The 55,351-nt window shown below is 67.2% G+C and carries 57 protein-coding genes, 2 tRNA genes and 1 pseudogene (1 of these 60 cut by a window edge); 24 read left to right on the top strand and 36 right to left on the bottom strand.

The window, feature by feature from the left end; all coding sequences use genetic code 11:
• Positions 1-328, top strand: partial view of an SDR family oxidoreductase gene (locus ACX9OW_RS02765; RefSeq protein WP_459061887.1) — the final stretch only. 398 nt of this gene lie to the left of the window's left edge; only the last 328 of its 726 coding nucleotides appear in the window; its start codon lies beyond the left edge, outside the window; its stop codon occupies positions 326-328.
• 112 nt (positions 329-440) lie between these two features.
• Here the strand turns inward: ACX9OW_RS02765 and ACX9OW_RS02760 are convergent, their stop codons facing one another.
• The 6 genes from ACX9OW_RS02760 to ACX9OW_RS02735 form a co-directional block, all read right to left on the bottom strand.
• The gene (locus tag ACX9OW_RS02760; RefSeq protein WP_053517326.1) at positions 441-1,136 is read right to left on the bottom strand and encodes an OmpA family protein; all 696 of its coding nucleotides are present in this window, start codon (positions 1,134-1,136) and stop codon (positions 441-443) included.
• Between the two features lie 141 nt (positions 1,137-1,277).
• The gene (locus ACX9OW_RS02755) at positions 1,278-2,693 is read right to left on the bottom strand and encodes a cryptochrome/photolyase family protein (protein ID WP_459061886.1); all 1,416 of its coding nucleotides are present in this window, start codon (positions 2,691-2,693) and stop codon (positions 1,278-1,280) included.
• Positions 2,694-2,778: 85 nt separating this feature from the next.
• A complete protein-coding gene (locus ACX9OW_RS02750) occupies positions 2,779-3,399 on the bottom strand; it encodes an inorganic diphosphatase (RefSeq protein WP_065174967.1) in 621 nt (206 codons plus the stop codon).
• Positions 3,400-3,409: 10 nt separating this feature from the next.
• Positions 3,410-4,774 carry a purple acid phosphatase family protein gene (locus ACX9OW_RS02745; protein WP_459061885.1) on the bottom strand — a complete coding sequence of 455 codons (1,365 nt, stop codon included), beginning with the start codon at positions 4,772-4,774 and terminating at the stop codon, positions 3,410-3,412.
• Positions 4,771-5,883, bottom strand: coding sequence for a phytase (locus ACX9OW_RS02740; protein ID WP_459061884.1), 1,113 nt, complete (start codon positions 5,881-5,883; stop codon positions 4,771-4,773). The genes ACX9OW_RS02745 and ACX9OW_RS02740 overlap by 4 nt, the downstream gene beginning before the upstream one ends.
• The gene (locus tag ACX9OW_RS02735) at positions 5,883-8,396 is read right to left on the bottom strand and encodes a TonB-dependent receptor (protein WP_459062458.1); all 2,514 of its coding nucleotides are present in this window, start codon (positions 8,394-8,396) and stop codon (positions 5,883-5,885) included. The genes ACX9OW_RS02740 and ACX9OW_RS02735 overlap by 1 nt, the downstream gene beginning before the upstream one ends.
• A 211-nt stretch (positions 8,397-8,607) precedes the next feature.
• Here ACX9OW_RS02735 and upp point away from each other — a divergent pair, with 211 nt between their 5' ends.
• Positions 8,608-9,240, top strand: a complete 633-nt coding sequence (gene upp, locus ACX9OW_RS02730; protein WP_053517320.1) for a uracil phosphoribosyltransferase — start codon at positions 8,608-8,610, stop codon at positions 9,238-9,240.
• 52 nt (positions 9,241-9,292) lie between these two features.
• Here the strand turns inward: upp and ACX9OW_RS02725 are convergent, their stop codons facing one another.
• The 6 genes from ACX9OW_RS02725 to rsmD all read right to left on the bottom strand — a co-directional run bounded on the left by ACX9OW_RS02725 (position 9,293) and on the right by rsmD (position 14,105).
• Positions 9,293-10,180 (bottom strand): MBL fold metallo-hydrolase, encoded by an 888-nt coding sequence (locus ACX9OW_RS02725; protein WP_459061883.1) that lies wholly within the window; start codon positions 10,178-10,180, stop codon positions 9,293-9,295.
• 119 nt (positions 10,181-10,299) lie between these two features.
• Positions 10,300-12,030, bottom strand: a complete 1,731-nt coding sequence (gene ggt, locus ACX9OW_RS02720) for a gamma-glutamyltransferase (protein ID WP_459061882.1) — start codon at positions 12,028-12,030, stop codon at positions 10,300-10,302.
• Positions 12,027-12,308, bottom strand: a complete 282-nt coding sequence (locus tag ACX9OW_RS02715) for a YfhL family 4Fe-4S dicluster ferredoxin (RefSeq protein WP_053517316.1) — start codon at positions 12,306-12,308, stop codon at positions 12,027-12,029. Before ACX9OW_RS02715 ends, ggt begins: the two co-directional genes overlap by 4 nt.
• A gap of 132 nt (positions 12,309-12,440) precedes the next feature.
• Positions 12,441-12,932: a hypothetical protein gene (locus tag ACX9OW_RS02710; protein WP_053517314.1), complete on the bottom strand. Its 492-nt coding sequence runs from the start codon at positions 12,930-12,932 to the stop codon at positions 12,441-12,443.
• A gap of 58 nt (positions 12,933-12,990) precedes the next feature.
• Positions 12,991-13,500 (bottom strand): pantetheine-phosphate adenylyltransferase, encoded by a 510-nt coding sequence (gene coaD, locus ACX9OW_RS02705; RefSeq protein ID WP_053517312.1) that lies wholly within the window; start codon positions 13,498-13,500, stop codon positions 12,991-12,993.
• A gap of 26 nt (positions 13,501-13,526) precedes the next feature.
• Positions 13,527-14,105, bottom strand: a complete 579-nt coding sequence (rsmD, locus tag ACX9OW_RS02700; protein WP_053517311.1) for a 16S rRNA (guanine(966)-N(2))-methyltransferase RsmD — start codon at positions 14,103-14,105, stop codon at positions 13,527-13,529.
• Positions 14,106-14,744: 639 nt separating this feature from the next.
• On the opposite strand from rsmD, the gene htpG reads away from it, so the two are divergent.
• Entirely contained in the window at positions 14,745-16,637 is a 1,893-nt protein-coding gene (htpG, locus tag ACX9OW_RS02695; RefSeq protein ID WP_053517309.1) for a molecular chaperone HtpG, read from the top strand.
• A 70-nt stretch (positions 16,638-16,707) separates the two neighbouring features.
• On the opposite strand, the gene ACX9OW_RS02690 is transcribed toward htpG, so the two are convergent.
• Entirely contained in the window at positions 16,708-17,007 is a 300-nt protein-coding gene (locus ACX9OW_RS02690) for a hypothetical protein (protein ID WP_128989068.1), read from the bottom strand.
• A gap of 129 nt (positions 17,008-17,136) precedes the next feature.
• On the opposite strand from ACX9OW_RS02690, the gene ftsY reads away from it, so the two are divergent.
• From ftsY to ACX9OW_RS02675, 3 genes are read left to right on the top strand one after another with little or no spacing between them, the layout of a single operon-like run.
• Positions 17,137-18,438: a signal recognition particle-docking protein FtsY gene (ftsY, locus tag ACX9OW_RS02685; RefSeq protein ID WP_459061881.1), complete on the top strand. Its 1,302-nt coding sequence runs from the start codon at positions 17,137-17,139 to the stop codon at positions 18,436-18,438.
• Positions 18,431-19,543: an A/G-specific adenine glycosylase gene (gene mutY / locus ACX9OW_RS02680; protein ID WP_368866062.1), complete on the top strand. Its 1,113-nt coding sequence runs from the start codon at positions 18,431-18,433 to the stop codon at positions 19,541-19,543. Before ftsY ends, mutY begins: the two co-directional genes overlap by 8 nt.
• A 5-nt stretch (positions 19,544-19,548) precedes the next feature.
• Entirely contained in the window at positions 19,549-19,818 is a 270-nt protein-coding gene (locus tag ACX9OW_RS02675) for an oxidative damage protection protein (RefSeq protein WP_053517303.1), read from the top strand.
• Positions 19,819-19,836: 18 nt separating this feature from the next.
• On the opposite strand, the gene ACX9OW_RS02670 is transcribed toward ACX9OW_RS02675, so the two are convergent.
• The 10 genes from ACX9OW_RS02670 to ACX9OW_RS02625 form a co-directional block, all read right to left on the bottom strand.
• Positions 19,837-20,286, bottom strand: coding sequence for a DUF6491 family protein (locus ACX9OW_RS02670; protein WP_053517332.1), 450 nt, complete (start codon positions 20,284-20,286; stop codon positions 19,837-19,839).
• A 106-nt stretch (positions 20,287-20,392) separates the two neighbouring features.
• Positions 20,393-21,211, bottom strand: coding sequence for an ATP-binding cassette domain-containing protein (locus tag ACX9OW_RS02665; protein ID WP_459061880.1), 819 nt, complete (start codon positions 21,209-21,211; stop codon positions 20,393-20,395).
• Positions 21,204-22,445, bottom strand: coding sequence for a lipoprotein-releasing ABC transporter permease subunit (locus ACX9OW_RS02660; protein WP_065174956.1), 1,242 nt, complete (start codon positions 22,443-22,445; stop codon positions 21,204-21,206). The genes ACX9OW_RS02665 and ACX9OW_RS02660 overlap by 8 nt, the downstream gene beginning before the upstream one ends.
• Before the next feature lie 23 nt (positions 22,446-22,468).
• Positions 22,469-22,918: a hypothetical protein gene (locus tag ACX9OW_RS02655; RefSeq protein WP_080375252.1), complete on the bottom strand. Its 450-nt coding sequence runs from the start codon at positions 22,916-22,918 to the stop codon at positions 22,469-22,471.
• Positions 22,869-23,117, bottom strand: a complete 249-nt coding sequence (locus ACX9OW_RS02650) for an FAD assembly factor SdhE (protein WP_312553291.1) — start codon at positions 23,115-23,117, stop codon at positions 22,869-22,871. Before ACX9OW_RS02650 ends, ACX9OW_RS02655 begins: the two co-directional genes overlap by 50 nt.
• A gap of 90 nt (positions 23,118-23,207) precedes the next feature.
• On the bottom strand, positions 23,208-23,993 hold the full coding sequence (locus ACX9OW_RS02645; protein ID WP_053517298.1) for a succinate dehydrogenase iron-sulfur subunit: 786 nt from the start codon (positions 23,991-23,993) through the stop codon (positions 23,208-23,210).
• A 67-nt stretch (positions 23,994-24,060) separates the two neighbouring features.
• Positions 24,061-25,851, bottom strand: a complete 1,791-nt coding sequence (gene sdhA, locus ACX9OW_RS02640; RefSeq protein ID WP_053517296.1) for a succinate dehydrogenase flavoprotein subunit — start codon at positions 25,849-25,851, stop codon at positions 24,061-24,063.
• Between the two features lie 31 nt (positions 25,852-25,882).
• On the bottom strand, positions 25,883-26,269 hold the full coding sequence (gene sdhD, locus ACX9OW_RS02635) for a succinate dehydrogenase, hydrophobic membrane anchor protein (protein ID WP_053517295.1): 387 nt from the start codon (positions 26,267-26,269) through the stop codon (positions 25,883-25,885).
• The gene (gene sdhC, locus ACX9OW_RS02630; RefSeq protein ID WP_004153151.1) at positions 26,266-26,658 is read right to left on the bottom strand and encodes a succinate dehydrogenase, cytochrome b556 subunit; all 393 of its coding nucleotides are present in this window, start codon (positions 26,656-26,658) and stop codon (positions 26,266-26,268) included. The genes sdhD and sdhC overlap by 4 nt, the downstream gene beginning before the upstream one ends.
• A 56-nt stretch (positions 26,659-26,714) precedes the next feature.
• Positions 26,715-26,885, bottom strand: a complete 171-nt coding sequence (locus ACX9OW_RS02625; RefSeq protein ID WP_074901279.1) for a DUF1674 domain-containing protein — start codon at positions 26,883-26,885, stop codon at positions 26,715-26,717.
• A 39-nt stretch (positions 26,886-26,924) separates the two neighbouring features.
• Here ACX9OW_RS02625 and ygfZ point away from each other — a divergent pair, with 39 nt between their 5' ends.
• On the top strand, positions 26,925-27,797 hold the full coding sequence (ygfZ, locus tag ACX9OW_RS02620) for a CAF17-like 4Fe-4S cluster assembly/insertion protein YgfZ (protein WP_128989064.1): 873 nt from the start codon (positions 26,925-26,927) through the stop codon (positions 27,795-27,797).
• A gap of 69 nt (positions 27,798-27,866) precedes the next feature.
• Here ygfZ and ACX9OW_RS02615 read toward each other — a convergent pair whose 3' ends face one another.
• On the bottom strand, positions 27,867-28,949 hold the full coding sequence (locus ACX9OW_RS02615; protein WP_065174953.1) for an ABC transporter ATP-binding protein: 1,083 nt from the start codon (positions 28,947-28,949) through the stop codon (positions 27,867-27,869).
• A gap of 354 nt (positions 28,950-29,303) precedes the next feature.
• On the opposite strand from ACX9OW_RS02615, the gene zwf reads away from it, so the two are divergent.
• From zwf to eda, 5 genes are all read left to right on the top strand, one after another.
• A complete protein-coding gene (gene zwf, locus ACX9OW_RS02610; RefSeq protein ID WP_065174952.1) occupies positions 29,304-30,740 on the top strand; it encodes a glucose-6-phosphate dehydrogenase in 1,437 nt (478 codons plus the stop codon).
• Positions 30,737-31,744, top strand: coding sequence for a glucokinase (glk, locus tag ACX9OW_RS02605; RefSeq protein ID WP_053517290.1), 1,008 nt, complete (start codon positions 30,737-30,739; stop codon positions 31,742-31,744). The genes zwf and glk overlap by 4 nt, the downstream gene beginning before the upstream one ends.
• Positions 31,741-32,463, top strand: a complete 723-nt coding sequence (pgl, locus tag ACX9OW_RS02600) for a 6-phosphogluconolactonase (protein WP_053517289.1) — start codon at positions 31,741-31,743, stop codon at positions 32,461-32,463. The genes glk and pgl overlap by 4 nt, the downstream gene beginning before the upstream one ends.
• A gap of 58 nt (positions 32,464-32,521) precedes the next feature.
• A complete protein-coding gene (gene edd, locus ACX9OW_RS02595; RefSeq protein ID WP_459061879.1) occupies positions 32,522-34,438 on the top strand; it encodes a phosphogluconate dehydratase in 1,917 nt (638 codons plus the stop codon).
• 129 nt (positions 34,439-34,567) lie between these two features.
• On the top strand, positions 34,568-35,227 hold the full coding sequence (gene eda, locus ACX9OW_RS02590) for a bifunctional 4-hydroxy-2-oxoglutarate aldolase/2-dehydro-3-deoxy-phosphogluconate aldolase (protein WP_065181278.1): 660 nt from the start codon (positions 34,568-34,570) through the stop codon (positions 35,225-35,227).
• Between the two features lie 107 nt (positions 35,228-35,334).
• Here the strand turns inward: eda and ACX9OW_RS02585 are convergent, their stop codons facing one another.
• From ACX9OW_RS02585 to ispG, 3 genes are all read right to left on the bottom strand, one after another.
• The gene (locus ACX9OW_RS02585; protein ID WP_459061878.1) at positions 35,335-35,982 is read right to left on the bottom strand and encodes a response regulator; all 648 of its coding nucleotides are present in this window, start codon (positions 35,980-35,982) and stop codon (positions 35,335-35,337) included.
• A gap of 201 nt (positions 35,983-36,183) precedes the next feature.
• Positions 36,184-36,933, bottom strand: a complete 750-nt coding sequence (locus ACX9OW_RS02580) for a phosphatase PAP2 family protein (protein WP_053517284.1) — start codon at positions 36,931-36,933, stop codon at positions 36,184-36,186.
• Positions 36,914-38,179: a flavodoxin-dependent (E)-4-hydroxy-3-methylbut-2-enyl-diphosphate synthase gene (gene ispG, locus ACX9OW_RS02575; RefSeq protein WP_053517283.1), complete on the bottom strand. Its 1,266-nt coding sequence runs from the start codon at positions 38,177-38,179 to the stop codon at positions 36,914-36,916. The genes ACX9OW_RS02580 and ispG overlap by 20 nt, the downstream gene beginning before the upstream one ends.
• A gap of 114 nt (positions 38,180-38,293) precedes the next feature.
• Here ispG and ACX9OW_RS02570 point away from each other — a divergent pair, with 114 nt between their 5' ends.
• Positions 38,294-39,520: an ATP-binding protein gene (locus tag ACX9OW_RS02570; RefSeq protein WP_065174948.1), complete on the top strand. Its 1,227-nt coding sequence runs from the start codon at positions 38,294-38,296 to the stop codon at positions 39,518-39,520.
• Positions 39,517-40,086, top strand: coding sequence for a response regulator transcription factor (locus ACX9OW_RS02565; protein ID WP_053517280.1), 570 nt, complete (start codon positions 39,517-39,519; stop codon positions 40,084-40,086). Before ACX9OW_RS02570 ends, ACX9OW_RS02565 begins: the two co-directional genes overlap by 4 nt.
• Before the next feature lie 46 nt (positions 40,087-40,132).
• On the opposite strand, the gene pgi is transcribed toward ACX9OW_RS02565, so the two are convergent.
• The 6 genes from pgi to pcnB all read right to left on the bottom strand — a co-directional run bounded on the left by pgi (position 40,133) and on the right by pcnB (position 45,698).
• Positions 40,133-41,647: a glucose-6-phosphate isomerase gene (gene pgi / locus ACX9OW_RS02560; protein ID WP_459061877.1), complete on the bottom strand. Its 1,515-nt coding sequence runs from the start codon at positions 41,645-41,647 to the stop codon at positions 40,133-40,135.
• The gene (gene panD / locus ACX9OW_RS02555) at positions 41,644-42,024 is read right to left on the bottom strand and encodes an aspartate 1-decarboxylase (RefSeq protein ID WP_053517331.1); all 381 of its coding nucleotides are present in this window, start codon (positions 42,022-42,024) and stop codon (positions 41,644-41,646) included. The genes pgi and panD overlap by 4 nt, the downstream gene beginning before the upstream one ends.
• 119 nt (positions 42,025-42,143) lie before the next feature.
• Entirely contained in the window at positions 42,144-42,983 is an 840-nt protein-coding gene (gene panC / locus ACX9OW_RS02550; protein ID WP_459061876.1) for a pantoate--beta-alanine ligase, read from the bottom strand.
• A complete protein-coding gene (gene panB / locus ACX9OW_RS02545) occupies positions 42,980-43,795 on the bottom strand; it encodes a 3-methyl-2-oxobutanoate hydroxymethyltransferase (protein WP_053517276.1) in 816 nt (271 codons plus the stop codon). The genes panC and panB overlap by 4 nt, the downstream gene beginning before the upstream one ends.
• A gap of 34 nt (positions 43,796-43,829) precedes the next feature.
• The gene (gene folK, locus ACX9OW_RS02540; RefSeq protein ID WP_053517275.1) at positions 43,830-44,315 is read right to left on the bottom strand and encodes a 2-amino-4-hydroxy-6-hydroxymethyldihydropteridine diphosphokinase; all 486 of its coding nucleotides are present in this window, start codon (positions 44,313-44,315) and stop codon (positions 43,830-43,832) included.
• A gap of 3 nt (positions 44,316-44,318) precedes the next feature.
• Positions 44,319-45,698: a polynucleotide adenylyltransferase PcnB gene (gene pcnB, locus ACX9OW_RS02535; protein WP_065181273.1), complete on the bottom strand. Its 1,380-nt coding sequence runs from the start codon at positions 45,696-45,698 to the stop codon at positions 44,319-44,321.
• Positions 45,699-45,750: 52 nt separating this feature from the next.
• On the opposite strand from pcnB, the gene ACX9OW_RS02530 reads away from it, so the two are divergent.
• A tRNA-Glu gene (locus tag ACX9OW_RS02530) sits at positions 45,751-45,825 on the top strand.
• 173 nt (positions 45,826-45,998) lie between these two features.
• Here the strand turns inward: ACX9OW_RS02530 and ACX9OW_RS02525 are convergent.
• The gene (locus ACX9OW_RS02525) at positions 45,999-47,420 is read right to left on the bottom strand and encodes a sugar porter family MFS transporter (RefSeq protein WP_053517272.1); all 1,422 of its coding nucleotides are present in this window, start codon (positions 47,418-47,420) and stop codon (positions 45,999-46,001) included.
• Between the two features lie 192 nt (positions 47,421-47,612).
• Here ACX9OW_RS02525 and fdxA point away from each other — a divergent pair, with 192 nt between their 5' ends.
• Positions 47,613-47,936 carry a ferredoxin FdxA gene (fdxA, locus tag ACX9OW_RS02520; RefSeq protein ID WP_049411316.1) on the top strand — a complete coding sequence of 108 codons (324 nt, stop codon included), beginning with the start codon at positions 47,613-47,615 and terminating at the stop codon, positions 47,934-47,936.
• Between the two features lie 122 nt (positions 47,937-48,058).
• Here fdxA and ACX9OW_RS02515 read toward each other — a convergent pair whose 3' ends face one another.
• Positions 48,059-48,577 (bottom strand): hypothetical protein, encoded by a 519-nt coding sequence (locus ACX9OW_RS02515; RefSeq protein WP_065174942.1) that lies wholly within the window; start codon positions 48,575-48,577, stop codon positions 48,059-48,061.
• Between the two features lie 32 nt (positions 48,578-48,609).
• On the bottom strand, positions 48,610-49,503 hold the full coding sequence (gene dapA, locus ACX9OW_RS02510) for a 4-hydroxy-tetrahydrodipicolinate synthase (protein WP_053517270.1): 894 nt from the start codon (positions 49,501-49,503) through the stop codon (positions 48,610-48,612).
• 164 nt (positions 49,504-49,667) lie between these two features.
• Between dapA and ACX9OW_RS02505 the strand changes: the two genes are divergently transcribed.
• The 8 genes and pseudogenes from ACX9OW_RS02505 (at position 49,668) to ACX9OW_RS02470 (ending at position 55,349) form a co-directional block, all read left to right on the top strand.
• Positions 49,668-50,228, top strand: a complete 561-nt coding sequence (locus ACX9OW_RS02505; protein WP_025879444.1) for a glycine cleavage system transcriptional repressor — start codon at positions 49,668-49,670, stop codon at positions 50,226-50,228.
• A gap of 81 nt (positions 50,229-50,309) precedes the next feature.
• Positions 50,310-50,789 (top strand): peroxiredoxin, encoded by a 480-nt coding sequence (locus tag ACX9OW_RS02500; protein WP_053517268.1) that lies wholly within the window; start codon positions 50,310-50,312, stop codon positions 50,787-50,789.
• A gap of 81 nt (positions 50,790-50,870) precedes the next feature.
• Complete coding sequence (locus ACX9OW_RS02495; protein ID WP_053517267.1) at positions 50,871-52,271, top strand: PhoH family protein; 1,401 nt, start codon at positions 50,871-50,873, stop codon at positions 52,269-52,271.
• Positions 52,268-52,774, top strand: a complete 507-nt coding sequence (locus ACX9OW_RS02490) for a hypothetical protein (RefSeq protein ID WP_053517266.1) — start codon at positions 52,268-52,270, stop codon at positions 52,772-52,774. The genes ACX9OW_RS02495 and ACX9OW_RS02490 overlap by 4 nt, the downstream gene beginning before the upstream one ends.
• 11 nt (positions 52,775-52,785) lie before the next feature.
• Positions 52,786-53,454, top strand: a complete 669-nt coding sequence (locus tag ACX9OW_RS02485) for a YoaK family protein (RefSeq protein ID WP_053517265.1) — start codon at positions 52,786-52,788, stop codon at positions 53,452-53,454.
• Positions 53,455-53,551: 97 nt separating this feature from the next.
• Entirely contained in the window at positions 53,552-54,361 is an 810-nt protein-coding gene (gene thiD / locus ACX9OW_RS02480) for a bifunctional hydroxymethylpyrimidine kinase/phosphomethylpyrimidine kinase (RefSeq protein ID WP_053517263.1), read from the top strand.
• Positions 54,358-55,285 (top strand): annotated as a pseudogene (locus ACX9OW_RS02475) (alpha/beta hydrolase family protein). The gene thiD and the pseudogene ACX9OW_RS02475 overlap by 4 nt, the downstream one beginning before the upstream one ends.
• Positions 55,276-55,349: transfer RNA gene (locus tag ACX9OW_RS02470), tRNA-Arg, on the top strand. The pseudogene ACX9OW_RS02475 and the gene ACX9OW_RS02470 overlap by 10 nt, the downstream one beginning before the upstream one ends.
• Positions 55,350-55,351: the final 2 nt, after the last annotated feature.

Raw genomic sequence — 55,351 nt, 5'->3', positions numbered from 1 at the left:
ACAGATCATCAACATCGCGTCCATCGGCGCGCTGTCGGTCGTACCGACCGCTGCGGTCTACTGCGCCACCAAGCACGCGGTACGCGCCATCTCGGAGGGCCTGCGCCAGGAACACCGCGAGCTGCGGGTCACCTGCATCCACCCCGGCGTGGTGGAAAGCGAGCTTGCGGACAGCATCACCGACCCGGTCGCCGCCGAAATGATGGTCGGCTATCGCGCCATCGCCCTGCAGCCGGATGCGATCGGGCGCGCGGTGCGGTTCGCCATCGAGCAGCCCGACGACGTGGACGTGAACGAGATCGTGGTGCGGCCGACGGCCGCAGCATGACCCGGCCGCCGTTCCTGCGCTAGGCGCCGCGCATCTCGCCCAACGAAAATGCCGCCTGCAAGGGCGGCATTCCCGTTCCGGCTGCGCCGGACCTGCACGCACGCGCCGCGCGTTACTGCTGCAACGGAATCACGCGGATTTCAACACGGCGGTTCTTGGCACGGCCGGCATCGGTGCTGTTGTCGGCAATCGGGTACGCCTTGCCGGCGCCCAGCGTTTCGATACGCACGCTCTGCACGCCCTGCCCGATCAGGTACTGGGCGACCGAATCGGCGCGCTCCTTGGACAGGCGGTTGTTGACCGCATCGCTGCCGATGCTGTCGGTATGGCCGACCACTTCGATCATGGTCTGGTTGTAATCACGCAGGGTGCCGGCCACGCCGTTGAGCGCGCCGTAGAACTGCGGCTTCAGTGCCGACTTGCCGAAATCGAAGGTGATGCCGTCGGGCAGGTTCAGCATGATGTTGTCGCCCTGGCGCTGCACATCGATGCCGGTGTTGGCAGTGCGCTCGCGCAGCGCGCGTTCCTGGCGATCCTGGTACTGGCCCACGGCCGCGCCACTGAGCGCGCCGATGCCTGCACCGATCAGCGCGTGCTGGCGGCGCTCGGTCGCACTGTCGCCGCTGAGCAGGCCGGCGGCCACGCCAATGGCGGTACCGATCAGCGCGTTGCGACCGGTCCGGTTCTGCTGCTCGGTCGGGTTGCCGTACTGATCGCTCTGCACGTAGGAACCGCCGGTGGCGCAGGCCGACAGGACGGCCGCGCTCATCAGGGCCAGTGCGACATTGCGGGTGGTGTTGCGGATCATGATGGTCTCCTTGGTTTCCGGTCGGGCCGGCGGCTTGCGGGCCGCCCAGAGGATAAACAGCAGGACGCGATGCCGGGATGATGAACACGCCGCTCGACAGGCCCTTGTTCAGCTAGCTGTCTGGAACCCCGCGACGGCGCTTTACCCCGCTCCCGACTGGCGGTAGGCGGCGAGCGCTGCATCCCGGCCGGCGGCCAGATCCACCAGGGGGCTGCGCGGATACTCCGGCGCGTGCTCGGCCAGCCACTGCGGATGCTGCCACGGCGCGAAGCGCGCCTTCACCGGCAGCGCCGCCAGTTCCGGTACCCAGCGGGTGATGTAGCGCGCCTGAGGATCGAACTTTTCGGCCTGGGTGATCGGATTGAACACCCGGAAGTAAGGCGCTGCATCCGCACCGGTACCGGCCACCCACTGCCAGCCCATCGTGTTGTTGGCCAGGTCGGCATCGACCAGTGTGTCCCAGAACCAGCGTGCGCCATGCAGCCAGTGCGCGCGCAGGTGCTTGCACAGGTAGCTGGCGACGATCATCCGCACCCGGTTGTGCATGTAGCCGGTATGCCACAGCTCGCGCAGGCCGGCATCCACGATCGGTACACCGGTGTTGCCGCGCTGCCAGTCATGCAGCTGGCCGGCGCTGGGCGTGGCCCACGGAAAGCGGTCGAAGCGCGGGTTGAGGTTGCCGGTGGGGGTCTCCGGAAAGTGATGCAGCAGGTGGTAGGCGAAGTCACGCCAGCCCAGTTGCCGCAGGTAGCCATCGATGTCGGCGTCGGTACCGGCGCTGCGCAGCCCTTCCAGCGCATGGGCGATGCGCCAGGGCGCGATCTCGCCGAAGTGCAGGTGCGGTGACAGCCGCGAGGTGCCGACCCGGTCCGGCAGGTCGCGCTGCGCGCGATAGCCTCGCAGCGCGCCGTCCTCGAACACCGAAAGCGCCTCCAGCGCGCCGGCCTCTCCCGGCTGCCAGTGCTCCCAGAAGCCCTCGTCCCAGCCGAGCGCCGGTGCCAGCCCGAGCGCCTGCAGCGACTCGCCTTCGACGGCATGCGCTGCCAGTGCCGCGGGCGCCGCCTGCAGCCCGGGCAGGCGCCAGCGACTGAGCACGTTGCGCCAGTAGGGGGTGAACACCTTGTACGGCTGCCCCTGCTGGGTGGCGATATCCCAGGGCTCGAACAGCAGACTGCCGTTGCAGCTCTGCGCATCGATGCCCTGCTCGCGCAGCGTGCGCTTGATGGAGGCATCACGTGGCTGGGTGGCGGGCTCGTACTTGCGGTTCCAGTACACCGCCGTGGCACCGGTCCGTGCGATCAGTGCCTGCAGCACCGGCAGGCTGTCGCCGATCTGCAGCACCAGGGAAGAACCGCGGCCACGCAGATCCGCATCCAGCGCGGCGAGCGAGCGATGACTCCACGCGTTGGATGCCGCTCCCGGCGCCCACTCGCCTTCTTCGTGCGGCGCGTGGATGTACACAGGGACCACATCGTGCCCCGCATCCAGTGCGGCCTGCAGGGCCGGATTGTCCTGCAGCCGCAGGTCGCGACGGAACCAGACCAACGCTACCGACACGTGCACCGCCTTTGCTGTGGAAGGCGGCCATGATAGCCAGCACAGGTGAAGACCGCGCAGGGGCGCAACGCCGTCCGCAGCCGGACTATTTCCCGGCGTCGAAACGCTGCATGGCTTCGCGGATCAGCGTACGCGCCTCGGCCGCGTTGCCCCAGCCCTGCAGCTGCACCGGGTTGCGTCCGGCTGGCAGATCCTTGTACACGCGGAAGAACGCCTCGATGCGCTGCCGCTCGATCTCCGGCAGATCGGCCAGATCGCGGACGCCTGCATAGCTCGGATCAACCTTGTCGGTCGGCACGCCGATGACCTTCTCGTCATGTTCGCCGCCATCGATCATCTTCAGATAGCCGATCGGGCGGAAGCGGATGATCACGCCGGGGTGCAGGGGTTCACGGGTCAGTACCAGCGCGTCCAGTGGATCGTTGTCACCCGCCAGCGTGCGCGGCATCGAACCATAGTTGGCCGGATAGGCCACCGGCATCGACTGGAAGCGGTCGACGTGGACCAGCCCGTCGTCCTTGATCTCATACTTGGTGAAGCTGCCAGCGGGAATTTCCACGGCCAGGTTCACCTCCTGCGGTGCCTGCTGCGGCTGGGCCGCCAGGAACGGATGCAGCACCGCATCAGCGGCGGCCACCGCACCGGCCAGCAACAGCAGAGCGGCACCGATGGCAGCAAGAGGAACGATGCGTCGGGGCATGGTCATCGGCGTCTCCTTATTCCCAGCAACGGTCGGCGCGACCCTTGGCAGTCTGCGCGCGCGGGCAGTCGCGTGGCGTGATGCGGCCGTCGGTCAGCTCCGTGCGCTGCTTGCGCCCGCTGGCGTCGCGGCGCAGCTCGAAAGCATCGTACAGCTGCCCGGTCACCGTGCGCGCCTCATAGCGCAGGTGCTGCGGATCGATGCGCAGCACCTGGAACAGCTGGGTGTCCTCGGCCACCGGGGCCATCGTCCTTCGGGCTTCATCGGAAAGACGGTACTGCTTCGGTCCCGCCACGGTCACCACGTACTGTGGTGTGGCGGCCTGTCCTTCGCCACGGCGGCCATAGGTGTGGTCGTGCCCCTGCAGCACCAGATCCACCTGGTGACGACGCACCACCGGCAGCAGCACGTCACGCAATGCGGCGTTCTCGCGGCCTTCGCGCGGCGAGTAGAACGGCTGGTGCAGCATTACGATGGTCCACGGCTGCGGATTGCCGGACAGCACCTTGTCCAGCCAGTGTGCCTGGGCCTGGGCGGTGCCGAGATCGAGTGCCGAGGTTCCATCAAGCACGGCCACGCGCACGCCCTGCGCATCGAACCAGTAGCTGGTCTGCTGCGCGGCAGGGGCGCCATTGCCCGGCAGTGCGAAGGTCACCGGCCAGTGCCGGCCCAGTACGCGGCGTTCCTGCGGGGTGTCCTCGAACTCCTCGAAATACTCGTGATTTCCGATGGCAGGCGCCACCAGTGTTTCCTGCGCCAGCCAGCCGGCGGCGGCGAACCATTCACCCCATTCACTGTCGTCCACACCGTCGCCGCCGCTGACCAGGTCACCCGCGAACAGGCTCAGGCGAGCGTCCGGTGCCGCCTTCTGCGCGGCCCGGACCACGCGGCTGACGTGACTGAGATTCTTGTTCTGGGTATCGCCGAAGTACAGCAGCGTCAGCGGCTGCCCGGCGGTGGCCAGCGTGCGCAGCTGGTTCCATGCACTCCAGCCTGCCCTGCCCTGCACACGGTAGATGTATGCGGTATCCGGCTGCAGGCCATCGATGTCAACGCGGTGATGGTGCGACAGGCCGTTCTCGGTCTGCAGCGCCCGCGTGGTCGCGCGCAGCGCGCGAATGCCTTCGATGGCCGGCGAATCGCCGGCACGCGCGATCTCCAGCAGTGGCGCCTGTACGCTGCCATCCGTGCGCCAGGCCACGGCGAATCCGTGGCTGGGGTCGGCCGAGGGCGAGGCAACGATACGATCCGGCAGTGGCGATGCCGCATAGTGGCGGCTGCCCGCCGGCACCTGCGTGTTGGGTTCGACCGCCGCGGTGACCAGCAGAGGCAGGGCCAGCAGCAGGCTGGCGACGAACGCGCGCGTGCTGTGCCGCCTCATGCGCCACACTCCAGCGGCAGCGCCAGCTGCCTGGCAATGCTTTCCCAGTCAAAGGCGACCACGCCCTGATCGTCATGCACCGCATACAGCGCACCGTGCGGGAACCGCGTGCTGGGCTGCTGCATCAGCCAGATGCCATCGGTATTGGCCACGGTATTGCCCTGGAAGGCACCGACCGGCTTCAGCGTGTGCCGATCGAACAGATGGAACACGCTGCGCTGCTTGCCCTGCTCGGTGGTGATCCACCAGCCGTCCTTGCCGCAGGTCCGCAGGGTCACCCCTTCGGCCTGCGCCTTGAACACGTCACGGCCGAAGGTGGTGCCGGTGAAGCGGCCTGCCAGCGTATAGACCTTGAACTCGCTGGCGTAGCTCTCATCCTCTTCGGCAATCAGCAGACGGTCGTTGTCCGGATCGCCCCAGATCGATTCGACCACGCGCAGCGCACCGGCCTCACTGGTGTCGCCGATGTCGGCGATGCGCTTCGCGTCGATCTTCGCGCCGTCGCGGGAAACGTGGTACTGGCGCACGCGCTTGTCCAGTTCCGCCAGCGGCGGCAGGATGTCGCGGCCCTGTGCGTCCTCGCCGTTGTCCCAGGAGTCCGTGACGTAGACGCTGTAGCCGTCCGCCCTGCGATCGACCCACAGCCCATAGGGCTTGCGCAGATCTTCGGCAGCGAACGTCGCCAGTGGTATGAAGTCCGGCAGGGACAGGACCTGGACCCGGTGATTGTCGCGTTCCACGATCCACAGCAGGTCGTCGGTCACGGCGATGCCATTGGGGCGATCGAACTGTCCCAGGCCGGTACCGGTGGCACCGACGTTGCGCAGGTGACGGCCGGTGCTGCCGTCATACACCACCAGTTTGTCGGTGGCCTTGGCGGTGGCGATCAGCCAGATCTGCCCGTCCGGCGTGCGCCAGGTTGCGGGCGAATCGATGTTGTCGGCGGGCGTGAGTGGCGAGACGAACGCCTCGGCAACGGTGGCCACCGTGCGCGCCGGAGGCGTCGGCGACGCCGCATGTGCCGCCGGCGCGCGGTCGGCCGCTGGCGTGCAGCCCACGACCAGCGCGGTTGCGATCGCTGCCACGAGCACCGGAACGTGCCGCCCCATCACAGCGCCACCTTCAGGCCCAACGCATAGGTGCGGCCATATTCTTCCATCTGCAGCGTGCGCGAGCGCGTGCCCTGGTACAGCTCCAACGGCTTGTCCAGCAGGTTCTGCGCCTCGAAGTACAGGCTGACGCGCGGGCTGAAGCGATAATCCAGCGAGAAGTCGAGCTGCGTGTTGGGTGCCACGTAGATGTCGAATGCACGGCCCTTGCCGATGCTGTCCAGATATTCGCTGCGGTACACCGCAGCCAAGCGGGTGCTCAGGCCATATTTCTCGTAGCCGACGTGCGCGCTGTACACGTGCTTGGAGGCACGCGGCAGCGTGAAGTCCTCGCCGGCACGGTCCGCGATGCCGGCATCGAATTCGGTATCCAGCCAGGTGCCGCTGGCCCCGACCAGAAGACCGTCGAAGCCTGCCGGCAGGAAGGCCAGCTGCTGCTGCCAGTTGAACTCGGCGCCGCGTACCGTGGCCTTGCGGCCATTGATCGGCTGGGTCACGTCGAAGCCGTCGTAGTCCGGATCATTCGTACGCACGGTTTCCACGATATAGCCGTCGATGGACTTGTGGAACAGGCCAAGCGAAACGATGCCGGTGCTGCCGATGTACTTTTCCAACGACAGGTCGATGTTCTTCGACTCGTACGGATCCAGCTCGGGATTGCCCAGCCGCACTTCCTCGTCGCCGCGGCTGTAGCCCACACGGGGCGAAACGTCGCCGAAGGACGGGCGCGAGACGGTCTTGTTGGCCGAGGCGCGTAGCACCCAGTCATCGGCTGCGTCGTAGCGCAGATGCAGGCCCGGCAGCACATTGGTGTAGCTGGTGTTGGCCACGCGCGGGGTGACGGTGAAGCTGCGCCCGTTGGCCGCCACCTCGACCTGGTTGCCCACCGCCCTGAAACGGGTGTTCTCCACGCGTGCGCCGCCGATGATGCGCAGCGCGCCGATATCCCAGGTCCCCATCGCATAGCTGGCGAAGATGTCTTCGCTGGCCACATAGTCCTCTTCCAGCGATGCCAGGGCATTGGCGCCGGCATCCTGCGGCCGGGCGCTGTACTGGCTGCCATTGGCCGCCCAGTAGGCCCGCATCGCCGCCGAATCCATGCCATCGCCCAGGTTGCCATGGCGATGCTCGGGGGCCGACGTGGTCCAGCTCGACAGTGCCACCTTCGGGCCCACCCGCAGCTCACGCTCGTCGGTATTGACATCGCGGTCGCGCCAGCGGCCCAGCAGGCCGAACTTCAGGCTGCTGCTGTCGCCGTCGAAGCGTACGTTGACCTGCGCGCTGTGCTCCTTGTCGTTGACCTGCTTGGGCGAAAGCACGATGCGGTCGAAGGCGTAGTTGCCGTTGTCCAGCCACTGCGGGTTGTCGAAACTGTAGGTCGGCAGCCGGCTGCGCTGGTCCAGGGTGCCGTTGAAGTCATCACCATCCAGTGTGAACCGCGCCTCCATCTCGTCGTTCACCCGCTCCTCGGTGCGGGTGTAGCCGATACGGTAATCGACCACCGCGCTGGTCAGCCGGTTCTCGCCACCGAGGCTGGCTGCGAAGGTGTTCTCTTTCTTGGTGCGGTAACGCATGCGCTTGTCGATCGCATCGCCCGGCATGTCATCCAGCCGGTACTGGTCGGTGCCGGTGCGCACCATGTCGGCATCGTCGAAATTGAAGATCACCCGCTGGCGGGTCTCGGCATCGTCGAACTGGCTGTACAACGTGCGCAGGTAGTACTTGCTGTCTTCATTCGGGCGCCAGTCCAGGTTGAGGTTGGCGCCGATGCGCTTGCGCTCGATCTCGTACTTGCGGTGCTGCAGGTTGATCGCGGTGACATCCCCCGGTGCAGCATCATCCTCGCCGTCGTACTCCACTTCGGTGTTGTCCGATTCAAACCTGCGCTTCTGGTAGTTCACGCCCAGCGCGATGCCGAACGTATCGGCGAACACTTCGCTGTAGTTGAAGGCGGCCTTCGGGCTGGTTTCGCCCGAGAGCTGCTGGTGGCTGCCCTCGATCTTGGCACGCAGGCTGCGCCCGTCGCGATCGAATGCCGAGGCCGATTCGACCAGGACCGCACCGCCGATCGCGTCGCCGGGCATGTCCGGGGTCGGCGACTTGACTACGCGCAGCCGCTCGGTGGAGTCGGAGGGAATGACATCCAGCGGTGCAGCGCGGCTGGAGTCCTCCGGCGTACCCACGGCGATTCCATCGACGCTGACGCTGTTGAGGTTGGCGTCCAGGCCCCGGATGACCACGAAACGGCCTTCGCCCTGGTCGCGGGTGACGCTGATGCCGGGTAGACGCTGCAGCGATTCGGCCACGTTCTTGTCCGGATACTGGCCGAGGGCGTCGGAAGACACGGCATCTTCAATCGCGTCGCTGCTGCGCTTCAGATCGACCGCGCGGATCTGCGATTCGAGCTGCGCACGCACCTCGACGCGGTCCAGGTCGATCGCATCGACGGCCGCTGCCCCCGTGGCGGCGACCGTCTGCTGGGCGGCGGCCTGCAGCGGAGCGCTGGCCCCCATCGCCAGGGTCAGCGTGATGGCAACGGCCAACGGAGTCTTGATATGCACTGGGAATCCCCATTCCTGTTAAGAATGGGTCTGGACGGTATGTCCGCAAGGTTGCATGGCCATGACAGACGCCCTCGCTCCGCGCCCGCTGGCTGCGCTCCGTTTGGGGTTCCGTACCCCGATCCGGCAGAATGATCGCCTCTCCCTTCCCCCCTTTCCGACCATGAAGATCGTCGAAGTGCGCCACCCGCTGGTGCAGCACAAGATCGGCCTGATGCGCAACGCCGCGCTCAGCACCAAGGATTTCCGCGAACTGGCCAACGAGCTGGGCACGCTGCTGGCCTATGAGGCCACCGCTGACCTGGACACCGAGCCGCACACCCTGCCCGGCTGGGCCGGTCCGGTGACCGTGCAGCGCATCGCTGGCGCCAAGATCACCGTAGTGCCGATCCTGCGGGCCGGCCTGGGCATGCTCAGCGGCGTACTGTCGCTGATCCCTGCCGCCCGCGTGAGTGTGGTCGGCCTGCAGCGCGATGAGGAAACCCTGCAGCCGGTGCCGTACTTCGAGCGCCTCACCGGGCGCCTGGAAGAGCGCGATGCGCTGATCCTGGACCCGATGCTGGCCACGGGCGGCACCCTGATCGCCACCATCGACATGCTCAAGCGGGCCGGTGCGCGACGCATCAAGGGCATTTTCCTGGTCGCCGCTCCGGAGGGCATCGACGCGGTCAAGGCAGCGCATCCGGATGTGGAGATCTACACGGCGGCAATCGACGCCCAGCTCAACGAAAAGGGCTACATCCTGCCGGGCCTCGGCGACGCGGGCGACCGCATCTTCGGCACCCGCGTCGGCTGACCGGTGCGACGGGGTCAGATCCCTTTCGCAGAAAGGGCTCCGACCCCGGCACTCACCCCAGCGCGCGCGCCTTCAGTTCACCCTGCTCGTGCAGGGTCACGAAACGCCCCTTGTCGTCGCGCCCCAGCTGGGCCAGTGCGACCTGCGGGTCGTGGGTAAAGAACAGATGCACGTTGCGCGCCAGCTTGTCCTCCAGGAACTGCCGCTTCTCGTCGATCAGCAGTTCCGCGTTGCGGTCATATCCCATGGTGATCGGCACGTGCACCCACGAGCGCCCCGGAATCAGGTCAGCGCAGAACACCACACCACCGCGCGCGACCTCGCCTGCATGCTCATGGCCGACGATCTCGGCCAGCATCAGCCCCGGCGTATGCCCATCGCTGTAGCTGAAACGCACGCTGCTCCCCAGCGCCCGGGAGAACTCGCCGTCGACCACTTCCAGGCGCCCACTGGCCTGCAGCAGCCCGGGCAGCTCCGGGATGAAACTGGCGCGGTCGCGCGGGTGCGGCTGAAGTGCGCGCTGCCAGTGCTGTGCACCGACCACATAGGTGGCATTGGGAAACAGCAGTTCGGGCTCGCGCCCCTCGCTCCATGCTGCCAGCAGGCCGCCGGCGTGGTCGAAGTGCAGGTGGCTGAGGACCACCACGTCGATGTCCTCGTGTTCGAAGCCCGCCTCACGCAGCGAATCGATCAGCACATGCTGGCTTTCCTGCACGCCATAGCGCTCGCGCATGCGCGGATCGAAGAACGCGCCGATACCGGTTTCAAACAGGACCGTCTTGCCTTCCAGCGGGCTGGCCAACAGCGCGCGGCATGCCAGCTCGATACGGTTCAGCTCATCCGGTGCCGCCCATTTTTCCCACAACGCACGGGGCGCGTTGCCGAACATCGCACCGCCGTCGAGGCGCTGCGAGTTACCACGAATCGACCAGAGTTTCATGCGCCGATTATCGTCGGCAGGCCGTTAAATAATCGCTAGAACGAAACTGCAGCGCCCTGCCGTTGCGGGCAGGACGCTGCGGTTCACCGTCGGCCGGATGGGACCGGCGAGCCCGGCCGTTACCTGCCGGGCACCACCTGGGCGCTGCCGACCGGGTTGCGCGGATCGCTGCCGCCGAACAACCGGTTGCTGCTGCGATCCCATTCCACCGTCTGCAGATTGCCCCAGACGTGGCTGGAGCCGCGACCACCGGCGGCGACATTCCCCGGCAGATCGATCTTGTGGCCCATCGCCTGCAGCTGCTTCACGGTGGCCGCGTCGAACGCGTTGTCTTCGGCCTCGATCAGGTCCGGCAGCCACTGGTGGTGGTAGCGCGGCAGCGCCGCGACCTGCTGCGCGTCCAGGCCGGCGTCGTAACCAAGGATGCCCAGCAGCACCATGGTGATGATGCGGCTGCCGCCGGGGGTGCCCAGCACCACGACCTTGTCGGCGTTCTCCATGAAGGTCGGCGTCATCGAGCTGAGCATGCGCTTGCCCGGCTTCGGTGCGTTGGCCTCGTAGCCCATCACGCCGAACGCATTGGGCGTGCCCGGCTTCAGCGCGAAATCATCCATCTCGTTGTTCAGCAGCACACCGGTGCCCTTGGGTATCAGGCCCGAGCCGTACAGCAGGTTGACGGTCTGGGTGGCGCCGACGCGGTTGCCATCACGGTCGATGATCGAGAAATGGGTGGTCTCGTCGTCCTCCAGTGGCGTCGGATTGCCCGACAGCAGGTCGCTGGGCGTGGCCTTCTCCGGATGGATGGTGGCACGCAGGCCCTGCGCGTAATCCTTGCTGGTCAGCACTTTCTGCGGGATCTGCACGAAGTCCGGATCGCCCAGGAAGAACGTGCGGTCGCGGTAGGCACGCCGCATCGATTCGACTACCAGATGGGCGCGGTGCGCCGGATCCATCTGCTTGATGTCCCAGCCTTCCAGGATCTGCAGCATGCTGGCCAGGGCGATGCCACCGGACGACGGCGGCGGCGCCGTGGTGATCTTCCAGCCGTTGTAGTCGAAGACGATCGGCTCGCGCTGCTTCACCCGGTAGCCGGCCAGCTCCTCGGCGGTCCAGCGGCCACCGGCCTGCTTCACCCCGGCCAGCAGCAGCTTGCCGGTCTGGCCCTTGTAGAAGCCATCGAAGCCACCCGCCGCCAGCCGCTCCAGCGTCTGCGCCAGTTCCGGCTGCCGGAACACATCACCGGTGGCGATCGGCCTGCCGTTGCGCAGGTACACCTCGCGGGTCCCGGGGTAACGCTCCATCACCTCGCGGCGCGAGGCATAGCCCTTGGCCATCCGCTCGTACACCGGGAAGCCCTCGCGGGCGATGCGGATGGCCGGTTGCAGCGAAACCGCCAGGGGCAGCCTGCCGTGCCGGGCCGAAAGCTCCACCAGCGCCGCAGGCAGGCCGGGGATACCCGCCGACCAGGCGCCGTTGACCGAGCGGTCGCGGTCCAGGTTGCCCTTCCCGTCGAGGAAGGCCTGCGGCGTGGCAGCAGCCGGCGCGGTCTCGCGCGCATCCAGCATCACGTCCTTGCCGGTGGCCGCGTCATGCAGCAGGAAGAAGCCGCCACCGCCCAGGCCGGAACTGATCGGCTCGACCACCGCCAGCGTCGAGGACACCGCCACCGCGGCGTCGAACGCGTTGCCTCCCTGCGCAAGGATGTCCACGCCGGCCTGGGTGGCCAGCGCGTGGCCGCTGGCAATGGCAGCGCCATCGGGACGTTCGGCACGGGCCGGCGCATCGGCCCAGGCAAGCGGGCTCAGCAACAGGCCGAGCAGCAACACGGGACGGGCGAGCAGCGTCTTCATTCGGATGGGGGCTCCGCGTAGAGTTCGGGATGATCGTGCTGCAGCCGGCGCAGTTTGGCCAGCAGCTGGTCTTCCGTTTCCACGATCTCCGGGTCCGGATCGATGCATTCGACCGGGCAGACGACCACGCACTGTGGCTCGTCGAAATGGCCCACGCACTCGGTACAACGGGCGGGGTCGATCACGTAGATGGTTTCACCCATCGCAATGGCCTGGTTCGGGCAGGCCGGCTCGCAGACGTCGCAGTTGACGCAGAGCTCATTGATTTTCAGCGACATGGCGATACTCCTCGCCCGCGCCTTGGGACAAAGGACCGGCCAGCGCGGGCGCGCGGGCCGGTCAGGTCATCGGTGGCGCCCGCTACAGGCGCCACCCGGGCCACGTTGCAACGTGGCCGCCACGGCTCGGTCTTACTTGGCTTCGACGAAAATGTACTCGGCACCGGTCGGCTGCACGGCCGCCTGCACGCGGGCGTTGTCGGCCGACTGGCCGATGAAGACGACGCGCACGCCCTTCATCGAATCCGGCGACACGTCCTTGAACACGGCCTGGATCATGTCCGCCATCTTGCCCGAGGCCGACGAACCGAAGGCCAGCATGTTGCCCGGCTGCACGCCACGGGCCACGGCCTGGGTCGCGCTCTCGGTCTGGCGCTCGTACTTGGCCTGGAAGTCCGGGTCCGATTCCGGCGAGAGGTAGTACAGGAACGGGCTGTTGGAGATATTGCCCATGTTCTGGATGGCGACTTCCTGCAGGTACTTCTTCCAGCCTGCGTCGTCGTCCTTGGACGGGGCGACCAGCGCCTGCTTGGCTTCGTCGACCGGAGCGGCCTCTTCCTTCTTGCAGGCGGTGAAGGCCAGGGCCAACGAGGCGATCAGCATCGCGCGCATGGTGGTGTTCATGGTTTCCTCCCGGAATGGTGCGTGGTGTTGTACGTAAGGGGTGCGGGTACGGCGGGGCTTATGACTGGGTCGATTTCGCCTCGCGGACCCTGCGCAGGGCTTCAAGCACCGCGGCCGGCACGAAGCCGGACACGTCGCCGCCCAGGCGCGCGATCTCGCGGACCAGCGAAGACGAAATGAAGCTGTGCTGCTCGGCCGGCGTCAGGAACAGGGTCTCGACTTCCGGGATCAGGTGGCGGTTCATGCTCGCCATCTGGAACTCGTATTCAAAGTCCGACACCGCGCGCAGGCCGCGCAGCAGGACCCCGCCCTGGACGGAGCGTACGAAATGGGCCAGCAGGGTATCGAACCCGCAGACCTCGACGTTGCCATGGTGGCCCAGGGCATCCCGGGCCAGCTGCACGCGCAGTTCCAGCGGCAGGGTCGGCCCCTTGGACGGGCTCTGCGCCACGCCGACCACGACCTTTTCAAACAGCGGTGCGGCCCGGTTCACCAGGTCGATATGACCGTTGGTGATCGGATCGAACGTGCCGGGGTAGACGGCAATGCGGCGGTTGGCCACGGTCATGGGCGGTTGCAGATGTTCAGATGAAGTCAAAGTGTAGCAGCGGCGCGGCGGTACAGGGCAAAGCGCACCTCACGGGTGCCGCCCTCGCGGTGCAGCAGCCAGTCCGGCGGCAGCACCGGGACGTGACCGGCCGGCGACTCCAGGTAGAGCCAGGCGTCGGCTGCCAGATGCCGCGGCAGCTGGGCCAGCACGTCCTGCCAGAGGCCATCGGCGAACGGCGGGTCGATGAACACCAGATCCGCCTGCTGCGCGGGAGCGCCCTGCAACCAGCGCAGGGCATCGGCCTGGACCACGGTGATCTGCGCGCTGGCCTGCAGCTTGGCGACGGCGGCCGACAGATTGCGGCCGAGCTGGGCATCGCGCTCGACCAGGGTGGCGTGAGCGGCACCGCGCGAGACGGCTTCCAGACCCAGCGCGCCGCTGCCGGCAAACAGGTCCAGCACGCGGGCCCCGGCCAGTCGGGGCATCAGCCAGTTGAACAGGGTCTCGCGCACACGGTCACTGCTGGGCCGCAGGCCCGGCAGGTTCGGCACCGGCAGGCGGGTATTGCGCCAGCGCCCGCCGATGATGCGAACCTGGCCGTCATTGCCTCCACGGCCGCTCATCGGGGCCACCGGCGAAGGGTGTTCGAGAATTTCAGCATGAGCGGGATTGTAGTTCGGCCGGGCGGCGCCCGGCACCCGCAGAAGCCAGAGCAGCGGCTGGAGCAACGGCAAAGGCTGGTTTCCTGGGGGTTGGCGGGGTGGGTCAGGTTGTGGGGGACGCCGTGAACCCATCCCTGGGGGCTTGGCCGCGGCATCCATGCCGCGGACGCCCCCACAACCTGATCCACCCCACCTTCGACCGTTTCCTGCGATCTGTCGGAACGGCTCTTGGGGTCAGATCCGTTTTCCTGTGGAAAACGGATCTGACCCTGGCTTGGATCTCGAGATCTGAGAGATTTCATCCACGCACGGCGTGGATCTACTGGCCACCGGCCAACTGTCGAAGGCGGGGCACTGTGGGTTCGCGGGGTGTGAGCCGCATGGATGCGGCGACCAAGCCTCCATGGACGGATTCACGGCGCCCCCGCGAACCCACAGTGCCCCGCCATCCCACGGAGTGCCCGCTCTTGCTTTGGCTCTGGCCTCTGCGGGTGCAGGGCGCCGCCCTGCCCGACCAACCCCCTTGATTTCGGGACAATCACCCCTACCCCTTGGCGAGGCCGCACGCGCTGGCGCGGCATTGCACACGGAGCCCTATCGATGACCGAGACGACCCAGACCGAAACCCTTGGCTTCCAGACCGAAGTCAAGCAGCTGCTGCAGCTGATGATCCACTCGCTGTACTCCAACAAGGAGATCTTCCTGCGCGAGCTGGTGTCCAATGCCGCCGACGCGGCCGACAAGCTGCGCTTCGAGGCGCTGACCCAGCCGTCCCTGCTGGAAGACGACAGCGACCTGCGCGTGCGCGTCAGTTTCGACCCGGCCGCCCACACCATCACCATCGAGGACAACGGCATCGGCATGAGCCGCGCCGAGGCCATCGCCCACCTCGGCACCATTGCCAAGTCCGGCACCGGCGACTTCCTGCGCCAGCTGTCCGGCGACCAGAAGAAGGACTCGCAGCTGATCGGCCAGTTCGGTGTCGGCTTCTACAGCGCGTTCATCGTCGCCGACGAAGTCGAAGTCACCTCGCGGCGGGCCGGCCTGGCCAGCAGCGAAGGCGTGCGCTGGACCTCGCGCGGCGAAGGCGACTTCGATGTCGCGACCCTCGACAAGCCCGAGCGCGGCACCCGCATCGTGCTGCACCTGAAGGACGGCGAACACGACTTTGCCGATGGCTGGCGCCTGCGCAGCATCCTCAAGAAGTACTCCGACCACATCGGCCTGCCGATCCAGATGCCGAAGGAAGGGGGTGAAGAGGGCGCGGCGGTCGAATGGGAAACCGTCAACCGTGCCAGCGCGCTGTGGACCCGTCCGCGCACCGAGATCAGCGACGCCGAGTACAGCGAGTTCTACAAGCACGTGGCACACGACCACAGCGATCCGCTGGCGTGGAGCCACAACAAGGTCGAAGGCAAGCTGGAGTACACCTCGCTGCTGTACGTGCCGGGCCGTGCACCATTCGATCTGTATCACCGCGATGCGCCCAAGGGCCTGAAGCTGTATGTCCAGCGCGTGTTCGTGATGGACCAGGCCGAGCAGTTCCTGCCGCTGTACCTGCGCTTCATCAAGGGCGTGGTCGATTCCAACGACCTGTCGCTGAACGTCTCGCGCGAGATCCTGCAGTCCGGCCCGGTCATCGATTCGATGAAGGCCGCGCTGACCAAGCGCTCGCTGGACATGCTGGAGAAGCTGGCAACCGACAAGCCCGAGCAGTACGCCACGTTCTGGAAGGAATTCGGCCAGGTGCTGAAGGAAGGACCGGCCGAGGACTACAACAACCGCGAGAAGGTGGCCGGCCTGCTGCGCTTCGCCTCCACCCGTGGCGAGGGCGATGCCCAGACCGTCTCGCTGGCCGACTACATCGGTCGCATGGCCGAAGGCCAGGACAAGATCTACTACCTGACCGGCGAGAGCTACAGCCAGGTCCGCAACAGCCCGCACCTGGAAGTGTTCCGCAAGAAGGGCGTGGAAGTGCTGCTGCTGACCGACCGCATCGACGAATGGCTGATGGGTTACCTGACCGACTTCGACGGCAAGGGCTTTGTCGACATCGCCCGTGGCGACCTCGACCTCGGCGCGCTGGAGACCGAGTCGGACAAGCAGGAACAGGAAGCGGCGGCCAAGGACAAGCAGGCCCTGATCGAGCGGCTGAAGGCGGTGCTCGGCGACGACGTGGCCGAAGTCCGCGTGTCGCACCGGCTGACCGATTCGCCAGCGGTGCTGGCCATCGGCGAACAGGATCTGGGGCTGCAGATGCGCCAGATCCTGGAAGCCAGCGGCCAGAAGGTGCCTGACAGCAAGCCGGTGCTGGAGATCAATCCGGGGCACCCGTTGATCGCCAAGCTCGATGGCGAGGCCGATGGTGATCGTTTCGATGATCTCGGCCGCGTGCTGTTCGACCAGGCCGCGCTCGCGGCCGGCGACAGCCTGAAGGACCCGGGCGCCTACGTTGCGCGCCTGAACAAGCTGCTGCTGGAACTGTCGGCCTGACACGCTGGGTGGTCGCCGGGCATGGCCCGGCGCTGCCCGGCGCTGGCTGTCATCTACCAGGCCGGGCTGCTCAGGCCCGGCGATCCAGCAGCGACCCCAGCATCTGGTCCTGGCGGCGGACCAGCGAAGCGTTGGCGGCGAAGGCCACCACCTCCGCGTTTGCCGCCAGCAGATCAGCCAGCGGCGCGGCGGGATCGGCGCCGGCAGCGGTCACCCGGGTCTGCACCCCACCCTGCTCCACCGCCGCGCGCTGCAACTGCAGGCGCGGTGCATCGGCTGTCGCCAGGTTGGCCACGTTGTGCGCGGCCACCTGCACGCCTTGCCCTGCTGCCCGCATGCCGCTCCAGGCCGTTGCCATCACGTTGTCCATGGCGGTCTCCAGGCCAGTCGGTGCAGCCCTCCGAAGCCATTAGCGGCTGCCCGGCCGCGACCTTGAGTCCACATCGGGCAGACGGGCCCGGGTGGTAGCATATCCCTCTGATTTCAGCGCCTTTTGCCAATGCTCAGTTTTTTCCGCCGCAAGAAGCCCCAGGACGCCGCCACACCGGACGCGCCCAAGACCCAGCACTACTCGGCTGAAGAGCTGGCGGCGGCATTCCCGTCGGCCGCGCCCGTCGAGGACACCACGGTCGTAGCCGACGCCCCGCCAGCCGTGGCTCCGGCTGAGGCGGTGCCCGTCCCGGCGCCGCCCGCCGCTGCCCCGGCGTCCCCGCCGCCGCCGGCAGCGACCGAACGCGTCCTGGCACCGGAAGACTTCGAGGCCGAGGCACGTGCCGCCGCAGCCGTGCTCGCCCCGCTGGCTCCGGTGATCCCCGCACAGCAGCCCTCCGCACCGGCCGCCGACCTGCCGGTGCTGGTGGATGCCGCCCCGGCCCCCGCCGGCAAGTCCGGCTGGCGCGAACGCCTGCGCAACAGCGTCATCGCGCGCAGCTTTGGCGGCCTGTTCTCGCGCAATCCCAAGCTCGACGATGACCTGCTGGACGAACTGGAAACCGCGCTGATCACCGCCGATGTCGGCGTCGGTGCGACCACCGAGCTGGTCGAAGGCCTGCGCAGACGCATGAAGGCACGTGAGTTCGCCGATGCCAACGCACTGCTGGGCGCACTGCGTGCCGACCTGATCGCGATCCTGCAGCCGGTCGCCAGGCCACTGGTGATCGATCGCAACGCCAGGCCCTTCGTGGTGCTGACCGTTGGCGTCAACGGTGTCGGCAAGACCACCACCATCGGCAAGCTGGCCAAGCGCTTCAAGGACGACGGGCACAGCCTGATGCTGGCCGCCGGCGATACCTTCCGTGCCGCTGCCGTGGCCCAGCTGCAGGCCTGGGGCGAGCGCAACGGCGTGGCCGTGGTGGCCCAGGGCCAGAACGCCGACGCCGCCTCGGTGGCCTACGACGCGCTGCAGGCCGGCAAGGCGCGCGGCACGTCGGTGCTGATTGCCGATACCGCCGGCCGCCTGCATACCCAGTCCGGCCTGATGAACGAGCTGGGCAAGATCCGTCGTGTGCTCGGCAAGATCGATCCCGCTGCGCCGCACGAGGTGCTGATGGTGATCGACGGCACCACCGGCCAGAACGCGCTGTCGCAGCTGCGCCAGTTCAACGCCGCGGTGAACGTGACCGGCCTGGTGGTGACCAAGCTGGACGGCACCGCAAAGGGCGGCGTGGTGTTCGCACTGGCCCGCGAGTTCGGCATTCCGATCCGTTTCGCCGGCATCGGTGAACGCCCGGAAGATCTGCGTGAATTCGATCCGGAAGCCTTCGTCGACGCGCTGCTGCCCGAAGCGCTTGGCAGTGCCTGAGGCCACCGTCGTGCCCGCGGGCGACCCGTTCGTCGCCCGCCTGCTGCACTGGTTCGACGACCACGGCCGCCACGACCTGCCCTGGCAGCATCCGCGCAGCCCCTATAGGGTCTGGTTGTCGGAGATCATGCTGCAGCAGACCCAGGTGGCCACGGTCATCCCCTACTTCCAGCGGTTCCTGCAGCATTTCCCGACCCTGCCCGCGCTGGCCGCGGCCAGCAACGATGCAGTGATGGCGCAGTGGGCCGGGCTGGGCTACTACGCCCGTGCGCGCAACCTGCATGCGGCGGCCCAGCGCTGCGTGGAACTGCATGACGGCGAACTGCCGCGTGATTTCGACGCGCTGCATGCGCTGCCCGGCATCGGCCGCAGCACCGCAGGCGCGATCCTCAGCCAGGCCTGGAACGACCGGTTTCCGATCCTCGACGGCAACGTCAAGCGCGTGCTCAGCCGGTATCACGGCATCGAAGGCTTCCCCGGCCTGCCAGCCATCGAAAGGCAGTTGTGGGCCATCGCCGAAGCGCACGCGGCCCAGGTGCCGGATGGCCGGATGGCCGACTACACGCAGGCGCAGATGGACCTCGGTGCCACCGTGTGCAGCCGCGCCAGGCCCGCCTGCGTGATCTGCCCGCAGCAGCAGGACTGCGTGGCGCGCCGCGAAGGCCGGACCGCCGAGCTGCCCACGCCGAAGCCCGGCAAGGCCCTGCCCGAACGCGAAGCCGTGGCCCTGCTGCTGCGCGATGCCCAGCAGCGCGTGCTGCTGCAGAAGCGACCGGAGACCGGCATCTGGGCGCAACTGTGGACCCTGCCGCAGGCCGACGCCGGTGAAGCGCTGCAGGACTGGTTCGATGCACACGTGGACGGCTCGCTGGAAGATGCCGACGAGCTGCCGGTGCTGCAGCACACCTTCAGCCACTACAGGCTGCACCTGCAGATCCTGTCGCGACAGGTACGCGGCCTGCGCGTGGAAGAATCCTCGCTGCGCTGGGTCACCGCCGACGAACTGCCGGCGCTGGGCTTGCCGGCTCCCATCCGCAAGCTGCTCGATGGCACTGCGATCAAACCGCCACGACGCAGATCCAAGAAACCCCGCAACCACGAGTGAGTGCCATGCCCCGAACCGTCTTCTGCCAGTACGAACAACGCGATGCCGAGGGCCTGGACTTCGTGCCCTATCCGGGCGAACTGGGCCAGCGCATCTTCAACCACATCGGCAAACAGGCCTGGGCGGCATGGCTGGCGCACCAGACCATGCTGATCAACGAGAACCGCCTGTCACCGCGCGACCCGAAGCATCGCGCGTTCCTGGAAGGGGAACTGGTCAAGTTCCTGTTCGAGAAGGACGCGGAGAAGCCCGCCGGCTTCGTCCCGGAAGCCTGATCCGGAGATGGCGCCGGCCTAGTTCGCCGGCTCCTCGCGCTCCTGCACCTGCGCCTGCCGCAGCTCCTGTTCCGAAGCACGCAGCGCCTTCACGTCAAGCTTGCGGATGCTGCTGATGAAGCACGGCAGGCGCGGGCCTCCGGTCGGGTCCCGGACCAGCACCTTGTCGAAGCGGGCCGACACGCGGTTCATGCGGCTGGTCAGGCCAATGGCGGTCGCAAACGACAGATCCTGGCAGGGGCCGTTCAATTCCAGCAGGTAGGCCTCGCTGGGCCGGGTCCATACCGCCAGTGCACTGTCGCCCAGTTCGGTCCAGCCGTTGAGGCTGCCGAAGAACTGCATGTCATTCTGCGGTGCGCCGGCGTGCGCCCGGTACAGGTCCAGCCGCTCGGCACTGCTCAGGCGGCCGGTGGTCGCACACGCGGCCAGGGCAAGGCAGAGCCCTGCGATCACAAGCGGGGTCTTCATGTCGATCTCCACGGGGAACCGGGGCCATCATGCGCCTGCCCGGGTATGGGCGGCGAGAATCCCGGCGCCACCGTTCAGGCGCCGGGAGGTGCACGTTGCCGGCCGCTCAGACGCCGGCGTGGGCCAGCTCGTGCAGGCGCCCTTCGCGCAGTTCCAGCACCCGGTCCAGGCGCCGCGCCAGACCGCGGTCGTGGGTGACCAGCACCAGGCTGGTATGGCGGGCACGATTGAGTTCGAGCATCAGGTCGAACACGGTGCCGGCCGTGCGATCGTCCAGGTTTCCGGTCGGCTCGTCGCCCAGCACGCAGGCCGGATGATTCACCAGCGCGCGCGCCACCGCCGCACGCTGGCGCTCGCCACCGGAAAGCTCACCCGGTTTGTGGTCCAGGCGATGGCCCAGCCCGACCGACTCCAGCAGCAAGGTTGCGCGCGCGGCCGCCTCCTCCACTTCAGGACGACCACGGACGAAGGCGGTGGCCCCGTTGACGATGCTGGCCAGCGCCGTCCCCACCACGCCCAGGCCGGCGAACATCGCCCGCTGTGACATCGGCGAATGCGAGCGGGACAGCAGCAGCGGCATCATCACGTTTTCCAGCGCAGTGAATTCCGGCAGCAGGTGATGGAACTGGTAGACAAAGCCCAGCGCCTGGTTGCGCAGCAGGCCACGCGCGGTATCCGACAGCGCCGACATGCGTTGACCGGCCACGTACACCTCGCCGGCACTGGGTACGTCCAGTCCCCCCAGCAGGTGCAGCAGCGTGCTCTTGCCTGCACCGGACGCGCCGATGATGGCCACGGTTTCACCCGCGGTGACGGTCAGGTTCAGGCCGTCGAATACCGGGGTCTGCATGCGCCCTTCGGCATAGATCTTGCCGAGGTGCTCGGCGCGGATCACCTCCTGGCCGCGGTCAAAGGCTTCATTCATAGCGCAGGGCCTCCGCCGGCTGGGTGCGTGCCGCCCGCCAGGCGGGATACAGGGTGGCCAGGAAGCTCATCAGCAGTGCGACCACGGTGATCACCACCACGTCGCCGGTCTGCATGTCCGTCGGCAGGCCGGTGATGTAGTACACGTCTTCCGGCAGCAGCTTGACGTTGAACACGCGCTCGATGGCACCGAGGATGCGTTCCAGGTTGAAGGTCAGGGTGATGCCGCCGATCAGTCCGGCCAGCGTGCCGAAGATGCCGATCAACGAGCCCTGCACCATGAACACCTGCATCACCCCGGCCGGGGTCAGGCCAAGCGTGCGCAGGATGGCGATGTCCGCCTGCTTGTCGGTGACCAGCATCACCTGCGAGGACACCAGATTGAACGCGCCCATGGCGATGATCAGCGACAGCAGGATGCCCATCACCACTTTCTCCATGCGCAGCGAGTGGTAGAGATTGGCGTTCTGCTGGGTCCAGTCACTCACGCGATAGGCGCCGCCGAGATTCTGCGCAAGGTCCACGCCGACTTCCAGCGAGCGGTCCATGTCGTGCAGCTTCAGGCGCACGCCGGTCGCGCCATCGGCGCGCAGTACGCGCTCGAGATCCTTCATGTTGGCGAAGCCGACGCCGCGGTCGACCTCGTTGTAGCCGGCCTCGAAAATACCGCTGACGGTGAAGCGTTTCATCCGCGGAACGGCGCCTGCAGGTGTGCCCTGCACTTCGGCGAAGGTCACCAGCACCTGGTCGCCGACATCGACGCCCAGCCAGATCGCCAGTTCCTTGCCCAGCAGCAGATTGAAACTGCCGGGCTTCAGGCTGTCGTAGCTGCCCTTGACCACCTTCTGGTCGATCACCGACACCTTCGGCTCCAGCGCCGGATCGATGCCCTGGATGATCGCACCCTGCACGCGCGGGCCGCTGATCATCGACTGGATCTCGATATAGGGTGCGGCGCCTGCCACGCGCGGGTCCTTGTTGGCCACGTCCACCACGCGCATCCAGTCCGGCATGGGCTCGCCGTCGCGACTGATGGTGGTGTGCGCCGTCATCTGCAGCAGGCGGCTGCGGATTTCCTTCTGGAAGCCGCTCATCACCGCCAGGGTGGTGATCAGCACCGTAACGCCGAGCGCGATGCCCAGGATCGATGCCATCGAAATGAAGGAGATGAAGCCGTTGCGGCGTTTGGCGCGCAGGTAGCGCAGGCCGATGGCCACGGGAATGGGTTTGAACATGCAGGCACGCCGGACGATTCAGCCTATGGTGCCATCGACCGGGCTCGACGGGAAACGGCGCGTGCGGCGACGGCCAGTCGCAGTTCACGTCGCTGCCCGGCATCGAGCACATCCGGCCAGAACAGCAGGCGCCGCTGCCGCCGCCCCTGGCGCCCATGCAGCAACAGCCACGGGCCGCGGATCACCAGCTGTGGAGCGTCCAGCGCCTGCCCCGCCACCTGCAGCGGAGCGGGCAACGCCGGCAGGCACACCCTCACCTTCGGCCGGCGCAGGCGCCAGAAGAGCTCGGCCAGGCCCAGCGCCCAGACCAGCAGTACGACGGGAACCAGGGCGTCTCGGGGCAGATCCGAAGCGCGCAGCAGCCAGGGGGCGGCGAGCAGTACCGCCAGATGGGCACCCGCCTGCAGCCGTGAAGGGCGCCACTCAAGGCTTGAGGGCGCGGATCCGGTCCATGAGCGGGATGGCGTGCGCATGCGGGCAGACCTCGTAGCCCATGAACCAGCGCCACAATTTATCGTCCTCACAGTCGAGCAGGAACAGGAAAACCTCGCGCTCTTCGGTCGGCGCAGTGCTCCATTCGCGGTCGAGATAACGCTCGAACAGCTGGTCCAGCTCGCGCATGCCACGCCGGCAGCGCCAGCGCAGCTTCTTCAGCAGGGTTTCTTCATCCATTGCAGGCCTCCAGATACAGCGAAGCCACGCATGGCGTGGCTCGGCTGGGGTGCGTGCGGCCGCCGTCGATGCGGCCGCATGCGGGATGGATCAGGCGCGACGCTCCATCATGAGCTTCTTGATCTCCGCAATCGCCAGCGCCGGGTTCAGGCCCTTCGGGCAGGTGCGGGCGCAGTTCATGATGGTGTGGCAGCGGTACAGCTTGAACGGATCTTCCAGATCGTCCAGGCGCGCACCGGTGTCCTCATCGCGCGAGTCGATGATCCAGCGGTAGGCCTGCAGCAGGATCGCCGGCCCCAGGTAACGCTCGCCGTTCCACCAGTAGCTCGGGCAGCTGGTCGAGCAGCAGGCGCACAGGATGCACTCGTACAGGCCATCGAGCTTCTTGCGGTCTTCCGGCGACTGCAGGCGCTCGCGATCCGGCGGCGCCGGGGTCTGCGTGCGGATCCACGGCTTGATCGAGGCGTACTGCGCGTAGAAGTGGGTCAGGTCCGGAACCAGATCCTTGACCACGTTCATGTGCGGCAGCGGGTAGATCGGCACTTCCTTCTTGCCGCAGTCCGCGATGGCGCGGGTGCAGGCCAGCGTGTTGGTGCCGTCGATGTTCATCGCGCACGAACCGCAGATGCCTTCGCGGCAGGAGCGACGGAAGGTCAGGGTCGGGTCGATCTCGTTCTTGATCTTGATCAGCGCGTCCAGGACCATCGGGCCGCAGGCGTCCAGATCGACCTCATAGGTATCGGTGCGCGGATTGCTGTCGTCATCCGGACTCCAGCGGTAGATCTTGAAGGTACGCACGTTCTTGCCGCCGTTCTTGACGGGGAAGTGCTGGCCCTTCGTGATCTTGGAATTCTTGGGGAGTGAAAACTCGGCCATGGCTGCTCTCGTTGGCTCAGGCGGCCCGCGCCCTCAAGGCGCGGATTGCATGGTAGGCGGGGTCGGATCAGTACACGCGCGGCTTCGGCGGCACCACGGACACGTCATCGGTCAACGTGTACATGTGCACCGGACGGTAGTCGAAGCTGCACTTGCCCTTCTCGTCGACGCTGACCAGGGTGTGCTTCTGCCAGTTGACGTCGTCGCGGTCCGGGAAGTCCTCGTGCGCATGCGCGCCGCGGCTTTCCTTGCGCTGTTCGGCCGAGTTGATCGTCGCCACCGCGTTGAGCAGCAGGTTGTTCAGCTCGTAGGTCTCGATCAGGTCCGAGTTCCACACCAGCGAACGGTCCGAGACCTTCACGTCCTGGAACGAATCGAAGATCTTGTCCATCTTCTCGCAGCCTTCCTTCAGCGTCTGGCTGGTGCGGAAGACGGCCGCGTCGGCCTGCATGGTGCGCTGCATGCGGTCGCGGATGACCGAGGTCGGGGTATCGCCGTTGGCGTGGCGCAGCTTGTCCAGCAGGCCCAGCGCCTTGTCGCAGGCATCGGCCGGCAGCGGCTTGTGCGCCGCGCCCGGCTTGATGGTCTCGGCACAGCGGTTGGCCACCGCGCGGCCGAACACCACCAGATCCAGCAGCGAGTTGGAGCCCAGGCGGTTGGCGCCGTGCACGGACACGCAGGCGGCTTCGCCGATGGCGTACAGGCCCGGCACCACGGCATCGGGGTTGTCGCCGACCTTGCGCACCACTTCACCGTGGTAGTTGGTCGGGATGCCACCCATGTTGTAGTGCACGGTCGGGATGACCGGGATCGGCTGCTTGTGCACGTCGACGCCGGCGAAGATGCGGGCGCTCTCGGCGATGCCCGGCAGCTTGTCATCGATCACGCCCGGGCCCAGGTGGGTCAGGTCGAGCAGGATGTGATCCTTGTGCTCGCCGACACCGCGGCCTTCGCGGATCTCGATGGTCATCGAACGGCTGACCACGTCGCGCGATGCCAGATCCTTGTAATGCGGTGCATAGCGCTCCATGAAGCGCTCGCCGCTGCTGTTGCGCAGGATGCCACCTTCACCGCGGACACCCTCGGTGATCAGGCAGCCGGCGCCGTAGATGCCGGTCGGGTGGAACTGCACGAACTCCATGTCCTGCATGGCGATGCCGGCACGCATGGCCAGGCCGCCACCGTCGCCGGTGCAGGTATGCGCGGAAGTTGCGCTGAAATAGGCTCGGCCGTAACCGCCGGTGGCCAGTACCACGCCCTGGGCGCGGAACAGGTGCAGCGTGCCGTCGGACATGTCCAGGGCCAGCACACCGCGGCAGACGCCTTCGTCGTCGAAGATCAGGTCGAGCGCGAAGTACTCGATCATGAAGCGCGCGTCGTGCTTCAGCGACTGCTGGTACAGCGTATGCAGCATCGCGTGGCCGGTACGGTCGGCCGCCGCGCAGGTGCGCTGCGCCGCCGGGCCTTCGCCGTACTTGGTGGTCATGCCACCGAACGGGCGCTGGTAGATCTTGCCTTCGGCGGTACGCGAGAACGGCACGCCGTAGTGCTCGAGCTCGATGATGGCCGGAATGGCCTCACGGCACATGTATTCGATGGCGTCCTGGTCGCCCAGCCAGTCCGACCCCTTGATGGTGTCGAAGAAGTGGTAACGCCAGTCGTCCTCACCCATGTTGCCGAGCGCGGCGGAGATACCGCCCTGGGCGGCGACGGTGTGCGAACGGGTCGGGAAGACCTTGGTCAGGCACACGGTCTGCAGGCCCTTGGCGGCCAGGCCGAACGTGGCACGCAGGCCGGCGCCGCCGGCGCCCACCACGACCATGTCGTACTTGTGTTCGGTGATCTTGTAAGCGGACATCTAGTCTGGATTCCTGTGTAGGTGCCTGGGCTCAGGCAACGCCGAGGGCGATGCGGCCCACCGCGAACACACTGACGATCATGCCGAGCACGGCGACGAACTTCACCGCGGTCTGCAGCACCAGGGCCAGCAGCGATTCGTGGATGTAATCTTCCAGCACGACCTGCATGCCGAGCTGTGCGTGCCAGAACATGGCGATCAGCAGGCCGATCAGCGGCACCGCGTTCCACGGCTTGGCGATGGCAGCAGTGGCGGTCGCGTAGTCGGAACCCAGCAGGCCCAGCACGAAGACCAGGAACCAGATCCCCAGCACCACCAGGGCGGCGGCGGTCAGGCGCTGGTGCACGAAGTGCTCGGTGCCGGTCTTGGCCGAACCCAGGCCACGCACGTTCTTCAGCGGAGTACGGAACTTGCTCACGCGGCACCTCCAAACATCACGTAGGCCCACACCAGCAGGGTGATCACCAGGCTGCCGATGACCGACAGCCAGCTGCTGCGGATGAAGGCGGGGATGCTGAAGCCGATGGCGAAGTCCTGCACCACATGGCGGATGCCATTGCACAGGTGATAGGCGAACGACCATGTCCACGCGAACAGGAACACGCGGCCATACCAGGCCCCGGCATGGCCGGTGAAGCAGTTCCACGAATCGGGCCCCATCATCAGGGCCAGCAGGCCCGCAGCGATGATGAGGGCACCAACAGACAGAAAGACGCCAGTGGCTCGATGCAGGATCGAGGTGGCCATCTGAATCTGCCAGCGATACACCTGAAGGTGCGGGGAAAGTGGGCGTTGTCTGGTCGCCATTCGCTGGGCTCGTTGTCTCGGCTGGGCGGCACGCGGCCGCGTTGGCTCAATGCTGATCAGAAATCGATGCAGCGTCCGTTTTTCTCCCAATCGCCATACCGCACCGGATCGAGTCCGCCGCGGCCGCCGAATTCCTCTGCCTTTTCCTGTTCCACGGGCACGGGTGCCGCAGGGACCAGCGGGGCTTCAGTTTCGTCGTCGGGAGTGGGGGTTGTTTGGCCTATCATGGTCGGTCTCGCAACGCACAAATTTTAGACCTCGTTCACGTGCCTGACAACCTGCCCCCTGCTTTCGTCGGATATCCACGCCTTCCGGGCCACCAGCTGGTGAGCCTGCAGGGCGTGGACGCAGCTGCCTTCGCCCATGCCCAGTTCAGCAGCGATGTCCTCGCTCTGCCCCAGCAGCACTGGCAGTGGAGCGCCTGGCTGAGTGCCAAGGGCCGCACCCTGGCGGTGTTCCAGCTGCTCCGGCTGGCTGAGGATCACGTGATGCTGGTGTTCGCCGATGGCGACGCGGATGCGACTGCGTCGCAACTGCAGCGTTTCGTGTTCCGCCGCAAGGTCAAGGTGCAGCTGCGCGACGATCTGGCCGTGGCCGGCGCGTTCACCGCACCGGAAGCGGCTACCGGCGCGGCGATCGCCGCCAATGCAGGCGGTTGGGAGCTGGACCTGGGCAGCGACGCGCTGCCGCGCGCGCTGCGCATCGGTGCCGCTGACACCTTCCCGGCCGGTGGGCCGGACGACGACGCGGCCTTTGCATTGGCCTGGCGCCAGGCTGACCTGCGGTATGGCCTGCCCCGGCTGGAGCAGAGCCAGCGCGAGGTGTGGACGCCGCAGCAGTTGGGGCTGGACCGTCTGAACGGCTACAGCGTGAAGAAAGGCTGCTACCCGGGCCAGGAAATCGTCGCCCGCACCCACTTCCTCGGCAAGGCCAAGCGCGCGGTGCAGCTGCTGCACACCCATGCGCCGGCGCAGGCCGGTGACGGCGTGCAGCAGGACGGCGCGGCACTGGGCACGATCGCCAGCGTGGCCGGCGATCTCGCGCTGGCGGTGCTGCCGCTTGAAACGAGCGACGCTGCGCTGCAGGTCGGCGATGCGCCCGCGCAGCGGATTCCACTGCTGGATGGCCTGGCGCGCTGAGGCTGCGCCCCATCCACGCAGGGCGGGGATCTGCCGATGACGCCGGGCATGGCCCGGCGCCACCGAGTCTTACAGGCGCTCGCCGGTTTCCGCGTTGAAGAAGTGCAGGCCCTGCGGATGGATCGAAACGCGGATGTCCTCGCCCACGGCCGGCAGCGCCTGCGGCGCCACCCGCATGGTCAGTGCATGCTGGCCGCTGCTGAGGTTGACGAAGATCTCGTTGCCGACCGGCTCGATGCCCTCGATGCGCGCAGTGAACGCATGCGCGTCATCTCCCGTCGCCGGCTGCAGGTGCTCCGGGCGCACGCCGACGTTGATCGGCTTCTGCAGCCACGCGGGGTCGATCGTGGCCTGGCCCAGCGGCGCGCGCCACTCACCCTCGACCACCGTCACGCCGCCCGCATCGCCCTGCAATGTCCCGCGCAGCACGTTCATCGCCGGGCTGCCGAGGAAACCGGCCACGAACAGGTTGGCCGGGCGGTCATACAGCGCCATCGGCGTATCGATCTGCTGGATGATGCCGTCCTTGAGCACCACGATGCGCTGGCCCAGCGTCATCGCTTCGACCTGGTCGTGCGTGACATAGATCATGGTCGTGCCCAGCTTGCGGTGCAGCTGCGCGATCTCGGTACGCACGCTGTGGCGCAGCTTGGCATCGAGATTGGACAGCGGCTCGTCGAGCAGGAACACCGCAGGTTCGCGCACCAGCGCACGCCCCAGCGCAACACGCTGGCGCTGGCCACCTGACATCGCCTTGGGCAGCTTGTCCATCATCTCGGTCAAGCCCAGCGTCTGCGCCGCTTCGGCAATCCGCCTGTCGATGGTGGCCTTGTCGTGGCCACGCAGCTTCAGGCCGAACGCCAGGTTCTCGGCCACGGTCATGTGCGGGTAAAGCGCATAACTCTGGAACACCATGGCGATGTCGCGATCCTTCGGTGCCACATCGTTGACCACGCGGTCACCGATGCTCAGCGTGCCACCGCTGATCTCCTCCAGGCCTGCCACCATCCGCAGCAGGGTCGACTTACCACAGCCGGAAGGACCGACCAGCACCATCAGTTCGCCATCGGCGACCTCGAAAGTGGCGTCCTTCACCGCAACCTGGCCGTTGTCGTAGACCTTGCGCACACCCTGCAACTGCACTTTTGCCATATCACCTGATCCGGTCTGCCCGACGCCGGGCTGTCTTTTGGGACTGCCTCGGCCCTCCCGATGGCAGCAATGATTGCGCGACTGCCGCATGACGGCGAGCACTGCAATCGAATACAGTTGCCCATTCTGCCATGTAAACGTTTTCACGTGGCACTATCCGATGGTCGGTGCGCACCGACCTGCGTCGGCGGACAATGGAACGTTCGCCGGTGCGGTGGTTTCGCATGGAACGGCCTGCCGGTATCCCCAGCAGATCGCGTTCCGCGAACCTCGGACAGGCAGTTGCGCGGATGTCCCCCGAACCCAGCCATGAAGCGATTGACAACGATGTCACCCGGATCTGAAACTCGAGCGATGCACGACACCCTCTTCCTGTTCGGTGCCACAGGTGATCTGGCCCAGCGCTACCTGTTCCCTTCGCTGCTGCGCCTGCTTGGCGATGGTCTGCTGCCGGAGGATTTCCGCATCCGTGCGCTGGCCCTGTCCGGCCATGACACCGAGGCCTTCCATGACATCCTGCGTCCGCGCCTGCAGCAGGCCATGCCGATGGCCTCGCAGGACGACATCGCCGCGCTGCTGCGCCGCATCGACTACCGCTCGGTGGACCTGCGCGATGTCGACTCGGTCGCCGCCGCCGTCTCAGACCTGGTGGACCGCCGGTGCGTGAGCTACCTGGCCATTCCGCCGGGCCTGTACATCTCCACCTGCGAAGGCCTGGCCAAGGGGGGCGCCCTCGCCGCACCGGCCCGGCTGATGCTGGAGAAGCCGATCGGCAGCGACAGCGAAAGTGCCGAGGAAATCATCAGCACCATCGGCCAGTGGATCGACGAAGACCGCGTGTTCCGCCTGGATCACTATCTGGGCAAGGCTGCGGTGCAGAACCTGATCGCCCTGCGCTTCGGCAACACCCTGCTGGAGGCGGTGTGGAACCGCAACTACATCGAGTCGGTGCACATCCTGGTCGCAGAGAGCGAAGGCGTGGACGGCCGCGACGCGTACTACGCACGCTCCGGCGCCCTGCGTGACATGGTGCAGAGCCATATCCTGCAGCTGCTGTGCCTGGTGGCGATGGAACCGCCGGCGTCGCTCGAAGCCGACCGCATCCGCGACGAGAAGGTCAAGGTGCTGCGCGCCCTGCGCCCCCTCGACGCCCAGCATGCCGCCCGCGACAGCGTGCGCGGCCGCTATACCGCCGGCACCATCAACGGCCAGCCGGCACAGGCCTATCAGCCGCCGGAAGGCAGCGACGTGGAAACCTTCGCCGGCGTCACCGCGCACATCGACAACTGGCGCTGGTCCGGCGTTCCCTTCCATCTGGTCACCGGCAAGCGCCTGCCCGAGCGCACCACCCGCGTGGTGGTGACCCTCAAGCCGGTCACCCATTGGCTGTTCGAGCGCCCGCAGCGCGCGCAGGCCGCACCCAATCGCCTGGTGTTCCAGCTGCAGCCGCAGGAAAACATCGAGCTGGGCCTGATGAGCAGCCTGGCCGGTCCGGAATGGGGCGCGCTGGAACTGCATCCGCTGGAACTGGAGCTGTCGGTGCCGACGGGACTGCACCGCCGCATCGCTTACGAGCGCCTTTTCCTGGACGCCTTCAACGGCAACCATGCGCTGTTCGTGCGCGACGACGAAGTGCGCGCCGCCTGGGCGTGGATCGACAGCGTCGCCGATGCCTGGAAGGCAGCCGGCCTGCCGCTCCAGCCTTACCCTGCTGGCCAGTGGGGTCCGGCGGATGCCAGCGACTTCCTGCCACAGGGCGTGGATGCGCCGGACACCGGAGCTTCGGCATGAGTGGCAGCTCGCAGCCGGTTCTGGTCGCCGACATCGGCGGCACCAATGCCCGCTTCGCACTGGCCGACACTTCGCTGGATGCGCCCCTGCAGAAGGACAGCATCCGCGAGTTCGCAGTCGCCGAGTTCCCGTCGCTGGGCGATGCCGCCCGCCACTACCTTGAGCAGGCCGGGGCCAGCGCGCGCCGCGGCGTGTTTGCCGTGGCCGGCCGCGTCGATGGCGACGAGGCACGCATCACCAACCATCCGTGGGTGATCTCGCGCAGCCGCACCGCAGCGATGCTCGGCTTCGACGAGCTGCACCTGATCAACGACTTCGCCGCACAGGCGATGGCCGTCGCCCTGCTGCAACCGCAGGATGTGGTGCAGATCGGCGGTGCGCACTGGACGCCAGCCGCACCGGGCCAGCCACGCAACTACGGAGTGATCGGCCCTGGCACGGGCCTCGGCGTCGGTGGCCTGGTGGTGCGCCACGGCCGCAGCTACCCGCTGGAAACCGAAGGCGGTCACGTCAGCTTCCCGCCGGGCACGCCGGAAGAAGTGCGGATCCTGGAGATCCTGTCCGAGCAGTTCGGCCGCGTGTCCAACGAGCGTCTCATCTGCGGTCCCGGCCTGGTCAACATCCATCGTGCGGTCTGTGAGATGGCCGGTGTCGACCCGGGCCATCTGCAGCCGGCCGACGTCACCGCCCGTGCCGCCCTCGGCGATCCGCAGGCGATGCGCACCGTGGATGTGTTCTGCGCAGTGTTCGGCGCCATCGCCGGCGACCTGGTGCTGATCCAGGGTGCCTGGGATGGCGTGTTCCTGACCGGCGGCCTGGTGCCCAAAATGCTGGATTCGCTGCAGCACTCCGGCTTCCGCCAGCGCTTCGAGCACAAGGGCCGGTTTTCCTCGATCATGGCGCGGGTGCCTTCGCTGGCGATCATGCACCCCTGCCCCGGCCTGCTGGGCGCTGCCGCCTATGCAGCCGATGCCGAACGTGACGCTCCGGGAGTTGCCGCATGAGCCCTGTCTTCCAGGACGACCGCATCGATTTTGTCAGTCACGGCGATGCCGATGGCTGGATCGAAGCGGTGGCCACCGAAATGGCACAGACCATCAACCGTGACATCAACGAAGTCGGCCGCGCACGCATCCTGCTGTCCGGTGGCACCACGCCGGCGCCGGTGTACCAGGCGCTGGCAGAAATGGAAGTGCACTGGGACCGCGTGGAAGTGAGCCTGGCCGATGAGCGCTGGCTGTCGCCGCAGGATCGCGACAGCAATGCCTGGCTGGTACGCGAGCACCTGCTCAAGCGCGCCGAAGGTGCACATTTCGACCCGCTGGTGCGCATCGGCAAGCCGCTTCCGGAATGCGTGTACACCGCCAATCTGCAGGCACAGCACAGCCAGCCGCCCAGCCTGGTCGCGCTCGGCATGGGCAATGATGGCCACACGGCCTCGTTGTTCCCCGGCTCGAAGGACCTGGCCCGCGCGCTGGAAAGCCCCCTGCCCTATGCCGCACTGGATGCGACCGGCTGCCCGGGCGCCAACCAGTGGCCGCTGCGGATCACGCTGACCCCGCACGGCCTGCGCCAGTGCCGCCAGCGCCTGCTGCTGCTGCGCGGCAAGCAGAAGCTGCAGGTGCTGCGGCAGGCGCTGGACAGCAACAATGCCCAGCAGTACCCGATCCTCAACGCAATCCACCTGGAAGGCGCGCGCCTGCGCGTCCACTGGGCAGATTGATGTCGGTGGCGGCATATCGCCGCCGCCCACCTCTCGCCACCTCGAACGCCGGTAGCCAATGAGCCTCCATCCGCAACTGCAAGCCATCACCGACCGCGTCATCCGTCGCAGCGCTGCCTCGCGCGCGGCCTACCTGGCCGCTGTCGACGCCGCCCTGCGCGAAGGCCCCTTCCGCAGCCGCCTGAGCTGCGGCAATCTCGCCCATGGTTTCGCTGCCTGCGGCGGCACCGACAAGAGCCGCCTGCGCGGCGGGGTGACGCCGAACCTGGGCATCATCACCGCCTATAACGACATGTTGTCGGCCCACCAGCCGTTCGAGACCTATCCGGAGCAGATCCGCGGGATCGCCCGTGAACTGGGCGCCACCGCGCAGGTGGCCGGCGGTGTGCCGGCGATGTGCGACGGCGTCACCCAGGGCCGCGGCGGCATGGAACTGTCGCTGTTCTCGCGCGATGTGATCGCGCAGGCCACCGCGATCGGCCTCAGCCATGACATGTTCGATACCACGGTCTACCTTGGCGTGTGCGACAAGATCGTGCCCGGCCTGCTGATCGGCGCGCTCGCGTTCGGCCACCTGCCGGCGGTGTTCATTCCGGCCGGCCCGATGACACCGGGCATTCCGAACAAGCAGAAGGCCGAGGTGCGCGAACGCTATGCGGCCGGCGAAGCCACCCGCGAAGAACTGCTGGAGGCCGAGTCGGCCTCCTACCATGGCGCAGGCACCTGCACCTTCTACGGTACCGCCAACTCCAACCAGGTACTGCTGGAAGCGATGGGCGTGCAGCTGCCAGGCGCATCCTTCGTCAACCCGGGCACTGCGCTGCGCGATGCGCTCACCCGCGAGGCCACCGAGCGTGCGCTGGAGATCACCGCGCTGGGCGAGGATTTCCGTCCGCTCGGCCGGATCATCGACGAGCGCGCGATCATCAACGCCGTCATCGCCCTGATGGCCACCGGCGGCTCGACCAACCACACCATCCACTGGATCGCGGTCGCACGTGCCGCCGGCATCGTGCTGACCTGGGACGACTTCGACGAGCTGTCGCAGCTGATTCCCCTGCTGGCCCGCGTCTATCCGAACGGCGACGCCGACGTGAACCGCTTCGCGGCGGCCGGCGGCCCGGCTTTCGTGTTCGGAGAATTGATCAGGGCCGGGCTGATGCACGGCGACCTGGTCAGTGTGGCGCGCGGCGGCATGGCCGATTACGCCCGCGAACCGCAGCTACGTGACGGCACCCTGGTCTATCTGCCCGGGCTGGAGCGCAGTGCCGACGAGGAGGTGGTGCGCGGCGTCGACGCTTCGTTCGAGAGCCAGGGTGGCCTGCGCCTGCTGCGCGGCAACCTGGGCCGGTCGTTGATCAAACTGTCGGCGGTGAAGCCGCAATACCGTTCGATCGAAGCACCGGCCGTTGTCGTTGATGCGCCCCAGGTGCTCAACAAGCTGCATGCTGCCGGGCTGCTTCCCCAGGATTTCGTGGCGGTGGTGCGCTACCAGGGCCCGCGCGCGAACGGCATGCCGGAGCTGCATTCGCTGGCGCCGCTGCTGGGCCTTCTGCAGAACCAGGGCCGACGCGTTGCGCTGGTCACCGATGGCCGGCTGTCCGGGGCGTCGGGCAAGATCCCGGCGGCGATCCATGTCACGCCGGAAGCCGCGCGTGGGGGTCCGCTGGCGAAAGTCCGCGAAGGCGACATCATCCGCCTGGATGGCGAGGCGGGCACGCTGGAGGTCCTCGTGGACGCTGCGGAATGGGCCGCACGCACGCAGGCTCCGAACACCGCGCCCGCGGCGAATGATCTGGGCCGCAACCTGTTCGCGATCAACCGTCGTGTGGTCGGGCCGGCCGATCAGGGCGCCATTTCGATTTCGTGCGGGCCGGCAGCGGCCGATGGCGGGCCGTGGGATTACGACGCCGAGTACGAACTGGGACACGATGCGGCGGCTGCGGCAGCGCCGCATGAGGCGAAGGACGCCTGAGGGTTGAAGAGCGCTGCGGGTGTGTTGCGGCGGCGAGTGTGCTGGTGGCGGCGTCACACTTTCCAGCGCATCAACGCCGCGAAGTGATCACTGAAAATCAAATTCGGAAGCAAAGGCAGAAGCAGAGCTATGGGTATCGAACAACATCAGCTGAAGGCGGCGGAGCTGTTGCATGCGGCGGGCATCCTGCCGGTGGTGACGATTCATACGCTGGACCAGGCCCGTGCGGTGAGTGCGGCGCTGCTGGAAGGCGGTCTGCCGGCGATCGAGCTGACGTTGCGCACGCCGGTGGCGATGGAGGCGCTGGCCATGCTCAAGCGCGAACTGCCGGACGTGGTGGTGGGTGCCGGTACGGTGCTGACCGTTGAGCAGATGCAGCAGTCGATTGATGCCGGCGCGGACTTCCTGGTGACCCCGGGTACGCCGCCCGCGCTGGCCGATGCGCTGGCCGCTGCGCCGCTGCCGGTGGTGCCCGGTGCGGCGACGCCGACCGAGCTGCTGTCGCTGCATGCGCGCGGATTCCGGGTATGCAAGCTGTTCCCGGCCACGGCGGTCGGCGGCCTGGCGATGATCAAGGGCGTGGCCGGTCCAATTGCCGATCTGAAGCTGTGCCCGACCGGCGGCATCACGGAAAACACCGCCGCCGAGTACCTCGAGCAGAAGAACGTCGTCTGCATCGGTGGCTCATGGATGGTGCCCGGCAACTGGATTGCGGACGGCGACTGGGACAAGGTGCGCGCCAGCGCCGCGCAGGCGGCGGCCATCGTCAAGCGCGTGCGCGGCACCTGAGCGCCCGATGGGTGAGCGCGGGGCCGACGCTTGGCCCCGCGACCGCGGGCCGGAACTGGAAGACAGATTCCGGGCGCGCGACGCACCTCAGCCGTTGGCTGAAACCCTCACAGCGGCCGTGCCGGATCCACCAGCCCGTACTGGCTGGCCATACGCGCCAGCGCGATGTTGTCGTGGATACCCATCTTCTCGAACAGGCGCGCCTTGTGCGTGTTGACGGTCTTGGCGCTGAGGCTGAGGCGGCGCGCGATGTCTTCCTGGCGCAATCCCTGGGTCAGCAGCAGCGCCACTTCCAGCTCGCGCGGAGACAGGGTGTCGAACGGCGAACCATTCCCCTCCACCGTCGACAGCGCCAGATTCTGCGCGATGCTGGTGCCCAGGTAGCGGCGCCCGCCTGCCACGTCGCGCACCGCGCGCAGCAGTTCCTGGGCGTCGCAGCCCTTGCCGATGTACCCGGCCGCGCCGGCTTCCAGCAGCCGCTTCGGCAGCGGGCCATCCTCCAGGACGGACACGATCACCACGCGCGTGCTGCGATGGCCGCGCACGATGCGCTCGGTCACTTCCATGCCGCTGACACCCGGCAGGTGCAGGTCGCACAGCACCACGTCCGGCTGCCGCTGGCGGATCTCGCGCAGCGCGTCCTCGCCGGTCTCGGCCTCGCCCACCACCTCGATGTCGGTCTCACCCGACAGGATCATCTTCATCCCGGTGCGGACCAGTGCGTGGTCGTCCACCAGGTAGACTCGAATCGTCATTCACGTACCTCTTCGAATGCGGCCATTGCGGGTCAAGCTAGGCAGGGTGCCGAACCCTCGCAAGCGCGGTCGAAGTGCATACCGGGCAAGAGTGCCGGGTTGATCACAGTCTCACGCATTGTGCTTACCCCCTGTCTTGCAGAACCCACTGCAACGAAACAGCTCATCTATCACGTAGACGCCCGCGAAGAGCCATCCACGTCACTCCCCCTGTGTTGATGCTTCGCTGGCCGTCGATGGCGGCGAATCGCGGCGTCGCCAGGGATGCCGACGACTGAACATGACCAGGTAGCACCCTACCACCCAAACCAGTGCTGCACACCATCCGGCCAGGATATCCGACGGGTAATGGACCCCGAGATAGACCCGGGACACGCTGACCAGCAAGCTGAACGCAGGGGCCAGCACCAGCACCGGCCAGCGCCAGCGGGTATTCCAGGCCAGAAGTACCAGGGTTGCCGCCAGGGTCATCGACCCCATGGCGTGACCACTGGGGAAACTGAACGTCGATTCCGGTGCGATGGACTCCCACAGGCTGGGGCGGTCCCGCTGGAAGAACCGCTTGCTGCCCATGTTCAACAGTGCCGATCCGAGGAAACTGACGGCCACGAAGGTGGCCTCGCGCCAGCGGCGGTAGCCCAGCAGTGCCGCGACGATCAGCACATCGGCGGGAATCAGGAACCACTCGTAACCCAGCCGGGACAGCAGCACGAAGAACCGGTCCAGCCACGGCGAATGCAGGCCGTGCATCTGCCACAGCAGCGGCGCGTCGAAATGGAACGATTCAAACTCATGCACCTCGTCGGCCAGCGCGACGAAGCCGGCCAGCGGCAACAGCACGCCGGCGAACAGCAGGACCAGGCGCCACGCATTGCGCGCCATCCAGTGACGGAAGCCGGAGGCCGGCTCCGGCGCGGCAAGGATCGCGGGCTTATCCTGCGCTTCGGACATAGGTTCGTTCGACGTAATCGTCGATCAGGGCGACGAATTCCTGGGCGATGTTCTCGCCACGCAGGGTCACCTTCTTCTCGCCATCGACGAACACCGGCGCCGACGGCGCCTCCCCGGTTCCCGGCAGCGAGATGCCGATGTTGGCGTGCCGCGATTCTCCCGGGCCGTTGACCACGCAGCCCATCACCGCCAAGGTCATGTTTTCCGCCCCCGGGTGCTGCACTTTCCACAGCGGCATCTTCTCGCGCACGTGGTTCTGCACCACCTTGGCCAGCTCCTGGAAGAACTCGGAGGTGGTGCGGCCGCATCCCGGGCAGGCCGTCACCAGCGGCGTGAACGCGCGCTGGCCGGTGGTCTGCAGCAGCTCCTGGGCGACGATCACTTCCTGCGTCCGCGACTGGCCCGGCTCGGGCGTCAGCGAGATGCGGATGGTGTCGCCGATACCTTCCTGCAGCAGCACGCTCAGCGCCGCTGCCGACGCAACGATGCCCTTGCTGCCGATGCCGGCTTCGGTCAGGCCCAGATGCAGCGCGAACTCCGAACGCTGTGCCAGGTCACGGTAGACCGCGATCAGCTCCTGCACGCCACTGACCTTGGCCGACAGCACGATGCGGTCGCGCGGCAGGCCCAGCTCCACGGCCTGTTCGGCCGAATCCAGCGCTGACCGGATCAGTGCCTCGCGCAGGACACGTCCGGCGTCCCAGGGCTGCTCGCGCTCGTTGTTCTCATCCATCAGCCTGGCCGCCAGCGCCTGGTCCAGCGAGCCCCAGTTGGCGCCGATGCGCACCGGCTTGTTGTAGCGGATGGCGAACTCGATCAACTGCGCGAACTGCAGGTCCTTCTTCTTGCCGAAGCCCACATTGCCCGGATTGATGCGGTACTTGGCCAGTGCTTCGGCACACGCCGGTTCGGCGGTCAGCAACTGATGGCCGTTGTAGTGGAAATCACCGATCAGCGGCACGTCGATGCCCATCATCGCCAGCTTGTCGACGATGCGCGGGATCGCGGCCGCGGCCTCGACGGTGTTGACGGTCAAGCGCACCATTTCCGAACCGGCCCGCCAGAGCTCGGCGACCTGCTTCACGCTGGAAGCCACGTCGGAGGTGTCGGTATTCGTCATCGACTGCACCACCACCGGCCTGCCGCCGCCGACGGTGACTCCGCCGATCTGGACGGCGTGGGTCTGGCGACGGGACCAGGCGGTGGGCTCGGAAGGCGGGGTCGGGCGGGTAACGGCGTCGTGCATGCGGGCATTCTAGCGCCCGCCTCCGGTTTCCGGGTGACTCGCATTCAGCCGCCGGCACGGCTGCGGCCGATTGTCGCAGGCACACCCGCCCGCGAACGCATACGATGGGCGCGAATGACCGGTCCCGACGCCCCGTTTCTCCGCACCCTGTGCAGCCTGCGATGGCTGGCCGTGGCCGGCCAGGCCGCCACCATCCTGGTCGCCACCTGGGTGCTGGGCCTGCCGCTGCCGCCACTGCCGCTGTGGGCCGGCGTCGCCGTGCTCGCGCTGTTCAATGTCTACACCCAGCTGCGGCCGGAAGGGGCCGATACCGCGCCACTGACAGCCTTCGGCCACATCCTGGTGGACGTGATCATCCTGACCTGGATGATCAGCTGGAGCGGCGGCATGGCCAATCCGTTCAGCTCCCTGTTCCTGATCCTGATTGCGTTGGCCGCCTTCGCCCTGCCCCTGCGCTGGGCGTTGGCGGTGGCCCTGGCCTGCCTGCTCGGCTACGCCGCCAGCGGACTGTTCGGCCAGCCGCTGCCGGACGGCTACTTCCGTGCGCAGGACCTGAACCGCTGGGGCGTAGTCGCCAATTTCCTGATCTCCGCCACTGTCGTGCTGACGTTCTCCACGCGCCTGGCCCTGGCCCTGCGGCAACGGGAACTGGAGCTCTCGGCACTGCGTGAACGCTTCGCCCGCAACGAGGGCATTGTCGCCCTGGCCACCCACGCCGCCTCGGTGGCGCATGAACTGAACACGCCGCTGGCGACCATGACCCTGCTGGCCGACGACGTTGCCGAGCGCAGCGAGGAGCCGGAAGTACGCGAGGACATGGAAACCCTGCGCGAACTGCTCGTGCAGTGCCGCGAACGGGTGCTGGCACTGGCCGCGCCGGCATCGGCCGATATGCCCGGACGCAGCCGCTCCAGCGCCCAGCAGGTGCTGGAACAATGGCGGCTGGTGCGGCCGACCATCGACCTGCACCGCAACGACGATGCGCCGCTGCGGCTGCCGCTGGACCCCGGCGTGGGCCACCTGCTGATGGTCCTGCTCAACAACGCGGCCGATGCCGGAGAGCAGGCCGGGCGCCCGCGCGTGGACCTGAGCCTGCGCATCGACGGCGACGACCTGATCGGCGAAGTCCGCGACTACGGCCACGGCTTCGATGCCCGCGCCGCCGTGCTGCCGGGCACGCTGTTCGGCAGCAGCAAGAGCGAGGGCATGGGCGTCGGCCTGGCCCTGTCCCATGCCACCATCGAACGCCTCGACGGCGAGATGTGGATGCGCCCGGCCCAGGGGGCCGGCAGTCGCGTCGGCTTCCGCCTGCCGCTGGCCCCACGCGAGGACACCCCATGAGCCTGCACCACTCCACCCAGGGCCTGCTGGTCGACGACGACGAGCTGTACCTGCGCACCCTGCAGCGCAGCCTGGCGCGCAAGGGACTGGAAACGCAGACCGCGCAGGACGCGGCCACTGCGCTGATGCTGGCCCGCCAGCATCCACCGGCCTTCGCGCTGATCGACCTCAAGCTCGGCAGTGATTCCGGCCTGGCCCTGATCCAGCCCCTGCGTGCCCTGCGTGCGGACATGCGGATCCTGCTGGTCACCGGTTATGCCAGCATCGCCACAGCCGTGGAAGCCATCAAGCTGGGCGCAGACGATTATCTGCCCAAGCCGGCAACGGTACCGATGATCCTGCGCGCGCTGGGCGAAGAGGACGACGGCCCGGCCGACGACGGCGAGATGGAAGTCCCCGACGCGATGACGCCGATCAGTCGCCTGCAGTGGGAACACATCCAGCAGGCGATGCACGAGACGGGCGGCAACGTGTCCGCTGCCGCCCGCCTGCTCGGCATGCACCGACGGTCGCTGCAGCGCAAACTGGCCAAGCGGCCAAGCCCGGAACGCGATCCGAGCCGTTGAGCCCGGCACGCCGGGCCAATACCCGGCGACACATCCCCGACCTGGCTCAGCCCTTCAGCTGCGCCAGGATCTCGCGGGTCATCGGGTCGGCGATCGCCACGCCCTCGCCCTGCAATGCCGGCAGCAACTGGTTGGCCAGCTGCTTGCCCAGCTCGACCCCGAACTGGTCGAAGGCGTTGATGTTCCAGATCACCGACTGCACGTACACCGCGTGCTCGTACATGGCGATCAGCGCACCCAGCGCCTGCGGCGTCAGTGCATCGAGCAGGATCAGCGTACTCGGACGACCGCCCGGGTAGTCGCGGTGCGGATCGTCGCTGCCCTGACCGTTGGCCAGCGCTTCGGTCTGCGCCAGCAGGTTGGCCAGCAGCGCCTGATGATTGACGGTATAGGGATCGTCGTTGTGCACACAGCCGATGAAGTCAGCCGGGACGATGCTGGTGCCCTGGTGCAGCGCCTGGAAGAAACTGTGCTGCACATCGGTGCCCGCACCGCCCCACCACACCGGCACGGTATCGGTGGTCACCGGCTGGCCATCACGCTGCACGCGCTTGCCCAGGCTTTCCATCACCAGCTGCTGCAGATAGGCCGGCAGCAACGCCAAGCGCTGGTCGTAGGTCATCACCGCATGGGTGGCGCAGCCCAGCAGGTTGCGGTTCCAGATGTCGGTCAGGCCATGCAGCACCGGCAGATTGCGCTCGAGCGGTGCATCCAGTGCGTGCGCGTCCATCTCCGCCGCGCCCTCCAGCAGCTGTTCGAAACGCTCGAAGCCGATCGCCAGCGCAATCGGGAAGCCGACCGCCGACCACAGCGAGTAACGGCCACCGACCCAGTCCCACATCGGCAGCACGCGCTCTGCGGCGATGGCGAAGGCCTTCGCTGCGCGCTCGGGATTGGCGCTGACGGCATACAGGCGTTCACTGCCACCCAGCCAGTCGTGCAGGATCTGGCCGTTGAGCAGGGTTTCCTGGGTGCCGAAGGTCTTGGAGATCAGGATGCCGGCGGTGCGCGCCGGGTCAAGCGTGGCCAGCGTGCGCTGCATGGCCGCGCCGTCCACGTTCGATACGAAATGCACGCGCAGGCGCGCGCCGCTGACCGGGCGCAGCGCATCGGCGACCAGCCGCGGGCCAAGATCGGATCCCCCGATGCCGACGCTCACCACGTCGGTCACGCCGCTGTCTTCCAGCGCACGCACGAGGACTCCCATGCGCTGACGGATTTCGCGTGCAGTGGCATGGGCATCGGCGGCCACCGGCGCGTCGACCACGTCACCACGCAGCGCCGTGTGCAGCGCCGCGCGGCCTTCGGTCAGGTTGACCTGCTCGCCGCGCATCAGGCGGTTGATGGCGCCCCCGACATCGCGTTCTGCTGCCAGCGCCAGCAGCGCCTGCAGCGCCGCGGCGTCGTACTTCTGCCGGGCAAAGTTCACGTACAACGGACCGACCCGCAGCGCCAGCTCCTGCACACGGCCAGGTTCGGCGGCGAGCAGGCTGGGGATGCTTGCGCCCTTCAGGCGCTGGGCGTGGGAATGCAGCGAGTCGAATCCGTTGTTCGTTGTCATGCGGCCTGGGTCGGGATCGTGTCGTTGGTGTGGGTGATCTGGTTGCTGCCATCCACGTACACCAGCTTCGGCTTGAAGCTGTCCGCTTCCTGCTCGGTCATGCTGGCGAAGGCGGCGATGATGATGATGTCGCCGACCTGCACGTGGCGCGCGGCGCCACCATTGAGCGAGACGATGCCGCTGCCGGCTTCGGCGCGGATCGCATAGGTCGAGAAGCGCGCACCGTTGGTCACGTCCCAGATGTGGACCTGCTCGAACTCGCGGATACCGGTGGCAGCCAGCAGGTTGTCATCGATGGCGATCGAGCCTTCGTAGTTCAGCTCGGAGTGGGTGACGGTGGCGCGGTGGATCTTGGTCTTGAGCAGGGACAGGTGCATGGCACGGTACAACGCAGAGGAAAGCGTGGATTCTAGCACCCGCACAACGCGGGGCATCACGACCGGCAAACCGTTCAGGTAGCGCCGGGCATGGCCCGGCGCCACCATCACAGCGGAACTCAGAACTCCAGGTTGTCGATCAGCCGGGTCGTGCCCAGCCGCGCGGCGATCAGCGCCACCCGGCCGCCACCCTCGAATGCCGGCTCGGCCAGCTCGAGCGTGCGCAGCACGGCGTAGTCGACCTGGAAACCAGCCGCCTGCAGCGCGGCGGTGGCATCGGCCTCGATGCGCTCGCGCGGCTGGCCAGCCACATAGCCTTCGCGCATGGCCAGCAGGGTCCGATGAAGGGTCGTCGCGACGGGGCGCTGTTCCGGGCTCAGATACTGGTTGCGCGAACTCTTGGCCAGCCCATCGTCATCACGGACGATCTCCGCACCGACGATCTGGACCGGGAACGACAGCTCGGCCACCATCTGGCGGATCACCGCCAGTTGCTGGTAGTCCTTGCGGCCGAACACAGCCACGTCCGGCTGCACCTGCAGGAACAGGCGGGCGACCACCGTGCAGACGCCATCGAAATGGCCCGGACGGCTGGCACCTTCCAGCACCTCGCTGATGCCGGGCGCGTGCATGCGCGTGGTCTTGTCCACGCCCAGCGGATACATCGCCTCGACGCTCGGCAGCCACACCGCATCGCAGCCGACCTGCTCCAGCCCCGCGACGTCGGCCTCGGGCGTGCGCGGATACCGGCTGAAATCCTCGTTGGGCCCGAACTGGGTCGGATTGACGAAGATGCTGGCCACCACCCTGTCGGCGTACTGGCGGGCCAGGCTCACCAGCGCGTGATGGCCACCGTGCAGGTTGCCCATGGTCGGCACCAGCGCGACGCGCAGGCCTTCGCGCTTCCACTGGGCGATCTGCCCGCGCAACGCGCCGAGCTCATTGAAGGTCTGGATCATTGGGCGTAAGCGTGCTGTTCGTCGGGGAAGCTGCCGTCACGCACGGCGTCGGCGTAGGCGCGGGTGGCTCCGGCCACCGAGCCCCCTTCGGCAAGGAAATCCTTGACGAATTTCGGTCGGCGATGGCCGCTGTCCAGGCCCAGGAAGTCATGCAGGACCAGCACCTGGCCATCGCACTGCGGACCGGCACCGATGCCGATGGTGGGCACCGGCACTGCAGCGGTGACCTCGGCCGCGACCGGGGTCGGCACGCATTCCAGCACGATGATGCTGGCGCCCGCGTCGGCCACGGCCCTGGCGTCCTCCACCAGCTGCCGGGCCGCATCGCCACGGCCCTGGATCTTGAACCCGCCCAGGCGCAGCACCGACTGCGGGGTCAGGCCCAGATGCGAGCAGACCGGAATCTCGCGTTCGACCAGGTAACGGACGATATCGACCTTGAAGCCGGCCCCCTCGATCTTGACCATCTCCGCGCCTGCCTGCAGCAGCTGCAGCGACGCATCGAGCGCGCGTTCCGGGGTTGCATCGGCACCGAACGGCAGATCGGCAACCAGCAGCGCGCGCTGCAGCACGCGGGCCACGGCGCGGGTGTGATAGACCATGTCGGCCACGGTCACCGGCAGGGTGGAATCGTGCCCCTGCACGACCATGCCCAGCGAATCACCGATCAGGATCAGGTCGACGCCGTTGGCGTCGAAGGTGCGGGCGAAGCCAGCGTCGTAGGCGGTCAACATGACCAGCTTCTGGCCATTCCGCTTGGCCTCGGCCAAGGCGGGAACGGTCCAGGGCTTGCTGTCTGCGTGGGTGCTCATGTGCTGATAACCGGGGGAGATAACCCGGGCATTATCACCCTATCGGCGCAATCCCGCAGGCATCCACCCGCATCACTGCATCCCGCACGCGACCATGGCCGGGAATGGCCAGATCCGGCGCGATCTCGGCCAGCGGCACCAACACGAAGGCACGCTCGTGCAGGTAGGGATGCGGCACCTGCAGACCCGGTTCATCCAGTACCTGCGCGCCATACAGCAGCAGGTCCAGATCCAGTGCCCGCGGTCCCCAGTGCACGGCTGGATCGCGCACGCGACCGAAATGCCGCTCCAGCTCCAGCATCGCCCGCAGCAATCCGGAGGCCGGCAGGCGCGTTTCCACCGACGCCACCGCGTTGACGAACGGCGGCTGATCCTCGTTGCCCCAGGCCGGCGTGGCATACAGGCGCGACGCCTGGCAGCGCCGCGTGTCAGGAAGCGCGTCCAGTGCGGCAATCGCCGCACGGACGGTCGCGGCCGCGTCGCCAAGATTGGCGCCCAGGCCGATCCAGGCCAGCGTCATGGCTTACTCGCCAGCGCTGCCGGCCGTGGCACCGGAGCGCCGACGGCGGCGCCGGCGCTTGCGCGGTGCGCCCTCTTCCTCGTCGCCCGGTTCGGCATGCATCGCATCCAGCGCCGATTCCAGCTCGCGGCCCGGTTGCACCTGCGCCTCACGCCAGAACGCCACATCTGCCTCGTGTTCGGCCGACGCGACCTGGCGCAGCGTCAGGAAATCGAACGCTGCACGGAAGCGCGGGTGGGTGAGCGTGCGGAACACGCGCTTGCGCTGGCGCGAGCCGAAACGCGACTGCAACAGCCAGATCTCCTGCATCGGCAGCGAGAAACGGCGCGGCAGCGCGATGGTGCTCAGCTGCTGCACCGTCACGCGGTCGGCAGCACGACGCTGCGCTTCTTCCGGCGCCACGCCCTGCTTGAGCAGGGTGGCCTGCGCCCGGCAGAACGCCGGCCACAGCAGCAGCGCGAACAGGAACGCGGGCGAGACAGGCTCATCGTTGGCCACGCGAGCATCGGTATTGGCCAGGCCCTCGACCAGCATGCGGCGCAGTGCACCGGTGCGGTTCGCCTTCAGCGCCCTGCCACTTTCAGGGAACAGGACGTCGAGCAGGCCGTAGCGCTCCAGGCCTTCGAAACTGGCAACACCGTGGCCGGACAGGAACAGCTTCAGCACTTCCTCGAACAGCCGCGCGGGCGCGGCTTCGTTCAGCAGGCCTGCCAGGTGCGGGATCGGCGCGGCGGTGCCCTCTTCGATCTGGAAGCCGAGCTTGGCCGCCAGGCGCACCGCGCGCAGCATGCGCACCGGGTCCTCGCGATAGCGCTGTTCGGGGTCGCCGATCAGCTTCATCAGGCGCGCCTGGACGTCTTCGAAACCGCCGACGTAGTCGCGCACCGAGAAATCCTCGATCGCGTAGTACAGGGCATTGCAGGTGAAGTCGCGGCGCACCGCGTCGTCTTCGATGCTGCCGTACACGTTGTCGCGCACGAGCATGCCGTTTTCCATTTCGCGGTCGCCGCTGCCGTCATCGACGTTGGCGCGGAAGGTGGCGACTTCGATGATCTCGCGGCCGAACACCACATGGGCCAGGCGGAATCGGCGGCCGATCAGGCGGCAGTTGCGGAACAGCTGTTTGACCTGTTCGGGCGTGGCATCGGTGGCCACGTCGAAATCCTTGGGTTGGCCATTGACCAGCAGGTCGCGCACCGCGCCGCCGACAAGGTAGGCGCCGAAGCCGGCATCGCGCAGGCGATAAAGCACGCGCAGGGCGTTCGGGCTGATGTCCTTGCGGGAAATGGTGTGCTGGTCGCGCGGGATGACGCGCAGGCTGAACGGTGATGGAGCAGGAGAAATGATGTTGGCGCTTCCGGTTGAAGTTTCGGGATTGCCCAATGGCATCGAGGTGCATATACTAGCGCTCCTGCCTCGGCAGCGACACATATACGCTCCCTTCGTCTAGTGGTTAGGACGTGGCCCTCTCAAGGCTAAAACAGGGGTTCGAGTCCCCTAGGGAGCGCCAGTCGCCACAGCAGGAACCGAAAAAGCCCGCCTCGTGCGGGCTTTTCTGTTTCCCGGGGTTTGCCTGTTGCGTCGAGCGGGTCGCCTCGGGGGCGAGCCGCCCCTGCCTGTCCTGGAGCGGCTGGCCTGCCGCCGCCACGGAACAGGAAGGCGCTGGAAACCAGGGCGGCGCCATCAGCCTTCCATCTGCTCCAGCTCCTTGCCCTTGGTCTCGCGGACGTAGCGGACGACGAAGAAGATCGAGAGGATCGCTGCAACCGTGTAGATGCCATAGGCACCGGCCAGGCCGATACCCGCCAGCAGCAGCGGGAAGGTCACGGTGATGGCGAAGTTCGACGTCCACTGCGCCGCACCGGCCACCGCGAGCGCCGGGCCGCGGATCTGGTTCGGGAACATCTCGCCCAGCATGACCCACATCACCGGGCCCCAGGACATGTTGAAGAACACCACATAGACGTTGGCCGCCACCAGCGCCAGCCGGCCCATGCCATCGGACAGGTGCAGGCGCCCTTCGACCAGGCTGCCGCTGGCGAATGCCACCACCATCAGCACCAGGGCAACCGACATGCCGACCGAACCGACCCACAACAGCGGCTTGCGCCCGATCCGATCGATCAGCATCACCGTCAACAGGCAGGCGCCGATGCTCAGCGCACCGGAAAGAACGTTGATCAGCAGCGCATCGCTTTCCGAGAAGCCGACGGCCTGCCACAGGACCGCGCCGTAGTAGAACACCACGTTGATGCCGACCAGCTGCTGGAACATCGCCAGGCCGATGCCCACCCAGATGATCGGGCGAAGCCTGCCGGTGCCCTTGTCCAGCAGGTCGCCGAAGCGCGGCTTGTGCTGGTCCTGGTCCAGGCTGGCCTCGATCTCCGCCTGTTTGGCGGCCGCCGCGGCGTCGCCGTACAGCCGCGACAGAACCGCCCTGGCCTGCGCCTGGCGCCCCTTCACCACCAGGAAGCGCGGGCTTTCCGGAATCACCAGCAGCAGCAACAGGAACAGCGCCGACGGCAGCGCCTGCATCCAGAACATCCAGCGCCAGGCCTCCTGCCCGAACCACAGGGGCTCGGTGGAGGTGCCTGCCGCACGGGCCAGCAGGTAGTTGCTGAGGAAAGCGGCGAACAGGCCGCAGATGATCGCCATCTGCTGCACCGTCGCCAGGCGGCCCCGGTAGCGTGCGGAAGCGACCTCGGCGATGTAGGCCGGCGACATCACGCTGGCCGCACCGACGGCGAAGCCGCCCAGCACGCGAGCGGTCACGAACAGCCAGGAGGCGTGCGCGGCGCCCGCACCCAGCGCCGACAGCAGGAACAGCACCGCCGCCACGATCAGCACGCCGCGTCGGCCCAGGCGGTCGCCCAGCCAGCCGGCGAGAAACGCGCCGATCGCGCAGCCCAGCAGCATCGAGGCAACCTCGAAGCCCAGGGCCGCCTCGCTGGAGTTGAAGGCCTGCCGCAGGCCATCAACCGTGCCGTTGATTACGCCACTGTCGAATCCGAACAGGAAGCCTCCCAAGGTGGCCACGCAGCTGATCAGGACGATGAACGCGGTGTTCTCTCCACCATCGGCGGCGGCAGGCTGAGCTGGGGACATGGGCATTCCAGGAGGGAGGACGGTCCGGCTGCCACGGCAGCCAGCAGCGCGCAGCCTCGCACAGGCGCCGCCCCATCGCCAATGGGCCGTGCCCTCGAGCCCGGCAGATCCCCCTTTTCAGGCCCGCGCCGACACCGGGGGGCAACCTGTTCTAGAATTGGCGGGTTCAGGAATCGATCCACCCCCAAGCCCATGCCCTTTGTCGTCACCGAAAACTGCATCAAGTGCAAGCACACCGATTGCGTGGAAGTGTGCCCCGTGGACTGCTTCCACGAAGGCCCGAACTTCCTGGTGATCGACCCGGATGAGTGCATCGACTGCACCCTCTGCGAGCCGGAGTGCCCGGTCAACGCGATCTTCCCCGAGGACGATGTCCCCGCCGGACAGGAGGGCTTCGTCGCCCTCAATGCCGAACTGGCCAAGGCCTGGCCGGTACTGACCGTGCGCAAGGACCCGCCGGCGGACGCCGGTGAGTGGGATGGCAAACCGGACAAACTGAAGCTGCTCGAGCGCTGAGGCGCCAGCACCCGCCGCCATGAAAAAGGGCGCCATGGGCGCCCTTTTCCTGTTCCGGCAACGCCAGACCCTGCCCGGCCGAACCCGGGCGCGTGGCCCGGTCCGCAGCTGCCGGCGGTTCCTTACTTCGCCAGCGCGGCCTTCAGTGCGGCAATCAGCTTCACCGGGGCCTCGGCGGTCGCCGGCAGACCACGCGGATCGACCGCAGAGACATAAGCGCCGGCATCGACGGCCACCACGCGCACCAGGAAGTTGCTGCCTTCATAGGCCACGTCGTAGGAGCCCAGCAGCTGGGCACGGCTGGCGATGGTCACGCCCTGCACGCCTTCCAGCGCGGTGCCGACCTTGGCGAACGCCTCGTCCTTGCTGCCCGGAATGGTGAAACCGGTATTGCCCACGGCCGGGGCAGCCGGAGCGGCCACAGCAGCCGGGGCGGTGGTCGAGGCCAGCCTCGGCACCTGGTTCTCGCCCGACGCGGACGGCAGGTTCAGGTCCGGCGGCACTTCCAGCGGACGCATCTCCGGGGCCAGGGCGTAGTCGCCCTTGGCACCGCGCTTGAAGCAGCCGGTGGTGGTCACGACCGTGGTGAGGGCGATGAGCGCGAAGGACAGCACGCGGACGGCGGAAACGGATTGACGCATGTGGATCTCCTGGATCAGACCAAGACGGAAGGTCAGTGGCTGGAAAGGGCTTCAAGCGCGGCGATGTCGCCGGCCAGATGATCGGCTGCCGGATGATGCGCTGCCGACAGCGGCAGCAGCGGCAGGCGCAGGTCGTGGCCGATGCCGATGCGGCGCAGCAGCGCCTTGACCGGAATCGGGTTGGATTCGATACCGCAGAAATCGTGGTACGGCTGCAGGCGCGCGTCCCAGGATGCGGTGGCGTCATGGTCGTGGGCGGCAGCCAGCTCGCACATCCGGCGGTACGCACCAGGCAGCGCGTTGGAGCCGACCGAGATCAGCCCGTCGATGCCGGCCTGGATCGAGCGCGCAGCCGTGCCGTCGTCGCCACTGAGCACGGCGAACCTGGAACTGCGCAGCGCCAGCAGGGCCTTCACGCGTCCGATGTCGCCGACGGCCTCCTTGATGCCGACAATGTTCGGATGATCCGCCAGCTCGGCCACGGTCTCCGGCAGCATGTCGCATCCGGTGCGCCCGGGTACGTTGTACAGCACCACGGGCAACCCGCCGTGGTCGGCCACGGCCCGGTAGTGCGCGATCAGCCCGGCCTGTGTCGGACGCACGTAAGGCGGTGTCACCACCAGAGCGTGACTGGCACCCTGCGCGGCAGCGCGACGGGTCTGTTCGATGGTCTTGGCGGTGCCGGACAGGCCGGTACCGGCCAGGACCGGAATGCGTCCGCCGATGCGTTCGACCGCACTGGCCAGCAGCTGGTCGTACTCGGCATCGGACAGCGTCGCCGCTTCGCCGGTCGAGCCGGCGACGACAACGCCATGGACGCCACCTTCCAGTTGCAGATGCAGCAGGCGCTGCCAACCGTCGGGATCGAGGGCACCGTCGGCCCGGAACGGGGTCGCCAGCGCGGTGATGAGGCCGGAAAGGGACAAGGACGTGCTGCTCTTGGCTGGGAAGGGAAAACGCCCGCCACGAAAGGGCGGGGGCGACTTGAATGTTACTTGCGGCGCGAAAGCACGGGCAAGTATGCTGCACTCCGGTGGATCCCCGCCTCTGGCGGGCATTCAGACTCACGCATGCATTACCCGGAATCGCCTTGACCGACACCACCCCGCGCCCCGCGCCGAGCGAAAACCACCTCCTGATCAACGCCTATACGACGCATCCGGAGTCCCCACTGCTGTCCGTCACCCGACGCATTGCCGACAGCGGCTGCAATCTGGTGGACGCGCGCCTGGCCACGGTTGGCCGCGACGTATCGGTCACCGCGCTGGCCACCGGGTCGTGGGACTCGGTCGCCAAGCTGGAAGCGATGCTGACCCGGCTCGAGCGCGAGGAAGGCCTGAAACTGGTCTGGTACCGCACCGAGGCCAAGCAGGCCCAGTCCAATCTGCTGCCGTACATCGTTGAAGTGATCGCCGCTGACAAGCCGGGCATCCTGTTCCAGCTGGCCGACTTCTTCGACCGCCAGGGCATCACCATCGAGACCCTGCAGAGCACGCGCTATCGCGCCATGCAGACCGGTGCGGAAATGTTCAGCGCGCAGGTCACCATCGGCGTGCCGGCCAACATGCACATCGCCGCCCTGCGCGATGATTTCCTCGAATTCTGCGACCACCTGAACCTGGACGCGATCATGGATCCGATGAAGTTCTGATTTTTCGCGCGTTCGTCACGGGCGCGCGGCGTTTCATGCAACTGTCGTAGAAATACCCCAGGCTCCGGAACCAAGGACCTCATGAACAACGGCGATACCCTGGACCGCACCACCCTCTCGCTCCCGCTGGCCCTGTCAGGCGGCGAACACACCACCCTCGGCGACCTCGCGGGCCAATGGCTGGTGCTGTACTTCTACCCCAAGGACAGCACCCCGGGGTGCACCACCGAAGGCATCGACTTCAACGCGCTGCTGCCGGAGTTCCACAAGGCCGGCGCCACCGTACTCGGCGTCTCCCGTGACTCGGTGAAATCACACGACAACTTCTGTGCCAAACAGGGCTTCGCGTTCCCGCTGGTCAGCGATGGCGACGAAGCGCTGTGCAACGCCTTCGATGTGATCCGGATGAAGAACATGTACGGCAAGCAGGTACGTGGCATCGAGCGCAGCACCTTCCTGATTTCTCCCGACAGCCGCATCGCGCAGTCCTGGCGCAAGGTCAAGGTCGCCGGCCATGCCGACGCCGTGCTTGCCGAACTGAAGGCCGCCCAATCCAAGTGATTCCCATCGCCCACTTTGTCCGCCATCACCCTGCCCCGCAGGTCGTGGTGGTTTTTCCCTGTCCGTAACCAGGAATCGACGATGACCCGAGGCAAGCGCATCTACGTGCTGGATACCAACGTGCTGATGCACGATCCGACCGCGCTGTTCAAATTCGAGGAGCATGACGTCTACCTGCCGATGCAGGTGATCGAGGAGCTGGACAACGGCAAGAAGGGCACGTCCGAGGCAAGCCGCAACGCCCGCCAGGTCAGCCGCTTCCTCAACGAGCTGGTGCAGGCCTCCGGCCTGGACAATCTGGCCGACGGCATTCCGCTGCAGCGCCCACAGGGCCTGCAGCTGCGTGGCAAGCACAGCGCCGGCAAGCTGCGTTTCCAGACCAGTCATTTCGACGCCGGCAAGAGCTTCGGCAAGGTCATCCCGGACAATGCCATCCTCGGTGCCATCCTGGCGCTGAAGGAGCAGACCCCGGAGATCCCGGTGGTGTTCGTCTCCAAGGACATCAACCTGCGGATCAAGGCGGCCATCGCCGGCATCGTTTCGGAAGATTACGAAAACGACCGCGCACTGGACGATTTCAGCCTGCTCTACACCGGCGCCACCGAGCTGCCGGAGGATTTCTGGAAGCTCCATGGCGACGACCTGCGCAGCTGGAGCGACAAGGGCCGCACCCATTACGAGATCCTGGCCAGGGACGACGAGGAATGGTACCCGAACCAGTACGTCTACCTGCCGGGCGAGGACGAGGTGGAGCTTCGCGTCAGCCGCGTGGTCGGCGATGGCAAGGTGGTGCTGTCGCTGGTTGATGATTTCCGCCACGGCAGCCATGCCGTGTGGGGCATCAGCGCGCGCAACCGCGAACAGAACTTCGCGCTCAATGCACTGATGGATCCGGAGATCGACTTCGTCACCCTGCTCGGCACCGCCGGCACCGGCAAGACCCTGCTGGCACTGGCCGCGGGGCTGGCACAGACGATGGACCAGCAGCGCTACCGCGAGATCATCATGACCCGGGCCACCGTCAGCGTCGGCGAGGACATCGGCTTCCTGCCGGGCACCGAGGAAGAGAAGATGACACCGTGGATGGGCGCGCTGACCGACAACCTGGAAGTGCTCACGCACAACCAGGAAGGCGGAACCTGGGGACGCCAGGCAACCAACGATCTGCTGGCCAGCCGCATCAAGATCCGCTCGATGAACTTCATGCGCGGCCGCACCTTCCTGTCGCGCTATCTGATCCTGGACGAGGCGCAGAACCTCACCCCTAAGCAGATGAAGACGCTGATCACCCGTGCCGGTCCCGGCACCAAGATCGTCTGCCTGGGCAACGTCGAGCAGATCGACACCCCGTACCTGACCGAGACGACATCCGGCCTGACTTACGCGGTGGACCGCTTCAAGAACTGGCCGCACAGTGCGCACATCACCCTGCGCCGTGGCGAACGCTCGCGGCTGGCCGATTACGCTTCGGAGGTGCTGTGAACCGTTCTGCCCGCCTGCTGCTGCCGACGGCTGCGATCACCCTCGCAGCCGTCCTTGGTGCCTGCACCACCACCCGCGGGCCGGCCAGCGTGCCGACCGCCGAACGCACCGGCCAGTCGTGGGTGGTCACCCGGCCGATCGTCGCCGCGCAGGTGCTCGACACCTGCTCGCGGCACAGCCCGGGCCGGGATGCCGGCCGCGTCACCGGCTACTGGGCCCCCAGCCGGCAACAGGTGGACCAGCTGGAAGCCGCACTGCCTTCGCTGCAGGCGCAGGTGCCCGACGTACTGGACTTCGACCGCCAGTACGTCGGCATCGAAAGCGCCGGCAAGCGCCTGATCTACATCAATGCGTTCCGCCTGCCTGACGACAGCGGCATCAAGCCGGCGCGCGAGGCCATCCGCGTCTGCGATGGTGGCAAGCAGTTCTGGGGCGCGGTGTTCGACCCGGCCACCGGTGCGTTCAGCGAGCTGCAGTTCAACGGCGGTCTCGGCGGTCCCTGAGGGTCGCGCCGATGGGCATACGCCTTCCCACCTGGGTCTGGATCGGTGCCGTAGCGCTGTCGTGCGTGGCCGGCATGGTCAACGTGGTCGGCTTTCTGGGCTTCGAGCATCAGGCCGTCAGCCACATGACCGGTAGTACCAGCCAGCTCGGCATGGCACTGGCGCAGGGCGACTGGCGCGCGGTCGGGCACCTGTGGGGCCTGCTGATCGCTTTTTCGCTGGGTGCGATGCTCAGCGGGCTGCTGATCCAGGACAGCGCACTGCAGCTCGGCCGGCGCTATGGCGTCGCTCTGGCACTGGAATCGGCGCTGTTGCTGGCCGCCATTCCCTTGTTCAAGCAGCAGCAGATCTGGGGCGCGTTGTCGGCAGCGATGGCCTGCGGGTTGCAGAACGCGATGGCCACCACCTTCAGCGGCGCGGTGATACGGACCACCCACCTCAGCGGCATGTTCACCGATCTTGGCATCGGCCTGGGCCATCTGTTGCGCGGGCTGCCGCTGCAGGTGCGGCGGCTGACGCTCAGCGGCCTGATCATCAGCGGCTTCCTGGCCGGTGGCGTGATGGGTGCGTGGCTGTTCCTGCGCTGGCAGTACGATGCCCTGCTTGCCCCCGCGCTGCTGACCGGCGCGACCGGGCTGGTCTATGTGCTGTACCAGCAATGGGTACGCTGGCGGTACTGAGCGTCGCCGCACGCACGCGCAGCATGAGGCGTCCGCCCCTGCCGGCAGCCCGTAGCCGGCACTACCCCCATCCCGGTGACCACGGCACAATCGCCGCATGAGCCCGACCACTCCCGTTTCCGCCCTCACCATCGCCGGCTCCGACTCCGGCGGAGGCGCCGGCATCCAGGCCGACCTGAAGGCCTTCGCCGCACACCGCGTGCATGGCCTCTCCGCGATCGCCGCACTGACCGCGCAGAACACCCGCGGTGTCACCGCCGTGCATGTGCCGCCAATCGAATTCCTGCGCGCGCAGCTCGACGCGTGCTTCGATGATTTCGACATCCACGCGGTGAAGCTGGGCATGCTGGCCAATGCCGAGGTGATCCACGCCGTGGCCGATGCGCTGCAGCGTCACCGGCCCGCACATGTGGTGCTGGATCCGGTGATGGTCGCCACCAGTGGTGCGCGCCTGCTGGAAGACAGCGCGCTGCAGGCAATGCGCGAGCGTCTGCTTCCGCTGGCCACGCTGGTCACTCCCAACACACCGGAGGCAGAACTGCTGGTGGGCCGCACGATCGGCGATGGAGACGACGCCGAGCGGGCTGCGTCGGCACTGCTGGATCTCGGGGCCGGCGCGGTGCTGCTCAAGGGCGGCCACCTGCACGAGGGCAACCGGGTGATCGATCGCTACTTCGATGGCGTCAGCAGCGAGGAATTCAGTCACGCGCGCCTGCCGCTGGATGCGCACGGCACCGGCTGCACACTGGCCTCGGCCATCGCCGCGCAACTGTGCAATGGCCTGAGCCTGGCCAACGCCTGCGAAGCATCGATCGACTACGTGGCACGCGGGCTGCAACTGGGCTACATGCCGGGGCGCAGCGATGTGCGCGTGCTGGATCATTTCGGCGCAGCGCCCCACGCATGAGCCTGCCATCACGGACACTGGCCGTGGAATGCGGCGACGGCCATCGCTTCGAGGTGATGGCCTGCGTACCCGAGCAGCCGCTGGCGCGGCTGCTATGGCTCCCCGCACTGGGCGTGGCCGCGCGCCACTACCTGCCACTGGCACAGGCCCTGGCTGCGAAAGGCATCGCGGTCTACCTGCACGAGTGGCGTGGCAACGGCAGCAGTTCACTGCGCCCTTCGCGCACGCAGGACTGGGGCTATCGTGAAGTGCTCGAGCAGGACCTGCCTGCCAGCCAGGCTTTGCTCGCCAACGCCGATGCCGGCGAAGGCGTGCTGCCCTGGATCATCGGTGGGCACAGCCTGGGTGGGCAGCTGGCCTGCGTGCATGCAGGACGGCAACCGCAGCACTTCGAGCACCTGTGGCTGGCCGCCAGTGGCACGCCGTTCTGGCGTACGTTTCCGCCTCCGCGCGGATGGCTTCTGCCGCTGGTGTACCGCTTCCTGCCCTGGATCGCCCGCCGCCAGGGCGTGCTGCACGGCCGGCGCCTGGGCTTTGGGGGCACCGAAGCACGCGGCCTGATTGCCGACTGGTCGCGGGTGGGCCTGAGCAACCATTACGCAGCCGCGGGAATGACCGAGGATCTCGATGCGCAGATGGCACGCGTGCATGGCAGCGCGCAGGCCGTGGTGATGGAACACGACTGGCTGGCACCGATCGGTTCGATGCAGGCGTTGCTGGACAAACTACCGAATGTGGCATCACACCTGCATGTGCTGTCCGACGGGGAACTGGGCACGCGTGCCGACCACTTCGCGTGGATGAAGGCGCCACAGGCGGTCGCCCACCAATTTTTCATTCAGCTGGATGAAAATCTTCACAAAAACGGTTGACGGTACGCGCCGACATCCGCATAATTCCGCTCCTGTCGCAGGGCGCCCGTAGCTCAGTTGGATAGAGTACCTGGCTACGAACCAGGCGGTCGGGAGTTCGAATCTCTCCGGGCGCACC

The organism is Stenotrophomonas genospecies 5 (assembly GCF_054473825.1).
This window is presented reverse-complemented; position numbering and strand designations above follow the sequence as displayed.

Coding starts and splice junctions, on each gene's coding strand:
- zwf (WP_065174952.1), top strand. CDS start 29,304: ATGCACGACACCCTCTTCCTGTTCGGTGCCACAGGTGATCTGGCCCAG.
- ggt (WP_459061882.1), bottom strand. CDS start 12,030: ATGAAGACGCTGCTCGCCCGTCCCGTGTTGCTGCTCGGCCTGTTGCTG.
- ACX9OW_RS02570 (WP_065174948.1), top strand. CDS start 38,294: ATGACCGGTCCCGACGCCCCGTTTCTCCGCACCCTGTGCAGCCTGCGA.
- upp (WP_053517320.1), top strand. CDS start 8,608: ATGAAGATCGTCGAAGTGCGCCACCCGCTGGTGCAGCACAAGATCGGC.
- ACX9OW_RS02645 (WP_053517298.1), bottom strand. CDS start 23,993: ATGGCCGAGTTTTCACTCCCCAAGAATTCCAAGATCACGAAGGGCCAG.
- glk (WP_053517290.1), top strand. CDS start 30,737: ATGAGTGGCAGCTCGCAGCCGGTTCTGGTCGCCGACATCGGCGGCACC.
- ACX9OW_RS02715 (WP_053517316.1), bottom strand. CDS start 12,308: ATGTCGCTGAAAATCAATGAGCTCTGCGTCAACTGCGACGTCTGCGAG.
- ACX9OW_RS02485 (WP_053517265.1), top strand. CDS start 52,786: ATGGGCATACGCCTTCCCACCTGGGTCTGGATCGGTGCCGTAGCGCTG.
- ACX9OW_RS02565 (WP_053517280.1), top strand. CDS start 39,517: ATGAGCCTGCACCACTCCACCCAGGGCCTGCTGGTCGACGACGACGAG.
- ACX9OW_RS02580 (WP_053517284.1), bottom strand. CDS start 36,933: ATGTCCGAAGCGCAGGATAAGCCCGCGATCCTTGCCGCGCCGGAGCCG.
- rsmD (WP_053517311.1), bottom strand. CDS start 14,105: ATGAGCGGCCGTGGAGGCAATGACGGCCAGGTTCGCATCATCGGCGGG.
- ACX9OW_RS02660 (WP_065174956.1), bottom strand. CDS start 22,445: ATGTTCAAACCCATTCCCGTGGCCATCGGCCTGCGCTACCTGCGCGCC.
- ACX9OW_RS02725 (WP_459061883.1), bottom strand. CDS start 10,180: ATGAAACTCTGGTCGATTCGTGGTAACTCGCAGCGCCTCGACGGCGGT.
- ACX9OW_RS02525 (WP_053517272.1), bottom strand. CDS start 47,420: ATGTCCCCAGCTCAGCCTGCCGCCGCCGATGGTGGAGAGAACACCGCG.
- sdhA (WP_053517296.1), bottom strand. CDS start 25,851: ATGTCCGCTTACAAGATCACCGAACACAAGTACGACATGGTCGTGGTG.
- thiD (WP_053517263.1), top strand. CDS start 53,552: ATGAGCCCGACCACTCCCGTTTCCGCCCTCACCATCGCCGGCTCCGAC.
- ACX9OW_RS02655 (WP_080375252.1), bottom strand. CDS start 22,918: ATGCGCACGCCATCCCGCTCATGGACCGGATCCGCGCCCTCAAGCCTT.
- eda (WP_065181278.1), top strand. CDS start 34,568: ATGGGTATCGAACAACATCAGCTGAAGGCGGCGGAGCTGTTGCATGCG.
- ACX9OW_RS02495 (WP_053517267.1), top strand. CDS start 50,871: ATGACCCGAGGCAAGCGCATCTACGTGCTGGATACCAACGTGCTGATG.
- sdhC (WP_004153151.1), bottom strand. CDS start 26,658: ATGGCGACCAGACAACGCCCACTTTCCCCGCACCTTCAGGTGTATCGC.
- ispG (WP_053517283.1), bottom strand. CDS start 38,179: ATGCACGACGCCGTTACCCGCCCGACCCCGCCTTCCGAGCCCACCGCC.
- ACX9OW_RS02750 (WP_065174967.1), bottom strand. CDS start 3,399: ATGACCATGCCCCGACGCATCGTTCCTCTTGCTGCCATCGGTGCCGCT.
- ACX9OW_RS02665 (WP_459061880.1), bottom strand. CDS start 21,211: ATGAATGAAGCCTTTGACCGCGGCCAGGAGGTGATCCGCGCCGAGCAC.
- ACX9OW_RS02735 (WP_459062458.1), bottom strand. CDS start 8,396: ATGGGGGCCAGCGCTCCGCTGCAGGCCGCCGCCCAGCAGACGGTCGCC.
- ACX9OW_RS02625 (WP_074901279.1), bottom strand. CDS start 26,885: ATGATAGGCCAAACAACCCCCACTCCCGACGACGAAACTGAAGCCCCG.
- htpG (WP_053517309.1), top strand. CDS start 14,745: ATGACCGAGACGACCCAGACCGAAACCCTTGGCTTCCAGACCGAAGTC.
- ACX9OW_RS02585 (WP_459061878.1), bottom strand. CDS start 35,982: ATGACGATTCGAGTCTACCTGGTGGACGACCACGCACTGGTCCGCACC.
- ACX9OW_RS02710 (WP_053517314.1), bottom strand. CDS start 12,932: ATGAACACCACCATGCGCGCGATGCTGATCGCCTCGTTGGCCCTGGCC.
- panD (WP_053517331.1), bottom strand. CDS start 42,024: ATGCACCTGTCCCTGCTCAAGACCAAGATCCACCGCGCCACCGTCACC.
- ACX9OW_RS02745 (WP_459061885.1), bottom strand. CDS start 4,774: ATGAGGCGGCACAGCACGCGCGCGTTCGTCGCCAGCCTGCTGCTGGCC.
- panB (WP_053517276.1), bottom strand. CDS start 43,795: ATGAGCACCCACGCAGACAGCAAGCCCTGGACCGTTCCCGCCTTGGCC.
- ACX9OW_RS02670 (WP_053517332.1), bottom strand. CDS start 20,286: ATGAAGACCCCGCTTGTGATCGCAGGGCTCTGCCTTGCCCTGGCCGCG.
- pgl (WP_053517289.1), top strand. CDS start 31,741: ATGAGCCCTGTCTTCCAGGACGACCGCATCGATTTTGTCAGTCACGGC.
- edd (WP_459061879.1), top strand. CDS start 32,522: ATGAGCCTCCATCCGCAACTGCAAGCCATCACCGACCGCGTCATCCGT.
- ACX9OW_RS02675 (WP_053517303.1), top strand. CDS start 19,549: ATGCCCCGAACCGTCTTCTGCCAGTACGAACAACGCGATGCCGAGGGC.
- coaD (WP_053517312.1), bottom strand. CDS start 13,500: ATGACCGTGGCCAACCGCCGCATTGCCGTCTACCCCGGCACGTTCGAT.
- ACX9OW_RS02740 (WP_459061884.1), bottom strand. CDS start 5,883: ATGGGGCGGCACGTTCCGGTGCTCGTGGCAGCGATCGCAACCGCGCTG.
- ACX9OW_RS02515 (WP_065174942.1), bottom strand. CDS start 48,577: ATGCGTCAATCCGTTTCCGCCGTCCGCGTGCTGTCCTTCGCGCTCATC.
- ACX9OW_RS02650 (WP_312553291.1), bottom strand. CDS start 23,117: ATGGATGAAGAAACCCTGCTGAAGAAGCTGCGCTGGCGCTGCCGGCGT.
- ACX9OW_RS02500 (WP_053517268.1), top strand. CDS start 50,310: ATGAACAACGGCGATACCCTGGACCGCACCACCCTCTCGCTCCCGCTG.
- folK (WP_053517275.1), bottom strand. CDS start 44,315: ATGACGCTGGCCTGGATCGGCCTGGGCGCCAATCTTGGCGACGCGGCC.
- fdxA (WP_049411316.1), top strand. CDS start 47,613: ATGCCCTTTGTCGTCACCGAAAACTGCATCAAGTGCAAGCACACCGAT.
- pgi (WP_459061877.1), bottom strand. CDS start 41,647: ATGACAACGAACAACGGATTCGACTCGCTGCATTCCCACGCCCAGCGC.
- ACX9OW_RS02760 (WP_053517326.1), bottom strand. CDS start 1,136: ATGATCCGCAACACCACCCGCAATGTCGCACTGGCCCTGATGAGCGCG.
- ACX9OW_RS02690 (WP_128989068.1), bottom strand. CDS start 17,007: ATGGACAACGTGATGGCAACGGCCTGGAGCGGCATGCGGGCAGCAGGG.
- ftsY (WP_459061881.1), top strand. CDS start 17,137: ATGCTCAGTTTTTTCCGCCGCAAGAAGCCCCAGGACGCCGCCACACCG.
- ACX9OW_RS02615 (WP_065174953.1), bottom strand. CDS start 28,949: ATGGCAAAAGTGCAGTTGCAGGGTGTGCGCAAGGTCTACGACAACGGC.
- panC (WP_459061876.1), bottom strand. CDS start 42,983: ATGATCCAGACCTTCAATGAGCTCGGCGCGTTGCGCGGGCAGATCGCC.